Origin of the sequence: Actinoplanes sp. NBRC 101535, assembly GCF_030269225.1 — a bacterium.
GTDB classification, from domain to species: Bacteria; Actinomycetota; Actinomycetes; order Mycobacteriales; family Micromonosporaceae; genus Actinoplanes; species Actinoplanes rectilineatus.
The window spans coordinates 1-57,671 of the sequence record NZ_BSSY01000018.1; the positions used below are offsets into that span (position 1 = coordinate 1).

44 protein-coding genes and 1 pseudogene (1 of these 45 running past the window's edge) are annotated in these 57,671 nt (G+C 70.6%); 25 read left to right on the forward strand and 20 right to left on the reverse strand.

Going from position 1 to position 57,671, the window contains the following annotated elements; genetic code table 11:
* Window positions 1-123 precede the first annotated feature (123 nt).
* Window positions 124-2,124, reverse strand: coding sequence for a serine/threonine protein kinase (locus tag QSK32_RS35615; RefSeq protein WP_285474394.1), 2,001 nt, complete (start codon window positions 2,122-2,124; stop codon window positions 124-126).
* A 131-nt stretch (window positions 2,125-2,255) separates the two neighbouring features.
* Between QSK32_RS35615 and QSK32_RS35620 the strand changes: the two genes are divergently transcribed.
* A complete protein-coding gene (locus QSK32_RS35620; protein WP_157411283.1) occupies window positions 2,256-2,462 on the forward strand; it encodes a hypothetical protein in 207 nt (68 codons plus the stop codon).
* 96 nt (window positions 2,463-2,558) lie between these two features.
* Window positions 2,559-3,533 (forward strand): glycerophosphodiester phosphodiesterase family protein, encoded by a 975-nt coding sequence (locus tag QSK32_RS35625; RefSeq protein WP_045745298.1) that lies wholly within the window; start codon window positions 2,559-2,561, stop codon window positions 3,531-3,533.
* Window positions 3,534-3,578: 45 nt separating this feature from the next.
* Here QSK32_RS35625 and QSK32_RS35630 read toward each other — a convergent pair whose 3' ends face one another.
* The 3 genes from QSK32_RS35630 to QSK32_RS35640 all read right to left on the reverse strand — a co-directional run bounded on the left by QSK32_RS35630 (window position 3,579) and on the right by QSK32_RS35640 (window position 5,148).
* Window positions 3,579-3,800 (reverse strand): hypothetical protein, encoded by a 222-nt coding sequence (locus QSK32_RS35630; RefSeq protein WP_045745297.1) that lies wholly within the window; start codon window positions 3,798-3,800, stop codon window positions 3,579-3,581.
* A 125-nt stretch (window positions 3,801-3,925) separates the two neighbouring features.
* Window positions 3,926-4,477 carry an RNA-guided endonuclease TnpB family protein gene (locus tag QSK32_RS35635; protein ID WP_285474485.1) on the reverse strand — a complete coding sequence of 184 codons (552 nt, stop codon included), beginning with the start codon at window positions 4,475-4,477 and terminating at the stop codon, window positions 3,926-3,928.
* On the reverse strand, window positions 4,363-5,148 hold the full coding sequence (locus QSK32_RS35640; protein ID WP_285474395.1) for an RNA-guided endonuclease InsQ/TnpB family protein: 786 nt from the start codon (window positions 5,146-5,148) through the stop codon (window positions 4,363-4,365). The genes QSK32_RS35635 and QSK32_RS35640 overlap by 115 nt, the downstream gene beginning before the upstream one ends.
* Window positions 5,149-5,358: 210 nt before the next feature.
* Between QSK32_RS35640 and QSK32_RS35645 the strand changes: the two genes are divergently transcribed.
* From QSK32_RS35645 to QSK32_RS35665, 5 genes are all read left to right on the forward strand, one after another.
* Entirely contained in the window at window positions 5,359-6,396 is a 1,038-nt protein-coding gene (locus tag QSK32_RS35645) for an NAD(P)-dependent alcohol dehydrogenase (RefSeq protein ID WP_045745295.1), read from the forward strand.
* A 163-nt stretch (window positions 6,397-6,559) separates the two neighbouring features.
* Window positions 6,560-6,832, forward strand: coding sequence for a hypothetical protein (locus QSK32_RS35650; RefSeq protein ID WP_157411282.1), 273 nt, complete (start codon window positions 6,560-6,562; stop codon window positions 6,830-6,832).
* The gene (locus QSK32_RS35655; RefSeq protein WP_285474396.1) at window positions 6,829-8,487 is read left to right on the forward strand and encodes an alpha/beta hydrolase; all 1,659 of its coding nucleotides are present in this window, start codon (window positions 6,829-6,831) and stop codon (window positions 8,485-8,487) included. Before QSK32_RS35650 ends, QSK32_RS35655 begins: the two co-directional genes overlap by 4 nt.
* Window positions 8,484-8,963, forward strand: a complete 480-nt coding sequence (locus tag QSK32_RS35660) for a hypothetical protein (protein WP_285474397.1) — start codon at window positions 8,484-8,486, stop codon at window positions 8,961-8,963. The genes QSK32_RS35655 and QSK32_RS35660 overlap by 4 nt, the downstream gene beginning before the upstream one ends.
* 63 nt (window positions 8,964-9,026) lie before the next feature.
* Window positions 9,027-10,472 (forward strand): ATP-binding protein, encoded by a 1,446-nt coding sequence (locus QSK32_RS35665; protein ID WP_285474398.1) that lies wholly within the window; start codon window positions 9,027-9,029, stop codon window positions 10,470-10,472.
* Between the two features lie 3 nt (window positions 10,473-10,475).
* Here the strand turns inward: QSK32_RS35665 and QSK32_RS35670 are convergent, their stop codons facing one another.
* Window positions 10,476-12,281, reverse strand: coding sequence for a glycoside hydrolase family 35 protein (locus QSK32_RS35670; RefSeq protein WP_285474399.1), 1,806 nt, complete (start codon window positions 12,279-12,281; stop codon window positions 10,476-10,478).
* An 81-nt stretch (window positions 12,282-12,362) separates the two neighbouring features.
* Between QSK32_RS35670 and QSK32_RS35675 the strand changes: the two genes are divergently transcribed.
* From QSK32_RS35675 to QSK32_RS35710, 8 genes are all read left to right on the forward strand, one after another.
* Window positions 12,363-13,382, forward strand: coding sequence for a LacI family DNA-binding transcriptional regulator (locus tag QSK32_RS35675; RefSeq protein ID WP_285474400.1), 1,020 nt, complete (start codon window positions 12,363-12,365; stop codon window positions 13,380-13,382).
* A 158-nt stretch (window positions 13,383-13,540) separates the two neighbouring features.
* Window positions 13,541-14,860, forward strand: a complete 1,320-nt coding sequence (locus QSK32_RS35680; protein ID WP_285474401.1) for a carbohydrate ABC transporter substrate-binding protein — start codon at window positions 13,541-13,543, stop codon at window positions 14,858-14,860.
* An 87-nt stretch (window positions 14,861-14,947) separates the two neighbouring features.
* A complete protein-coding gene (locus QSK32_RS35685; protein ID WP_285474402.1) occupies window positions 14,948-15,910 on the forward strand; it encodes a carbohydrate ABC transporter permease in 963 nt (320 codons plus the stop codon).
* A gap of 11 nt (window positions 15,911-15,921) precedes the next feature.
* Window positions 15,922-16,782 (forward strand): carbohydrate ABC transporter permease, encoded by an 861-nt coding sequence (locus tag QSK32_RS35690; protein ID WP_045745288.1) that lies wholly within the window; start codon window positions 15,922-15,924, stop codon window positions 16,780-16,782.
* Between the two features lies 1 nt (window position 16,783).
* Entirely contained in the window at window positions 16,784-16,948 is a 165-nt protein-coding gene (locus tag QSK32_RS35695) for a DUF6903 family protein (RefSeq protein WP_157411280.1), read from the forward strand.
* A complete protein-coding gene (locus QSK32_RS35700) occupies window positions 16,945-18,246 on the forward strand; it encodes an alpha-L-fucosidase (RefSeq protein WP_045745287.1) in 1,302 nt (433 codons plus the stop codon). The genes QSK32_RS35695 and QSK32_RS35700 overlap by 4 nt, the downstream gene beginning before the upstream one ends.
* Window positions 18,243-19,196, forward strand: coding sequence for a peptidyl-prolyl cis-trans isomerase (locus QSK32_RS35705; RefSeq protein ID WP_045745286.1), 954 nt, complete (start codon window positions 18,243-18,245; stop codon window positions 19,194-19,196). The genes QSK32_RS35700 and QSK32_RS35705 overlap by 4 nt, the downstream gene beginning before the upstream one ends.
* On the forward strand, window positions 19,193-21,418 hold the full coding sequence (locus QSK32_RS35710) for a discoidin domain-containing protein (protein ID WP_285474403.1): 2,226 nt from the start codon (window positions 19,193-19,195) through the stop codon (window positions 21,416-21,418). Before QSK32_RS35705 ends, QSK32_RS35710 begins: the two co-directional genes overlap by 4 nt.
* Before the next feature lie 245 nt (window positions 21,419-21,663).
* Here QSK32_RS35710 and QSK32_RS35715 read toward each other — a convergent pair whose 3' ends face one another.
* Window positions 21,664-24,753, reverse strand: a complete 3,090-nt coding sequence (locus tag QSK32_RS35715; RefSeq protein ID WP_285474404.1) for a S8 family serine peptidase — start codon at window positions 24,751-24,753, stop codon at window positions 21,664-21,666.
* Window positions 24,754-24,801: 48 nt separating this feature from the next.
* Window positions 24,802-25,554: a FadR/GntR family transcriptional regulator gene (locus QSK32_RS35720; RefSeq protein ID WP_285474405.1), complete on the reverse strand. Its 753-nt coding sequence runs from the start codon at window positions 25,552-25,554 to the stop codon at window positions 24,802-24,804.
* 123 nt (window positions 25,555-25,677) lie between these two features.
* On the opposite strand from QSK32_RS35720, the gene QSK32_RS35725 reads away from it, so the two are divergent.
* The 7 genes from QSK32_RS35725 to QSK32_RS35755 all read left to right on the forward strand — a co-directional run bounded on the left by QSK32_RS35725 (window position 25,678) and on the right by QSK32_RS35755 (window position 32,445).
* The gene (locus QSK32_RS35725; RefSeq protein ID WP_285474406.1) at window positions 25,678-27,057 is read left to right on the forward strand and encodes an MFS transporter; all 1,380 of its coding nucleotides are present in this window, start codon (window positions 25,678-25,680) and stop codon (window positions 27,055-27,057) included.
* Window positions 27,058-27,086: 29 nt separating this feature from the next.
* Window positions 27,087-28,826 carry a dihydroxyacetone kinase family protein gene (locus QSK32_RS35730; protein ID WP_045745285.1) on the forward strand — a complete coding sequence of 580 codons (1,740 nt, stop codon included), beginning with the start codon at window positions 27,087-27,089 and terminating at the stop codon, window positions 28,824-28,826.
* A gap of 8 nt (window positions 28,827-28,834) precedes the next feature.
* Window positions 28,835-29,290 (forward strand): ribose-5-phosphate isomerase, encoded by a 456-nt coding sequence (locus tag QSK32_RS35735; RefSeq protein WP_045745284.1) that lies wholly within the window; start codon window positions 28,835-28,837, stop codon window positions 29,288-29,290.
* On the forward strand, window positions 29,287-30,042 hold the full coding sequence (locus tag QSK32_RS35740) for a triose-phosphate isomerase family protein (protein ID WP_285474407.1): 756 nt from the start codon (window positions 29,287-29,289) through the stop codon (window positions 30,040-30,042). The genes QSK32_RS35735 and QSK32_RS35740 overlap by 4 nt, the downstream gene beginning before the upstream one ends.
* Window positions 30,039-30,833: a sugar phosphate isomerase/epimerase family protein gene (locus tag QSK32_RS35745; protein ID WP_353051006.1), complete on the forward strand. Its 795-nt coding sequence runs from the start codon at window positions 30,039-30,041 to the stop codon at window positions 30,831-30,833. Before QSK32_RS35740 ends, QSK32_RS35745 begins: the two co-directional genes overlap by 4 nt.
* Window positions 30,830-31,678: a phosphogluconate dehydrogenase C-terminal domain-containing protein gene (locus QSK32_RS35750; RefSeq protein ID WP_045745281.1), complete on the forward strand. Its 849-nt coding sequence runs from the start codon at window positions 30,830-30,832 to the stop codon at window positions 31,676-31,678. The genes QSK32_RS35745 and QSK32_RS35750 overlap by 4 nt, the downstream gene beginning before the upstream one ends.
* 248 nt (window positions 31,679-31,926) lie before the next feature.
* The gene (locus QSK32_RS35755) at window positions 31,927-32,445 is read left to right on the forward strand and encodes a hypothetical protein (protein WP_285474409.1); all 519 of its coding nucleotides are present in this window, start codon (window positions 31,927-31,929) and stop codon (window positions 32,443-32,445) included.
* Between the two features lie 152 nt (window positions 32,446-32,597).
* Here QSK32_RS35755 and QSK32_RS35760 read toward each other — a convergent pair whose 3' ends face one another.
* The 12 genes from QSK32_RS35760 to QSK32_RS35815 all read right to left on the reverse strand — a co-directional run bounded on the left by QSK32_RS35760 (window position 32,598) and on the right by QSK32_RS35815 (window position 44,352).
* The gene (locus tag QSK32_RS35760) at window positions 32,598-33,320 is read right to left on the reverse strand and encodes an SDR family NAD(P)-dependent oxidoreductase (RefSeq protein ID WP_285474410.1); all 723 of its coding nucleotides are present in this window, start codon (window positions 33,318-33,320) and stop codon (window positions 32,598-32,600) included.
* Window positions 33,321-33,588: 268 nt separating this feature from the next.
* Complete coding sequence (locus QSK32_RS35765) at window positions 33,589-34,443, reverse strand: helix-turn-helix domain-containing protein (RefSeq protein ID WP_285474411.1); 855 nt, start codon at window positions 34,441-34,443, stop codon at window positions 33,589-33,591.
* Window positions 34,440-35,018, reverse strand: a complete 579-nt coding sequence (locus QSK32_RS35770; RefSeq protein ID WP_285474412.1) for a hypothetical protein — start codon at window positions 35,016-35,018, stop codon at window positions 34,440-34,442. Before QSK32_RS35770 ends, QSK32_RS35765 begins: the two co-directional genes overlap by 4 nt.
* A gap of 85 nt (window positions 35,019-35,103) precedes the next feature.
* Window positions 35,104-36,180 (reverse strand): ROK family protein, encoded by a 1,077-nt coding sequence (locus tag QSK32_RS35775; protein ID WP_285474413.1) that lies wholly within the window; start codon window positions 36,178-36,180, stop codon window positions 35,104-35,106.
* Window positions 36,177-36,905, reverse strand: a complete 729-nt coding sequence (locus QSK32_RS35780) for a copper homeostasis protein CutC (RefSeq protein WP_285474414.1) — start codon at window positions 36,903-36,905, stop codon at window positions 36,177-36,179. The genes QSK32_RS35775 and QSK32_RS35780 overlap by 4 nt, the downstream gene beginning before the upstream one ends.
* A complete protein-coding gene (locus tag QSK32_RS35785) occupies window positions 36,905-38,347 on the reverse strand; it encodes a M81 family metallopeptidase (RefSeq protein WP_353051007.1) in 1,443 nt (480 codons plus the stop codon). The genes QSK32_RS35780 and QSK32_RS35785 overlap by 1 nt, the downstream gene beginning before the upstream one ends.
* Complete coding sequence (locus QSK32_RS35790) at window positions 38,332-39,162, reverse strand: carbohydrate ABC transporter permease (RefSeq protein ID WP_285474416.1); 831 nt, start codon at window positions 39,160-39,162, stop codon at window positions 38,332-38,334. Before QSK32_RS35790 ends, QSK32_RS35785 begins: the two co-directional genes overlap by 16 nt.
* Entirely contained in the window at window positions 39,152-40,027 is an 876-nt protein-coding gene (locus QSK32_RS35795; RefSeq protein ID WP_045747737.1) for a carbohydrate ABC transporter permease, read from the reverse strand. Before QSK32_RS35795 ends, QSK32_RS35790 begins: the two co-directional genes overlap by 11 nt.
* Entirely contained in the window at window positions 40,024-41,244 is a 1,221-nt protein-coding gene (locus QSK32_RS35800; protein WP_045747736.1) for an alpha-L-fucosidase, read from the reverse strand. Before QSK32_RS35800 ends, QSK32_RS35795 begins: the two co-directional genes overlap by 4 nt.
* Window positions 41,241-42,488: an ABC transporter substrate-binding protein gene (locus QSK32_RS35805; RefSeq protein ID WP_045747735.1), complete on the reverse strand. Its 1,248-nt coding sequence runs from the start codon at window positions 42,486-42,488 to the stop codon at window positions 41,241-41,243. The genes QSK32_RS35800 and QSK32_RS35805 overlap by 4 nt, the downstream gene beginning before the upstream one ends.
* Window positions 42,489-42,575: 87 nt before the next feature.
* Window positions 42,576-43,739, reverse strand: a complete 1,164-nt coding sequence (locus QSK32_RS35810; RefSeq protein WP_045747734.1) for an ROK family transcriptional regulator — start codon at window positions 43,737-43,739, stop codon at window positions 42,576-42,578.
* Window position 43,740: 1 nt separating this feature from the next.
* A complete protein-coding gene (locus tag QSK32_RS35815) occupies window positions 43,741-44,352 on the reverse strand; it encodes a TetR/AcrR family transcriptional regulator (protein ID WP_045747733.1) in 612 nt (203 codons plus the stop codon).
* A 35-nt stretch (window positions 44,353-44,387) separates the two neighbouring features.
* On the opposite strand from QSK32_RS35815, the gene QSK32_RS35820 reads away from it, so the two are divergent.
* Window positions 44,388-45,392: a serine hydrolase domain-containing protein gene (locus QSK32_RS35820; protein ID WP_045747732.1), complete on the forward strand. Its 1,005-nt coding sequence runs from the start codon at window positions 44,388-44,390 to the stop codon at window positions 45,390-45,392.
* A 3-nt stretch (window positions 45,393-45,395) separates the two neighbouring features.
* On the opposite strand, the gene QSK32_RS35825 is transcribed toward QSK32_RS35820, so the two are convergent.
* Window positions 45,396-48,650 (reverse strand): S8 family serine peptidase, encoded by a 3,255-nt coding sequence (locus tag QSK32_RS35825; RefSeq protein ID WP_052721196.1) that lies wholly within the window; start codon window positions 48,648-48,650, stop codon window positions 45,396-45,398.
* Between the two features lie 374 nt (window positions 48,651-49,024).
* On the opposite strand from QSK32_RS35825, the pseudogene QSK32_RS35830 reads away from it, so the two are divergent.
* Both QSK32_RS35830 and QSK32_RS35835 read left to right on the forward strand, forming a co-directional pair.
* Window positions 49,025-55,783, forward strand: a pseudogene (locus QSK32_RS35830) (SDR family NAD(P)-dependent oxidoreductase); the annotation flags it as partial.
* A 56-nt stretch (window positions 55,784-55,839) separates the two neighbouring features.
* Window positions 55,840-57,671, forward strand: partial view of a S9 family peptidase gene (locus QSK32_RS35835; protein WP_285474418.1) — the 5' portion only. It continues 364 nt past the right edge of the window; the window shows 1,832 of its 2,196 coding nt (coding positions 1-1,832); its start codon is at window positions 55,840-55,842; its stop codon lies beyond the right edge, outside the window.

Below are 57,671 nucleotides of genomic sequence, written 5' to 3' on the forward strand. Positions count from 1 at the left end.
GTGTCTGCCTGTGGAGCTGGTGTAAGACCTCAACGGGGGAATCTCCGTTCGGGGCGGTCGGCTGTGAAGCAGGAAACCCGGCGGGCGACCGCCGGAATCCCCGTCCTTTAGGGCGGGGAGAAGTCAAGACATGTCCAGGGCCGCCATCCGGACGACCTTGCCGTTGCGGATGCGGACCTGGACCGGCGCCGGGCCGCTCTGCCGGTTCAGCCAGCCCTCGAACGACTCCTCCTGGACCGGGCAGGTCGCGACGTCCGTCTTCGCGTCGAAGCAGCCCTTCCCGTCCTTCTCGGGCGCGAAGAACTTCGCGCTCTCCGGAAGTTCGAGGGTGACCATCGTCCGGCTGCCCTCCACGGTCCGTTTCGCGCCCGACCCGCGGACGATCACGCTCTCCAACGTCACCGAGTGCACGGTGTCGTAGATGTTGCGGATGAGCGCGGTCGCCTCGACGTCCGGTTCGGTCAGGTCCGGGAACCCGGCCGCCGAACTGTCCGCCGACACCGACCGGAGTTCCGCGTCGGCGAACGTCACCGTCGCGGCGGCCTTCGCGGACGAGGCCACACCCAGCATCACCCGGCCGGCCGCGAACGCCGGCTCGGTCATCGGGCCGGTCAGCACCGGGGTGCCGTCGACGGTCACCGTGGTGGTCGAGCCCTCGACCACCACGGCGACCGGCATCCGCTCGCCGGTGACCAGCACGTCCGACTTCTCCGACGCCAGCGTGGTCACGGTGCCCTCGAAGTCGATGCCGAACGACGCCGTCCCCGGGCACAGCTCCAGGCGGTAGCCGTTCGGCTCGTCGTAGCGCAGCCAGATCAGCGCGCACGACCCGGCTCTCGTCAGGGTCACGTCCACCGCGACGGTCTGGTCACCGCCGAAGGCCGTCTGCGGCCCGGGGCACCAGATCCGCCCGGACTTGACAGTGGCGGTCAGTCTCCCCTCCACCTCGCAGGCGCCGTTGTCGAAGGCGCCGTCGTACCACTGACCCTGCCGGGCGAGTGAGTCGATCACCGCGGGGCCGCGGATCACCGGCGTGGCGGCCGACGGCACGGGGACGGCCGGGGCCGCCGACTCCATCGACACGGGTGTGGCGTCGTCGCGCCCGGTCAGTGCCAGACCGGCCCCGGCCGCGGCGGCGAGCACGGTGGCCACCGCCGTACCGATGATCAGTTTCGGCCAGCGACGTTTCGGGGCGCCGGGCACGCCCGGGTCGGTGCGGTACCGGCCGGTGTGCTGCGCCGCCTCGGCCGCCCGCCGCAGCCCCGGGGCCAGATCCGTCGGCGGCGCGCCCTCGAACACGTCCCCGGTCCGGGTGGCCAGCAGCAGGTCCAGCAACTCGTGCGCGGTCGGACGGTCCGCCGGGTCCTTGGCCAGGGTCAGCGCCACCAGATCCGCCAGCGCCGGCGGCAGACCGGTCAGGTTCGGCGGCTGCGTCAGGATCCGCGCCGCCGTCATCGTGGGGGAGTCCCCGGCGAACGGGGTCCGGCCCGTCCCGGCGTAGGTGACCACGGCGCCCCACGCGAACACGTCCGACGGCGGGCCCACCAGATGGTCGGTCTCCGGATCGAACCGCTCCGGCGCCATGTACGCCAGCGTCCCCACCATCATGTCGGTCCGGGTGTGCCGGCTGGTCGCCTCGACCGCCTGCGCGATCCCGAAGTCGATCACCTTCGGGCTGCCGAGCGCGAACAGCACGTTGCGTGGCTTGAGATCACGGTGCACCACCCCGGCGCCGTGGATCGCGGCGAGCGCGGTGGCCACCCCGACCGCCACACTGTGCAGCGCGCCGCCGGCCAGCGGGCCGTTGCCCTTGACCACGTCGGCCAGGTCCGGCCCGTCCACGTACTCCACCACCAGGTACGGCGTGGCATGCTCCGGATCGGCGTCGAGCACCTCCGCGGTGCAGAACGGCGGCACCTGCCGGGCCCGCGCCACCTCGCTGCGGAACCGTCCGCGGAACTCGTCCTCGCCGGCGAACTCGGGCCGGATCACCTTGATGGCGACCTGCCGCCCACCCGGGGCGCGACCGAGGAACACCGAGCCCATCCCGCCCGCCCCGATCCGGGCGACGATCTCGTAGCGGCCGAGCCGCCGCGGGTCACCCGGTTGCAGCGCAGTCGTCACGAAGTCCTCTCCCGGTAGATCGATGAGTGATCCACCCTAGCCCCCTCCGGGGGGACCTTGGACTCTGCTTCACCGGGCCCCGCCGCGAGAAGCTGGAGCAGAGCCGTCAAGGGGCGAGGGAGGGCACGACGATGAATGCCGAGGACCGCTGCGTCGTCGATCCGGGCCGGCCGTGCGGCGCCTGCAGTGCCCCGGGACCGGCGCTCTGCCCGTACCGCTACCTGCTCGACGACGACGAGCGCGCCCAGCTCGCCCAGCCCACCCACGACGTGGTCGCGGTCACCCCACCGGCGCGACCCCAGGGTCACTGCCGATCGCTACAGCCGACTTCGATGTAGCCCACGTCCGCTTCGACGAGGGGTGCCTTCCCGGCTCACGCCGGCCTCGTGTGCGTCGGGACGCCGGGGATTGATCGGTGTTGACAGACTGCCGGGATGGGCTGGAGGAGACGGCTGGGCGTCGCGGGTCTGGTGATCGGGGTGGTGGCCGGTGGACTGTGGGTGCGCAACAGTTCGGCGCTCTGGGGTGACCAGGGCGGCGTGCCACAGCTGCTGGCGCACCGCGGGGTCGCGCAGACCTTCCCGCTCGACGGTGTGGACGGTGACACCTGCACGGCGGGCCTGATCCACCCGCCGGACCACGGTTACATCGAGAACACGCTGCCGTCGATGCGGGCCGCCCTGGATGCCGGGGCCGACATGATCGAGTTCGATGTGCAGGCCACCGCGGACGGCAAGCTGGTGGTGTTCCACGACGCGACGCTCGAGTGCCGGACCGACGGGACCGGGCGGGTGGGCGAGCACACGCTGGAGGATTTGCGGGCTCTCGACCTCGGCTACGGCTACACGGCGGACGGCGGCGTGACCTATCCGCTGCGTGGCAGGGGTACCGGTCTGATGATGACGGTCGGTGAGGTGGTCGCCGCGTTCCCCGGCCGGGAGCTGCTGATCGATCTCAAGAACGACGAGGCCGCCGAGGGTGAGCGGTTGGCCGCCTACCTGGCGACGCTGCCGGCCGAGCGGTTGGCGACGATGAGTGTCTACGGTGGGGACATCGGGGTGGATGTGGTGCGGCAGCGATTGCCCACGCTCCGGGTGACCTCACGAAAAATCATGAAAAACTGCCTGCTCGGGTACGTGGGAGCAGGCTGGACCGGCTATGTGCCCGACGTCTGCCGGCACACCGAGCTGCATCTGCCGCACCGGTACGGGCGGGCGCTCTGGGGCTGGCCGAACCTGTTCGTCGACCGGATGCGGTCGGTGGACACCCGGGTGGTGCTGGTCGCCGGGGACGGCCCGTGGTCGGAGGGATTCGACCGTCCCGCTGATCTGGCGGCGGTCCCGGCGGGCTGGACCGGCTGGCTGTGGACCAACCGCGTCAACGTGATCGCGCCGCTGGCCGGACCATGAGGGGCGGGGCGGCCGCCGCATAACGAACCGCCCCGCCCCCTCAGGTCAGTTGGCGTCCTTCAGGGCCGCGAGGGCCTGAGCGGCGCGGAAGTACTTGTTGCGGCCCAGCTCGCCGATGGTCTTGATGCCGAGCGCGTCACGGATCAGCTTGCCGCCGTTCTCGCTGACGCCGGCCAGGGCCTCCACCGGGGCGTCGAGGATCTCCTCGAGGCTCTTGTCCTGCCAGGCCTTGTCCACGATCTTCGTCAGGTCAGCGGTGACTGCCATGGTTTCTCCCGTCCAGAATGGATCTTCGATTCCGGCGGAGCTTACTTGATCAAAAAGGGCGCTCCGGCCCTCGGGGGACGCCGCTCACGAAACGCCTGCTGAGACCGTTGACATCCTCCCCATGCCTAAGGGCGGCGGGGGATTCCAGCGGTCGTCCGCTGGGTTTCCTGCTTCGTAGACGACTGCCTCGTCCGGGAGTTCTCCCGTTGAGGTCTGACACCGCCTCCACAGGTAATCACCGAGAGCCCCTCGGCGAGTACATTGCGTGCCGCATTGATGTCGCGGTCGTGGACGGTGCCGCACCGGCACGTCCACGACCGCACGTTCAGCGGCATCTTCTCGGCCGGCGCACCGCAGATCGAGCACAGCTTGGAGGAGGGGAACCAGCGGTCGACCGCGACGACGGTGCGGCCGTGCCATTCTGCTTTGTACTCCAGCATCGTGCGGAACTGTCGCCATGCCGCGTCGGAGATGGCGCGGGCGAGGCTGTGGTTCTTGACCATGTTCCGCACGGTCAAGTCCTCGATCACGATCGTTTGGTTTTCACGAACGAGACGAGTCGTCAGTTTGTGCAGGTGGTCCCTGCGCCGGTCGGTGATCTCGGCGTGGATCCGGGCGACCGCGGCGCGGGCTTTGGCGCGGTTCTTCGCGTCATCGCCTTTCGCCTTGCGTGCCAGCCTGCGCTGCGCTGCGCGCGGGCGAGGCGGGCGCGGTCGGCCCGCTCGTGACGCGGATTGGTGACCTTCTCGCCGGTCGACAGGATGAGCAGGCTGTCGAGCCCGGCATCGACGCCGACAGCGGCGTTCGGTGCGGGCGCAGCCTCGATCACGTCGTCGCAGAGCAGCGATACGTGCCATCGGCCCGCCGTGTCCAGCGACACCGTGACCGTCGATGGCGCCACGCCCTCCGGCAGGGGCCGCGACCATACGATGTCGAGCGGTTCGGCCATCTTCGCCAGGGTGAGGCGGCCGTCGCGGTACCGGAACCCGCTGGTGGTGTACTCAGCCGACTTCCGGGACTGCTTCTTGGACTTGAAGCGCGGGTACTTGGCGCGCTTGGCGAAGAAGTTCGTGTACGCCGTTTGCAGGTGCCGCAGGCACTGCTGGAGCGGAACCGACGACACCTCGTTGAGGAACGCCAGGTCTTCGGTCCTCTTCCAGACGGTGAGCATGGCGCTGGTCGCGTTGTAGTTGACCCGCTCCTGCCGCAGCGTCCACGCCTGCGACCGCGTAGCCAGCGCGAGGTTGTAGACCTTACGGACGCAGCCAAACGTCCGCGCAAGCTCAGCAGCCTGCGCATCGGTCGGATGGAAGCGGAACTTGAAAGCCCGCTTCACCTGCTTCTTCACGCCTCACAAACCATGGCTTTCACTGGTGAGCCTGCCGGACTCGGTGTCCGCTGTACGGCTTTTGTTTCCTCCCTGCGGCCGAAGCCGGGGGTCTTCACGAAAGAAACCCGTTGAATGAAGTGATCTGGTCCGCAGTTTTGTTGAAGGCGCAACTTTCTAACCGTACGGGAGTACGGTGATCTTGATTATGAGACGGAAGGGACAGTAATCATGCGCGCGGTACGGCTGATGAAATGGCAGAGCGAACCCGTCGTCACCGAGGTCGAGGTGCCCGAACCCGGCCCCGGCCAGGTCCTCGTCAAGGTCGGCGGGGCCGGCGCCTGCCACTCCGACCTGCACGTCTCCCACGCCGAGTCGATGCCCGGCTGGAGCACCCCGTTCACCCTCGGACACGAGACCGCGGGCTGGGTGCACGCCCTCGGCGACGGCGTCGACAGCCTGACCGTGGGCCAGGCGGTCGCCGTCTACGGTCCGTGGGGCTGCGGCAACTGCGCCCGCTGCCGGACCGGCGCGGAGAACTACTGCGAAGGCAACGCCCCGGTCAAGGGCGGCGGCGCCGGACTGGGCGTGGACGGCGGCATCGCCGAATACATGCTGGTCCCGCACGCCCGCCTGCTGGTGCCGCTTCCGGACGGACTGGACCCGGTGGCCGCCGCCCCGCTCGCGGACGCCGGGCTCACCCCGTACCACGTGATCCGCCGCTCCCGCGACAAGCTGCTGCCCGGCAGCGTGGCCGTGGTGATCGGCGCCGGGGGCCTCGGCCACATCGCGGTGCAGATCCTGAAAGCGATCACCGCCGCCACGGTGATCGCCATCGACAGCAAGCCGGCCGCCCTGAAACTGGCCGAGGAGTGCGGCGCCGACCTGGTCGTCCCGGCCGGCGACGACGCCGCCGCGGCGGTCCGGGCGGCCACCGCGGGCGGCCGGGGCGCCGACCTGATCGTCGACTTCGTCGGCGCGGCCGGCACGATCGACCTGGCGATGAAGGTGGCCCGCCCGCTCGCCGACGTGACGATCGTGGGCGCCGCGGCGGGCACGCTGCCGTGGAACTTCTTCGGTGTCCCCTATGAGGTCAGCCTCCAGTCGACCTACTGGGGCAGCCTGCCGGAGCTGGCCGAGGTGCTCGAACTGGGCGCGGCCGGCCTGGTCAAGCCGAAGGTCACCACGTATCCGCTGGAGGAGGCGCCGGAGGTCTACCGCCGCTTGGACGCCGGCGAGATCGAGGGACGCGCGGTCTTCGTGCCCTGACATCCCCTTCCTCCAGGGCCCTCGCCGGTGCGCTCGGCGGGGGCTCTGTGGCATCAGCCACTTGCGGCTGTAAAAAGTGAATCAGCACTCGTAACCTCTCACGTCTGTTGATCACGGGGAGTTAGACGTGCTGGATACCGGCGTACAGGTAGATCCCGACGGCTTGCGGAAAACGGGCTCGGCAGTTCAGGAATCGGTCATTCCGGTCCGGGACGCGGTCGGCAAGGAGGACGGCCGGCTGTTCGTCACCGGCCCCGCCTCGGAGTGGGACACCGGCCGGAAACTCACCCGCACCGCGCTGCGATGGATCGACTACCTGACCGACCTCTCCCAGCGGGTGGAACAGTTCGGCACCGACCTGGTCCGGGACGCCGACGACTACCAAGCCGCCGACGAGCAGTCGGCGGCCGAGATCTACCGCGGGACGGGCCGATGACGCTGACCCTGCGGGCACTCGCCGAAACCAGCACCGCCGACTTCACCTCGGCCGCCGAAGCATGGGCACGGCTCGCCGTCGGCCTCGACAACGGCTTCGAGAAGTACGTCGCCGCCGCGGGGGAACTGCCCTATGTCTGGCCGACCGGCACCGAGGCTGAGGAACGCAGTGGCCGGCTGCGGGCCGAGGCCTCCAACGCCCACGAACCGTGCCAGCGGATCAGCCGCGCTCTGCGGACCCACGCCGACACGGTGCGCAGCCTGCAGAACATGCTCGCCGACATCCGGGCCGACGCGGCCCGCGAAGGACTCGACATCGACATGAGCACCGGCGTGGTGTCGGCCGCCGCCGGCACCGTCGACGACGCCTCGGACGTTCGCCGGGTCGAGGCGCGGATCCGCAACTACGCCGGCCAGCTCACCGAGGTCCTCGAACGGGCCTACGCCCTGGACCGCGAGACCAGCGCCGAACTGGACGCCAGTGTGCCCGCCCTCGGCTCGGGCTTCGGCGGCACCACAGGTCCGGCGATCACCGAGGCCGACCTTGCGACGCAGTCCGGGCGTACGCCGGCCCAGGTGCACGATTGGTGGGAGAGCCTCACCCGCGACCAGCAGGACCAGGCGATGCGGGACTTCCCGCAGACAGTCGGCTGGCTCGACGGCGTACCCGCCATCGACCGCGACAAGGCCAACCGGACCGCCCTCCAGCACGAGAAGGAAGACCTCATCGAGCGCCTCAATGCCGGCGGCTCATGGGACGCCAACTCCGATCTGAACGAGCAGTTGCAGCGGGTCTACAAGATCGAGGACACGCTGAAGGGCCTGGGGGAGTCGGGTTTCCTGCTCGGCTTCGACACCACCGCCTACGACGGCCACGGCAAGGTCGTCATTGCCGTCAACAACCCGGACACCGCCCGCCACACCGGCGTCTGGGTGCCGGGATTGAGCACGACGCTGTGGGGCAGCATGGACGACAACATGCTGCGCATGAAGAGCCTCAACGAGTCCGCCGACGCTCTCACCCGCGACCGTCAGGGTGACGTCTCCACCGTGTACTGGCTGGGTTACGACGCTCCCGACCTGGACAACGTATCCGTGCTCCAGGAGGACCGCTCGAAGGCGGGACGCGATCCGTACCTGGGCTTCGTGCAGGGGTTGCGGGCTACTCATGAGGGCGAGCCCGGGCACCTCGTAGCGATGGGGCACTCCTACGGAACCACGGTGGTGGGCGAAGCGGCCAAGACGGGAGGTCTGCCCGTCGACGACATCGTGGTGGCGGGCAGTCCGGGAATGCACGTTGCCGGCGCCGGTGATCTCATGGCTGATCCGCGCCATGTCTGGGCCGGGGCGTCCGGTACTGATCCGGTGGCCGAAGCCGGGAACGCACGTCCGTGGAGCGGCATTGCGGCGGGGATCGCCTTCGGGGCGGCCGGGCCGATCGTTCTTGCCGGAGCCGAATACGGTCTCGACGAGTTGCACGGGATCGCACCGACCGACGCATCCTTCGGCGGCAACAACTGGGTGGCGGACACCGATGGCCACACCAGTTACTGGGATGCGGGCAGTGAGAGTCTCAGTAACCAGGCCCGCATCCTGGCCGGACAGTACGACCTCGTCACGCTGAACAGCGGCGAACGTCCGGAGAATGTGCGATGACCGTGAGAGCGCGGGTGGCGGCCGTCGCCGCTGTCGCTGTGGTCGTCGTCGTCCTGACATCGATCGTTCTTTTGAGAGGAAGTGCCGTGGAGACCAAGAGCGAATCGGAGGCGACGCGGCTGGTGCAGGAGCATGCCGAAGCGATCGCCACGCTGGTGGGAATGCCGCTGCGAGACCCGTCGATCGGTCCGTATCCGTGCACGGGCCGTTTTGGCGAGACCGGCGACGACGTGGTCAGCTATCGCGGGGTCTACAACATCGATCCGCCTACCAGTGGGACGCATCTGCAGATGTTGGAGCGGCTGCGTGCCGACTGGGTGGCCAAGGGATACACCCTCACCGACGATCGCACCGTCGGGGCCGACCGCGGAGTCCTTACCGCCACGTCCACGGATGGCTTCAACCTCGACATGGAAACGGCCAGTCCGGATGGGTTCGCGGTGTTCGTCCACTCGCCGTGCTTCGGGCGTCCCTGAGCGGGCGCGCCTCTGAAGGTAGACTCGGCCGAAGTAAGATGTGATCTGACTTCGGAGTGGCCGATGTTCGTGGGGCGACGCAGGGAACTCGATCTGTTCGCGGATCGGCTCGAGCGGATTCGGGTGACCGGCGAGGGACAGTCCGTTGCGATCCGCGGTCGGCGTCAGGTGGGCAAGTCACGTCTGGTGCAGGAGTTCTGCGACCGTTCCGAGGTGCCGTACTGCTTCTACGAGGCGGTGAAGGGCATGTCGCCGACCGATGCGATCGGCGATCTGCTCCAGGCCCTGCGGGAGTCGTCGCTGGCCGTCGGCCGGGCCGGTGACACCCTGCCGAGCGTCGCCCCGGCCAACTGGGGCGACATGTTCAAGCTGCTCGCGCAGGTTCTCCCGGACAGTCCGAGTGTCGTGGTTCTGGACGAGATGCCCTGGCTGTCGGAGCAGGAGACGACCTTCGACGGTCATCTGCAGGTGGCCTGGGACCGCCTGCTGTCGCGCAAGCCGGTGCTGTTGTTGCTGCTCGGCAGTGACCTGCACATGATGCAGCGGTTCACCGAGTACGACAGGCCGTTCTACGGTCGCGCGGACAACCTCGTCCTGCATGCGCTCAACCCGGCGGAGACCGCGCGGCAGACCGGGCTGACGGGGGCCGACGCCATCGACGCGCACCTGATCACCGGCGGGCTGCCCGGGATCGTCCGGCGGTGGGGGAGCGGCATGCCGGCCGCGGACTTCCTCGAGCGGCAGCTCACCGATCAGACGTCGCCGCTGTTCAGCGTGCCCGAGGCGGCGCTGGCGGCCGAGTTTCCGCTGGCTGACATGTCGAGCCGGGTCTTCGAGGCGATCGGCGGGCAGGGCGGCCGCACGTTCACGAACATCGCCAGGGACGCCGGGGCCCAGGGGAACCCGGTCAGTTCCGGGACGCTGTCGCCCGTGCTGAGCCGGCTTGCCGACGACAAGCAGATCGTGGCGGTGGACCGGCCGCTGTCCACCCGGCCCAGCAAACTCGCCGTGTACCGGATCGCCGATACCAACCTGAGTCTCTACGTCGCGATGCTCCGCGAGGTCCACCACCTGGTCCGGCGTGACCGGGAGGCCGCCGCCCGCACGATCATCGCGAGACGGTGGTCGACCTGGCGCGGGCTTGCTGTCGAGCCGCTGGTCCGGGAGGCGCTCGCCCGGGCCGGCGGCGATGGCGGCCTGCCGTGGGACGACGTGCTGGAGGTTGGCGGCTGGTGGAACCGTCAGGCCAACCCGGAGATCGACCTGGTCGGCGCCGACCGGATGCCGGTCGCGTCGCGGGTGCCGTTCGCCGGGTCGATCAAGTGGCAGGACGGGGCGTTCGACCGGCATCACCTGGCCGGTCTGGTGCGCGACGCCCCGCTGATCCCGGGTTTCGAGCCGGGCGTCGGCGGTCTGGTCGTGGTGAGCCGGTCGGGAGTGGATCTGCCGGACGACGCGGTGGACCTGGTGTGGGGGCCGGACGACGTGCTGGGGGCGTGGACGGCCTGACCGTCAGTCGAATTCCTCGATGTATTCCTCGGTGGGGCCCAACTCCGGCTCGGTGCGCAGTTCCAGCGGGCCGCCGGCGTGCTCGAACTCGCACACGGTGATCTGATTCGGTCCTGGGTGGAGCAGAGGTGCGGGGCAGTACAGGGTCACCTGCGGGCCGATCTCCCAGTACCGGCCCAGCAGGAAGCCGTTGATCCAGAGCAGGCCCCGGCCCCAGCCCGGCAGGGCCAGGAAGGTGTCCGCCGGCGAGGTCACCTCCAGGTCGGCGTGGAAGAAGCCGGTGGGGGAGGCGCCGGCAGGCAGGGAGGCCAGGTCGGCGGCGGTCCAGGCGGGCACGTCCAGCGGCGCGCTCCGCCAGCCCTGCACCAGGCGCCGGTCGAGCAGGACCGGGCCGGTCAGGCCCTTGTGGGCGCCGACCCCGGGACCGTAATTGATCCGGCCCAGGCTTTCCACGACGATCTCCAGGCGGGTGCGGGCGCCGGAGCCCCGCACGGGCAGGGAGGCGTCTCCCGGGCCCACGGCACCGGCGAATGCGCCGTCGAGGAAGACGAGTGCCTTGTCGCGTACCCCATGAAGGTTGATCGTGTGATCGCCGGGTGGGATGCGCGGCAGGGCGGTGTGCAGCACCAGGCCCGCGTCCAGCCCGAGCTGTTCGAAGGTTGCCGGGCGCGGTGCCGGTGAAGCCTGCGGGGCGAGGTGCCGCAGGCCGGCGAGCAGGCCCGAGCGGTGGTCCAGGTTCAGGGTCTGCGGCGGCAGGGTGGGCATTCTTTCGGGTACGCGCAAAGCCCCGCCCCCACCCAGCGCCTCCCGGATGGCCCAGAACTTGGCCGTCAGCGTCCCGTCCTCGGCGACCGGCGCGTCCGAGTCGTAGCTGGTGATGGTCGGCTGGAGGGTGCCGTTGTCGGAGTTGGCGCCGGCCCACAGTCCGAAATTGGTCCCCCCGTGGGCCATGTAGATGCTGACGCTGCCGCCGTCGGCGACGATGCCGCGCAGGGTGCTGACGGCGCTGTCGACGCCGCGGACGTGGTGGCGTTCTCCCCAGTGGTCGAACCAGCCGTTCCAGAATTCGGCGACGATGAACGGTTCGTCGGGGCGCCGGGAGTGCAGCAGGTCGCGGGCGGCTTCGGGTTTGGAGCCGAGGGTGGCGGCGGCGAGGGTGCCGGGCAGGGTGCCGCCGTCGAGCATCAGGTCGGTCGGGCCGTCGGCGGTGAAGAGCAGTTCGGTGATGCCGCGATCGGTCAGCGCGTCCCGGTTCCAGCGCACGTAGTCGTGGTCGTCGCCGTAGCTGCCGAACTCGTTCTCCACCTGGACGGCGACGACCGGCCCGCCGTGGGCGGCCTGCAGTGCGGCGATCCGGGGGATCAGGTCGTCGAACCAGAGGCCGACCGGTCCGGTGAAGCCGGGGTCGGAGCTGCGGATGGCGATGTCGCGGGCGGTGAGCCAGCTGGGCAGGCCGCCGTTGGACCATTCCGCGCAGATGTACGGCCCGGGCCGCACGATCGCGTCGAGTCCCTCGTCGGCGACCAGGGACAGGAACGCGGACAGGTCGCGCCAGCCGGTGAAGTCCGGCGCCGACGCGGGCCGCGGCTGGTGGAAGTTCCACGGCACGTACGTGTCGACGGTGTTCAGTCCCAGGCCGGCGAGCCGCCGGATCCGGTCGCGCCAGAGCCGCGGATGCACCCGGAAGTAGTGCAGCGCCCCGGAGAGGATCTGATGCGGCTCGCCGCGGCGGAACAGGCGGCGGCCGCCCCAGCTGAGGGCCGTGGTCGTCGGGGCCGGGATGACTTCCGGCGCGGGGAGCTCGATCACGGCGCGAGCCTATGTTATCGATGCCATTTCTAACAACGGCTGTACTATCAGGCGTCCCGAGCGCCCAGAAAGGACCCGCGCATGACCGATGCCACCACGCGTGCCATGAGGCAGCCGAGCATGGCCGACGTGGCCCGGGCCGCGGGCGTGTCCGCGCAGACGGTCTCCCGGACCCTGCGTGACTCGCCGAACGTCAACCCGGAGACCCGCCAGCGGGTGCTCGCCGCCGTCGAGCAGCTCGGATACCGCTTCAACAGCGCGGCCAAGATGCTCTCCTCGGGGCGCAGTCACACCATCGGCCTGGTCCTGCTGCAGTCCGGCGGCTACTACTCCCGTTCCGCGGTCACCGCGGGCGTCGAGGCCGCCGCCGGCGAGGCCGGTTACGCCGTCAGCATCGCCACCATCGCCGGCCTCGACACCGGGCTGATGGAGCGTTCCCTGGGCAAACTCGCTGATCAGGGCGTCGACGGCATCGTCATCGCGGTGCCGCTGATCTCGGTGACCCAGAAGATGGAGGACATCACCCGCGACATCCCGACGGTCACCGTGGACGGCTCGCGGACCGCCGGCGCCCGGGTGCTCGGCATCGACCAGCGTGAGGCCGGCCGGGTCGCCACGCAGCACCTTCTCGACCTCGGCCACCGCCAGGTGTGGCACGTCGCCGGCCCGGACGAGTGGATCGAGGCCCGGCAGCGGCGGCAGGGCTGGCAGGAGTGCCTGGCCGCGGCCGGTGTCGAGGCGCCGCCGGTGCTGGAGGGGGACTGGTCGCCCGACTCGGGCTTCCAGCAGGGGCAGATCCTGGCGATGATCCCCGAGGTCACGGCCATCTTCGCGGCCAGTGACGAGATGGCGTTCGGTGTCATCCGGGCGCTGCGCGAGCGCGGGCGGACGGTGCCCGACGACGTGTCGATCGTGAGCGTGGACGACATCGCCCTGGCCGCGTACTGCGCGCCGCCGCTGACCACGGTCCGGCAGGACTTCTACGCGTCGGGGGCCGCGGCGGTGAGCCTGCTGCTGCAGGGGCCGGACCCGGTCGATGACGTTGTGATCGAACCGCCGTTACTCTCGGTGCGATCGTCGACCGCGGTACCGAGGTTGTAACAGGGCTGCGGCCGCTGATCGGTAAATGGGTCTTGCGCGTTCATGTTATCGATGCCACGGTAACAACGTCCGGCGCGGCCGTGTATTTCTCCTGGCCGCCAGCGGACCGGTTCTCGCTCGCATTCGTGGCATGCGGCCACGGGAAGGACCACATAACCATGAAGAGGACCCTTGCCATGGCGGGCGCCGCGCTGACCGCGCTCGGCCTGCTGGTCGGTTGCTCCGGCTCGGACGACGCGGGCGCGGGCTCCACCACGCTCAGCGTCGCCGCCCTCGAGGGAGGCTACGGGCGTGAGATGTACACGCAGGTCATCGACGCCTACAAGGCCAAGCACCCGGACCTCGACGTCACGCTGCAGATCTCGAAGAGCATCGAGGACGAGATCAGCCCGAACATGAAGGCCGGCAGGTTCCCCGACGTGGTGGTGCTCGGGCAGGGCCGCAAGGCCGCGCTCACCGAGACCCTGATCAAGGACAAGGCCATCGAGGACCTCACCCCGGTCCTGCAGACCACCGTCCCCGGGGAGAGCACGACGGTCGCCGACAAGCTGACCGCCGGGATCGTCGGCAACCTCAACACCGACCCGTACGGCGACGGCAAGACCTTCCTGCTGCCGATGTACTACGCGCCGACCGGGCTGTTCTACAACAAGGGCCTGTTCGAGCAGAACGGCTGGGCGGTGCCGGCGACGTGGGACGAGATGTGGGCGCTCGGCGACACCGCCAAGGCCAAGGGCATCTCGCTCTTCACCTACCCGACCGCGGGCTACCTGGACTCGTACTTCTTCGCGCTGCTCGCCGGCGTGGGCGGCGAGGAGTTCTACACCCAGGTGATGACGTACCAGCAGGACGTGTGGAAGACCCCGCAGGCCCGGCAGGTCCTGGACATCACCACCAAGCTGCTGAGCTACGCCGCCCCGACGACCGTCGGCTACGCCAACGAGCAGGACTTCACCAAGAACCAGCAGAGCATCCTCGACAACAAGGCGCTGTTCATGCCGAACGGCACCTGGATCGTCGGTGAGATGAAGGACGCCCCGCGCGCCGACGGCTTCGCCTGGGGTCTCACCCCGCTGCCCGCCGTCACCGCCGGCAGCAAGCGGTACCTGACCACCTCGGTCGAGTCGGTGTGGATCCCGTCGGGCGCCAAGAACAAGGACGCCGCCAAGGACTTCGTCGCCTACCTCTACTCCGACGAGGCCGCGAAGATCTTCGCCGCGTCCAACGCGATCCAGCCGGTGAAGGGCATTGTCACCAGCGTCCCGGCCGAGAACGCCGACTTCTACGAGCTCTACGAGGACGCCGACGTCTCCGCGCTGGTCGGCGGCTTCGCCAGCACCGCACCGGTCGAGGGCGTCGACATCAAGGGCACCCTCTTCGACACCGCCAACAGCATCATCAGCGGCGACAAGACCGAGGACCAGTGGCAGGCCGCCCTGCAGGACGCCAGCGAGAAGCTGCGCCAGGCCGGCAAGTAGTACCGGACCGGCGGCGGTCCCGGCCCCCCCGGGGACCGCCGCCGGCCCACTTCCCCGCACCCTCCAGCGATCCGAGGACCCGGCACGGTGACGACCCTTTCCCCACCCCCGGCAGCGCCCGCAACGGCGCCGTCCGCGGGGCGTACCCCTGAAAAACGTCCGAAGCGGAAGCCGGGAGACGGCCTCTTCGTCGCGCTCTGCCTGGTCCCGGCCCTGGTGCTGTTCGCACTGTTCATGATCTGGCCGACCGTGAACGTGTTCCGGATGTCGCTCTTCACCTGGAGCGGCTTCTCCCCGGACATGCGATTCGTCGGCCTGGACAACTTCACCAAGCTCTTCGACGACCCGCAGTTCATCCGGGCCTTCCAGAACACGATCGCGCTGCTGGTGGTGGTCACCATCGTGACCATGGGCGCCGGCCTGTTCCTCGCGGCGATCATGACCCGGCAGAACCTGCGCGGCCGCAACGTCTACCGGTTCGTGCTCTACATCCCCAACGTGCTCTCCGTCGTCGTCATCGCGGCCATCTTCTCCGCCCTCTACGACCAGGAGAACGGCCTGATCAACGGCACGCTGCGGGCGATGTCGCTGGACGGTCTTCAGGTGGTCTGGCTCGGCGACCAGAAGGTCGTGCTCTGGTCGGTGGCGATCGCGATGGTCTGGCAGTCGCTGGGCTACTACATGGTCCTCTACATGTCGAGCATGGCGAGCATCCCCGAGGAACTGTACGAGGCGTCCTCTCTCGACGGTGCCTCCGCGTCCCGCCAGTTCTTCGACATCACCATGCCGCTGATCTGGCAGAACCTGCGCACCACCCTGACCTTCTTCGTGATGAGCGCGGTCAACCTGAGCTTCGTGCTGGTCCGCGCCATGACCGGCGGCGGACCGGACGGCTCCAGCGAGGTGCTGCTCAGCTACATGTACAAGCAGGCCTACACCAACTCGTCGTACGGCTACGGCATGGCGATCGGCGTCGTCATCTTCGCGTTCTCGTTCCTGGTGTCGCTGCTGGTCAGCCGCGCGACCCGGCGTGAACCACTCCAGTTCTGAAAGGCGCTGGCATGTCAATCAAACTGGGCCGGGGCCTGACCTACGCCCTGGTCGGCGTGATGGCGCTGCTCATCGCGGTGCCCGTCGCCTGGGTGCTGTTCGCCTCGCTGAAGACCAAGGGCGAGTTCTACGGCAGCCCGTGGGCACTGCCCGAGGGGCTGCACCTGCGGAACTACGTCGACGCGTTCGTCACCGCCCGGATGGGGCGGTACTTCCTCACCTCGGTGGTCGTCACCCTGTTCGGCCTGCTCCTGGTGCTGGCCGTCGCGGTGCCCGCGGCGTACGTCGTCGCCCGCTACGAGTTCCGCGGCAAGGCCGTCGTCGAGACGCTGCTGATGGCCGGGCTGTTCATCAACGTGAACTACATCGTCGTACCGATCTTCCTGATGCTGGTCGACTGGGACCGGGCACTGGTCGGCGTCCTGCCCGACGGGTTCTTCATCGACAACCCGGGCGTGCTGTCGCTGGTCTACGCGGCCACCTCGATCCCGTTCACGATCTACCTGCTGACCGCGTACTTCCGGACGATCCCGAAGGACTACGAGGAGGCGGCGTCGCTGGACGGGGCCTCCCGGTTCCGGGTGATGACGAAGGTGATGCTGCCGATGGCCCGCCCGGCGGTGACCACGGTGATCCTCTTCAACTTCCTCGCGTACTGGAACGACTTCATCATCGCGCTGACCCTGCTGCCGGGTGACGGCAAGACCCTGCAGGTGGGGCTGCTCAACCTGATGACCGCGCAGAAGGCCGCCGCCGACTACGGCCGCCTCTACGCCGGCATGGTCATCGTGATCGTCCCCGTCCTGATCGTCTACGCGCTCATCCAGCGCCGCCTGATCGAGGGCATGGCCGCCGGCGGGGTGAAGGGCTGACATGTCATACCTGATCATCGCGGCACGGACCGTCGTCGTCGCGCTCTGTCTCACCCTGGTGATCGTCTTCCGCGACGAGGTGGGCTGGACCGGCCTCGCCGTCATGCTGGCCGCCCTGACCGGGTTGCTCGCCGTGCTCGCGTCCTACAACCGGAGGTACCGGTGAACAAGCTTCTCCACGTGCGGCCCAGCGCCCGGCAACTCGCCTGGCAGGCCATGGAGTTCTACGGTTTCCTGCACTTCGGCATGAACACCATGACCGGCCGGGAATGGGGGCTGGGCGACGACCCGGTCAGCCGCTTCGACCCGCGGACCGTGGACGCCGACCAGTGGGTCACCGCACTGAAGAGCGCCGGGATGACCGGGGTGATCATCACGGCGAAGCATCACGACGGCTTCTGCCTCTGGCCGACCGCGACGACCGGCTACTCCGTGGCGTCCTCGCCGTTCGGCGCCGACGTCGTCGGGCTCGTCGCCGAGGCGGCCCGCCGGCACGGCCTGCGGTTCGGCGTCTACCTGTCGCCCTGGGACCGCAACCACCCGTCCTACGGCACCGGCAAGGGCTACGACGACGTCTACATCGCCCAGCTCACCGAGCTGCTCACCGGCTACGGGCCGGTCTTCACCGTCTGGCTCGACGGAGCGAACGGCGAGGGACCCAACGGCAAGACCCAGGAGTACGACTGGGAGCGCTACTACGCCCTCGTCCGTGAACTGCAACCGGACGCCGTGATCAGCGTCTGCGGTCCGGACGTGCGGTGGTGCGGCAACGAGGCCGGCGAGACCCGCCCCGACGAGTGGAGTGTGGTCCCGCGCGCGTTGCGCAACGTCGAACGGATCGCCGCGAAGTCGCAGAAGGTGGACGACGGCGAGTTCTCCCGTCTCATCCGCAGCGACGACGTCGACCTCGGCAGCCGGGACGCGATCGCCGGGTGCGAGGACGACCTGGTGTGGTACCCGGCCGAGGTCAACACGTCGATCCGGCCCGGCTGGTTCTACCACCCGGCCGAGGACGGGTCGGTTCGCAGCGCCGAGGACCTCTTCGAGATCTACCTGAAGTCGGTGGGCGGCAACTCGACGTTCCTGCTCAACGTGCCGCCGGCCCCGTCCGGCCGGCTGCACCACACCGACGTGGCGGTACTCGCCGCCCTGGGCGATCTGATCAGTGACCTCCGGGGGCGCGTGATCTCCGGGCATCGCGATGACCTGCTCCTGGACCTCGACGAGGTGCACGTCGTCGAGGCGGTCGTGCTGGGGGAGGACATCAGCCGAGGACAGCGGATCGAGGAGCTGACCGTTCTCGGCCGCCGCGCCGGGGAATGGACAGCCCTCGGCACCGTGCGGTCGGTCGGTTACCAGCGGATCCTGCGGTTCCCACCGGTCGAGGTGGACGCGATCCGGGTGGACGTCGGCGCCACCCGGGGAGAACCACTGCTGATCCGGCTGGAGGCGATCCGGTCATGAAACGCGTCGCCGTGGTCGCCGGTGCGGCGGCGGTCCTCGCCGCGATCACCGGCGGCGTGCTCATGCTCAACCGCCCGTCCGAGGTGGCCTCCCTGGACGGGCACCCGGTCACCCGGGACGAACTGGTCTTCCAGATGGACCGGCTGGAACGCACCACCACCGGCACCGAACCACTGTCCGACCGGGCGCTCGCCACGATCAAACGGGACAAGACGCTGCTGATCCTGGCCCAGGAGCAGGGACTGATCCGGTCCGTCGACCACGCGGACCTGATGGCCGACCTCGAGGACGAGAACGCGGAGCGGGCCGCCGCGGTGAAAGCCGGGCAGGTGGTGCACGGGGTCACCGCGTTCGAGCCGGAGGAGTACTACACACACCGGATCACCGAGCTGACCACGGCCCTGGAGAACAGACTCAGCGCGGCGGCCGGGGATCCACTCGGGGTCACCGACGAGGAGGTACGCGCGGCGTTCGCGGCCGACCGGGACGCGTGGAGTCAGAACGCCAGCGTTTACGCGTACACCATCATGGTCGTGCCGGTGAAGGACCAGGCCGCGGCAGCGAGCCTGACCTCCCGGGTGGCCGCGGCGCCGACGCTGAAGCAGGCCGCCGCTGGGCTGGCCGGGGCGCGGCTGAGCAGCGCGACCTACGACGGGCGCGCGACCACCGGGGTCAACCCGCACGACCAGGAAGTCATGGCGGTGCTCGGCACGCTCGCACCGGGGCAGATCTCCGCCCCGGTCGCCGGCACCGGCCAGCTGACCTTCTACGAGCTCACCGGCCGGCAGGTGGACGAGCAGGCGGCGCTGACCGCCTACGCGAGCCGGATCCGGCAGTCCCTCGTGGAGGAGAAGTTCGAGCGGTTCCTTCAGCGCCGGGTGGACGGGGGCGATCTACGGGTCGACACCGCGGCGGTCGATGCCATCAACGCAGAGGATGGACGCGCATGAGAAGAACGCTGATCGCGCTGCTCGCGGCGATCGTCGCGGTGCCGCTGGTGCCGGGGTCACCGGCGGCTGCTGCTGCTCTCGGCCCCTCGTGGCCGGGCAATACCGCCAATACCGTGGGTAAGGACTACTACCTGGACGCCTCGGGCGGGCGGGACACGGCGGCCGGGACGTCACCGGCTTCCGCGTGGAAGACCCTGGCCAGGGCCAACACCGTCACCTTCGCCCCCGGCGACCGGATTCTGCTCAAGGCCGGGCAGACCTGGCAGAACGAGCAGTTGTGGCCGAAGGGGTCGGGCGCGGCGGGCAAGCCGATCACGATCTCGGCCTACGGTTCGTCGTCCAAGCGACCGTACATCGCGACGAACGGCCGTGTGCCGTCGCCGTTCAAGGCGGACGGCACCAAGAACCCGGACACCGTCGGGCTGACCGGCGCGATCGTCCTGCGCAACCAGCAGTATTTCGCGATCAACAACGTCGAGCTCTCCAACGACGACGACTTCGCCACGAACATCACCACCGGCTCGTACGTCCGTGACGGCATCATGATCTCGATCAACGCCGACCTGTTCCCGGCCGGCGCCGACACGATCATGGACAACTTCCGGATCAACGACGTCTATGTGCACAACCTCGACGGGCCCAGCACCTGGCAGAAGATCCACTACGGGGCGGTCGACTTCCAGGTCTTCGGCGCCAAATCGTTCAAGGAGTACGCCACCGGCGGCTACTACTTCAAGGACGTCCGCGTCGAGAACAACACATTCGTCAATGTGGAACTGCACGCGGTCCAGATGGCCTTCAACTGGTTCGACGCCTCCGGTACCGCGGCCGGGCAGTACGACGAGGCCGGCAAGTTCCACGAGGGCTGGGAACAGCTGTGGGTGCGGACCCGTGACCTGTACTCCCGGGACGTCTACGTCGGGCACAACTATTCCGAGAGCGTCGGGCAGGGCGCCGTCCAGTTGGCCAACCTGCTCCGGGCGACCGTCGAATACAACGAGGTCAACGGGTTCCTCGAACGGTACGACGCGGTGTCCTGCGGACTGTACCTGTGGGCCGGCGCCGACTCGGTGATGCAGTTCAACGAGGTGTACGGCGGGCCCGCCAACGAATACGACGGCACCCCCTGGGACCTGGAGTACACCAACTTCAACGTGACCTACCAGTACAACTACTCACACGACAACGCGGCCGGCTGGATGGCCTACATGGGCAACAGTTCCAACTCGGTGGCCCGGTACAACCTGAGCGTCAACGACAACGGCGTACTGGTGAAGAACATGCTGTCGACGAACTACTCGCCGACGTACTTCGCCAACAACACGTTCGTGTACGACGGCGCGAAGATGGACTATGTGCACGACGAGACGTTCCTGAGCCGCGTCTACTTCCTCAACAACATCTTCTACAACACGTCGGCCACTCCCACGCCGTGGTACCGGCGGACCGGCGCGCTGCGGCAGGCCGTGTTCGCCAACAACGCGGTCCACGAGACCGGCGGCGTGCACTCCACCCAGGAACCGGCCGGTCAACTGGCGGCCGATCCGCGCTTCGTGGGTGACCCCACCGCCCCGGCGATCAAGGGGGTACGCGCGGCGGCCCAACGCTACGCGCTGCGTGACGACTCGCCGCTGATCGACGCGGGACGCTACAACGCGCACCTCGGGACGGCCGACATCCTCGGCACGCAGATCTACTACGGTGCCGCCCCGGACGTCGGCACCGTCGAATCCCGCGCAGGCGTCCTCAACCCGAACCCGGTCGACACCGACCCGATCGAGAACGAGGTCGACAACCGGGTCGACCTGGCCCTCGGCAAACCGGTCACCGCCAGCTCCACCCACCCCGGCGGCGGTGGCACGCTCGGCGCGGTCAACCTGACCGACGGCGATCTCACCACCCGCTGGGCGGCAGCCGACGACGCCACCTACCCGATCACGCTGGACGTCGACTTCGGCTCGGCGGCCACCTTCGACCAGGTCTACCTGGACGAATACACCGACTCCGGCACCAACCCGCGGGTGTCGACGTTCCAGCTGCAGCGCTGGACCGGCACCGCCTGGGAGACCTTCGCGTCGGTGACCGGCGGCATCGGCCACGACAAGACCGTCACCGGCTTCGGCACGGTGACCACGTCCAAGCTGCGGGTCGCGCTGACCGGCCAGCTCCCGACCGAGCAGTACACCCCGACGATGACCGAGATCGCCGTCTACCGCTCCTGACCGCGCGGGGCCGTCCCGATGGGGAACGGCCCCGCCCCTCCAGGCGCAGTGACGCGGCGGCTGTGGGGCAATCACCGATACGGTCAAGCACCTAGCCTCCTAGGATGACGAAGCGGGAGTTGACCGGCTCACTGACGGCCTGGCCTGGGTGAATCGAGTTGACGCTCTGCGACGCCTGCGACTCGCGGGTCGGCTGACAGCGGAAGGCCCCGGGCAGAACACCCGGGGCCAGGACAAACCTTTGTCTACTGTACGGGCGGAAGCGCCCGAACGATCGTCTCGGTGACTGTGGAGGCCGCGCCCTTGGCGGTCACGCGCAGCGACGCGTACCCGGTCCGGGTGACGCCGGCGCGCCAGGTGCCGTCGGCGTGCAGACGGGCCACACTGGTGCGCCAGGTGGCGCCGTCGTCGTAGGAGACCTCGAGCGTCACGGCCTTGGTGCCGACCGGCGCCGTCATGGCGATGCCGGCGCCGGCGGGGCTGATCCGGACGGTGCCGAGGGTGGCCACCGCGGCCGGCTTGGTGAACGTCCAGTCGATCGTGGTGCTGGTCGACGTCGGGAATGCGGCCGGGCGGCTGTCCCGCACGGTGAGGCGGTAGTCGCCGGTGGCCGCGGGGACGCGGAAGTTCGCCGTGCCGGGCAGGTCGGAGGTGGCGACCTGCTTGCCGTCGGCGTACAGGGTGGTGCCGCCGGTCCGGGCGCCGGAGACGAGGGTGCCGGGGTTGCCGGCGCCGTCGCAGGCCATCGCGATGGTCAGGCGCAGGTTGTCGCCGGTCCAGCTGCCGGGGGTGCCGGGGACGCAGGGCGCGATGACGGGGGTGTTGAAGGTGGCGGTGTACGTCTTGCCGGGCTGGTAGCGGCGGGACGGTCCGGTGGTGGTGATGACCTCGTAGGCGCCGTCCTCGCGCCATTCGTACATGCGGTTGGTCCAGCTGATGCCGTCGGCGGTGCTCCAGCGGCGGGTGCCGGCCGAGGTGGTGCTGAGTGCGGCGAGGTCGGCGGGGTATCCGGCGACCTGTACGGACGCGAGCATGTAGTCGGAGCTGTCGGTGGCCTGCCGGTTCATCGCGCCGGTCTCGGTGGCGAGGGTGGCGGCGGTGACGGTCTGGGTGAGGCCGGTCGGGACGGTGCCGGGGAAGGCGCGGGCCACGTTGTAGACGCCGTCGTCGGCGGTGAGGGCGGCGCGGGTGACCGTCACGAGGTCGGTGGCGTTGCCGTCGGGGCCGAGTTGGGCGCTGCGCAGGGCGCCGCCGTACGTGTTGGCGCCGTAGGTGTACCAGCCGTGGGGGCCGTGGACGGCGATGTCGACGGCGCCGGCTTCATGCTGGGCGGTGGTGTCGGGGACGGTGAGGGTGACCGGCTGGGCGGTGCGGGTGTCGACGGTGATGTCGGTGGCGGTGCCGGCCTGCACGTTGGGCTGGGCGACGACGGCGCTGGTCCATTCGCCGTTCTCGGTCTCCCAGAAGTAGGAGGTGATGATCGCGTATCGGCCGCGGGGGACGGTGAGGCTGACGTCGGCGGTCCACGGGTAGTGGGCGAGCGAGTCGTACAGGTAGGGCGTGTCGAGGCCGATGACCTGGGTGTAGTGGTCGTCGGTGGGTTGTCCGTCGTGGCCGAGGACGTGCAGGTCGAGGTCGACGGTCGGGGCTTTGCGGACGACGCCGACGGGGGTGGTGGTGGTCTGGGTGCCGGTGGTGGCGGTGAGTCGCCCGGAGTGGGCGCCGGCGTTGAGGGTGGCGGGTGCGGTGACCGTGGCGGACGCGGTGCCGCCGGCCGGGACGGTCAGGGTGGGGGTGCTGACCGTGAAGGGTGCGGTCACCGTGAGGGTGACGGTCAGCGGCGTGGTGCCGTGGTTGCGGTAGGTGACGGCTTCGGCGCCGGTGTCGTTGGTGAGGTTGAGGGCGGGCGGGTCGGCCAGCAGGGTGGTGGTGAGGGCGCGGGCGACGTCGGCGCGGCCGGCGCCTTGGGCGTAGACGCCGAGGCCGTCGGTGGGCCGGGCGCTGCCCATCAGGGCGGATTTGAGCTGGGCGGGTGTCCAGTCGGGGTGTTTCTGGGCGAGGATGGCGGCGGCGCCGGCGACGTGCGGGGAGGCGAACGAGGTGCCGTATCCGGTTTCGTAGGGGCCTTCGCCGGCGTCGCTGCTCAGGGCGTGGACGATGTCGACGCCGGGGGCGGTGATCTCCGGTTTGATCGATTCGCCGTCGAGGCCGGGGCCGCGGCTGGAGAAGTCGGCGAGGCGGTCCTGGTAGTCGACGGCGCCGACGGTGAGGGCGGAGGGCGCGTCGCCGGGGGAGCCGATGTCGTAGTCGTCGCCGTTGGCGGGGTCGTTGCCGTTGATGCCGTCGTTGCCGGAGGCGACGACGAAGAGGGTGCCGTATTTTCCGGTCATCTCTTCGACGGCGGCTTCGAGGGGGTCGGTGCCGGGGCTGTTGGGGAAGCCGAGGCTCATGTTGACGATCGTGGCGTGCTGGGTGCCGGCGGTCCATTCCATGGCGGCGATGACCGACGATTCGGTGACGTCCCAGTCGCCGATCTTGGCGGAGACCAGGTCGACGCCGGGGGCGACGCCGCGGTAGCGGCCGTCCGAGGCGGCGCCGGTGCCGGCCAGGATGGAGGCGACGGCGGTGCCGTGGCCGACGTTGTCGTGGATGTCGCCGGTGACGGCGGTGCCGGTGCTGAAGTCGGCCTGGGCGGTGACGACCGGGGCGAGGTCGGGGTGGGTTACGTCGACGCCGGAGTCGACGACGCCGACGGTGACGCCCGCGCCGTCGAGGCCCTGTTGCCAGGCGATGGTGGCGCCGATCTGCTGGGCGCCGTCGGCGGCGGTGTATTCGCCCTTGGCGTCGAGCCAGACCTTGCCGGTGGCGGTCCGGTTCCTCCAGAGCTTGGCGAGGTCTTTTTTGGGGGTACGCACGGCGGTGGCGCCCAGGCTGCGGAGTTTGCGGCGGCCGTCGCCGGTGGCGGTGATGGTCCCGCTGGTGATCAGGGGGAGTTCGGTGCGCTGGTCGTCGTATCCGGCTTCGATGAGTCCGGTGATGTCGAAGAGCCGGGGGTCGAGTCTGTCGGCGCGCAGCAGGGGCAGCGCGTCGGCGGGGACGACCCGGGTGCGGCCGCCGCTGGTGCTGGTGGCCATCGGGATGCCGTCGCGGCCGGGTCCGGGGTGGACGCTGACGGCGTCGCCGCTGAGTACGACGCGGTCGCCGGTGATCAGGGTGACGGTGGTGCCGGTCTCGCCGTCGGGGGTGCCGGTGGTGGCGGTGGCGGGGGAGCCGGCCGTCAATCCGCTGAGGACCAGCGCGGCTGAGAGCGCCAGTCCTGTCGATTTCCTTCGCATTGCTCGCCTTCCGCATGAAGTCGTTACATGCGGATAGACGAAAGAAGATCAGCTTTCGTGCACTGTGGAAGGCAGGGAAGGTCTGAGGCGGCTGCCGGCGCTGTCCATGTGCCTGCTCATGGCGGCTGCGGCGGCTTCCGGGTCGCGGGCGCGGAGTCCGTCGAGGATGGCGCGGTGCTCGGCGATGGTGATCTTGGCGTGGTCGCCGTCGTTGAGGGCGCGTTCGACCCAGACCCGGATGAGGGACCGGACGCTCTGCAGGATGCCCTGGAGTAGTTCGTTGCCGGCGATGACGGCGAGTTCCTGGTGGAAGAGCATGTCCGCGGTGACGAAGTGGTGGAAGTCGCCGAGGCTGTCCTCCATCGTCTCGAGGTGTTCGGTGAGGCGGGCGAGGGAGGCGTCGGTGGCCTGGGCGGCGGCGAGGCGGGCGGCCTGGGTCTCGAGGCCGTGGCGGACCTCGATGAGCTCGCGGGTCTTGTCGGCGTGCAGCAGGATGCCCCAGCTCAGTGTCTGGGGGAGCAGTTCGGAGGTGCTGCCGCGCAGGTAGGTGCCGGAGCCGGGGCGGACCTCGACGATGCCGAGGATCTCCAGGGCGGCGAGGGCTTCGCGGACGGCGGAGCGGCCGACGCCCATCAGGTTGGCGAGCTGACGCTCGGCGGGGAGCCGGTCGCCGCTCGCGACGGCGCCGCTGCGCATGTAGTCGAGCAGGCGCCGGGTCACCTCGGCCATCGCGGTGGGGCTTTTGATCGTGCCGCCGAGGGCGGCGCTCAGCTCGGCGTCTGAGGCCGAAGGGGTCGCCATGCCGCACAGCATAGCAACCGGTTAACCAAAAAATTGGTCAACCGGTTGACAGGTGCCGTGCGGATCATGACGATGGCGTTACCGCTTCGTTCCACCAGGAGTCACTCATGTGAGGAGTTCCTCTTGACCAGCACGTCGATCGCCTCGTCGGCGCCATCACCAGTCGAGAAATCGGCGATCCGCAAGGTCGCCGTCCGTTTGGTGCCGTTCGTGGCACTCATGTTCTTCATCAACTACCTCGACCGCACCGCGATCGGGTTTGCAGCACCCAATGGCATGAACGACGACCTGGCCCTCACGGCAGCTCAGTACGGTTTCGCCTCGGGTGTCTTCTTCATCGGCTACATCCTTCTCGAGGTTCCGAGCAACCTCGCACTCCATAAGTTCGGGGCCCGCCGCTGGCTGGCCCGCATCATGGTCACCTGGGGCATCGTCGCCGTGCTCTTCACCTGGGTGGACTCGTTCACCCAGCTGTCCTGGCTGCGCTTCCTGCTCGGTGTCACCGAGGCCGGCTTCTTCCCCGGCGCGATCCTGTTCCTCAGCCTGTGGGTGCCCGCCCGCTACCGCAGCCGGGTGCTCGGCCTGTTCTACATCGCCCAGCCGCTGACCAGCGTCATCGGCGCCCCGCTCGCCGGCTGGCTGATGACCCACGACGGCCTCTTCTTCGGCCTCGACGGCTGGCGCTTCATGTTCCTCGGCGTCGGTCTGCCGGCCATCGTCGTCGGCGTCATCGCCTGGTTCTACCTGGCCGACTCGCCCAAGCAGGCCAAGTGGCTCACGCCTGCCGAGCAGGAGTGGCTGACCAAGGAACTGGCCACCGAGGCCAAGGCCAAGGGCGCCGGCGACGAGAAGGGCGGCCACGGTCTGGCCGGTCTCAAGGCGGCGTTCAGCAGCGGCCGGGTGTGGACGCTCAGCTTCATCTACTTCGGCTTCATCTACGGCCTGTACACGCTGGCCTTCTTCCTGCCGACGATCATCGCGGACTTCCAGGAGCAGTACGGCGTCACGTTCGGCCTGCTGGAGAAGGGCCTGATCACCGCCATCCCGTACATCCCGGCGGCGATCGCGCTCTACCTGGCCACCAAGCACGCCACCAAGCACGGCGTGAAGCCCGGCCACATCGCGATCCCGGCCCTGGTCGGCGCGATCAGCATCCCGCTGGCCCTGTTCGCCGGTTCGCCGACGCTCACGGTGGCGATCCTGGCGGTCACCGCGTGTTCCATCTTCGCGGCGCTGCCGAACTTCTGGACCGTACCCACGCAGTTCCTCGCCGGCGCCGCAGCCGCGGCCGGCATCGCCCTGATCAACACGATGGGCAACCTCGCCGGGTTCGCCGCCCCGTACATCACGGGCTGGCTGGCCGACCTCAACAACGGCGACTACAAGGTGGCGTTCTTCGTCGTCGGCGGATTCATGCTCCTCAGCTCGGTGCTGATGGTGGTCCTGAGCCGTCAGCAGCGGGTCGCCGCCGACGAGCAAGCCCCCGTGCCGGCCGGGCACTGAGCCACCTCCCCCTGGAAGGACCCGTACACATGACCCGTTTGTTCAACGATCCCGCCGCGTTCGCCGACGAGATGACCGAAGGCTTCGTGGCCGCCAACGGCCGCTGGGTGCGGCACACACCCGGTGGCGTGGTCCGCAGCACGGCCACCCCGGCAGGCACCGTGGCCGTGGTCGTGGGCGGCGGGTCCGGCCACTACCCGGCGTTCGCCGGCATGGTGGGCCAGGGGCTGGCCAGCGGCGCCGTGATCGGCAACGTGTTCGCCTCGCCGAGCACGCAGCAGATCACGGCCGTCAGCAAGGCCGCCGACCACGGCGGTGGCGTGCTGCTGGCCTACGGCAACTACGCCGGTGACTGCCTCAACTTCGACGCCGCCCAGGAACGTCTGCGTGGTGAAGGACTGCGGGTGGAGACGATCCGCGTCACCGACGACATCTTCAGCGCCCCCGACACCGAACGGCACAAGCGCCGAGGCATCGCCGGTGACCTGGTCGTCTTCAAGGTCGCCGGCGCGGCCGCCGCCGAAGGGCTCCCCCTGGAGGCGGTGTCCGCGCTGGCGACCTGGGCCAACGAGCGCACCCGCAGCATGGGCGTCGCGTTCTCCGGGTGCACACTGCCCGGCGCCGACACCCCCCTGTTCACGGTGCCCGAGGGCAAGATGGCGATCGGCCTGGGCATCCACGGCGAGCCCGGGTTCGCCGAGGCCGACCTGCCGACCGCCGACGAACTGGCCACCCTGCTCGTCGAGCGGCTGCTGACCGAACTGCCGGAAGGAGTCTCGGCCGTGGACGGCGGCCGGGTCGCCGTCCTGCTCAACGGTCTCGGCACGGTCAAGCAGGAAGAACTGTTCGTGGTGTACCGCCGCGTCCAGCAGCTGCTGGACGCGGCCGGCGTCACCGCGGTGCAGGCCGAGGTCGGCGAACTCTGCACCAGCTTCGACATGGCCGGCGTCTCGCTGACGCTGACCTGGCTCGACGAGGACCTCGAACGGCTCTGGACCGCCCCGGCGGACACCCCCGCGTTCCACCGCGGGACGGTCCGCTCCACCGCGGCCGACGCGACCGTCGTCACCGCGTACACCCCCAAGGAAGTGCAGAAAGGCAGCGCCGCCTCGCAGCAGGCCGCCACCCGCGTGGTCGCGGTCCTGGAAGCGGCCCGCGACATCATCGACGCCAACGTCGACGACCTCGGCCGGATCGACGCGGTGGCCGGCGACGGCGACCACGGCATCGGCATGCAGCGCGGCATCAAGGCCGCCGTCGACGCCGCCCGCGAGGCCTGCGAGGCCGGGGCCGGCGCCGGAACGGTCCTGATCGAAGCCGCCGACGCCTGGTCCGACCGGGCCGGCGGCACCTCCGGCGCGCTGTGGGGCATCGCCCTGCGCCGCATCGGCACCACCATCGGCGACGAACAGACCCCGTCGCCCGAGACGATGGCGCTGGCGGTCCGCGCCGCCCGCAACGGCATCTGCGACACCGGCGGCGCCCAGCTCGGCGACAAGACCATGGTCGACGTGCTGATCCCGCTCGACGAGTCCTACGCCGCGGCGGTCGCCGACGGCGCGTCCGTGACCGGCGCGTGGGGCGTCGCCGCGGATGCCGCCGAGAGCGCCGCCGAGGCCACGAAGAACCTGCTTCCGCGGATGGGCCGGGCCCGGCCCCACGCGGAGAAGAGCCTGGGCACCCCGGACGCCGGGGCGGTGTCGATGAGCCTCATCGCCCGCACCGTGCACACCGTGCTCAGCACCCCTGTCACACCGACCGGAAAGTGAACCCCGCCATGAGCAGCAAGTTGCGTATCGTCGTCGGCGCCGACGAGGCAGGCTTCGCCTACAAGGAAGCCCTCAAGAACGACCTCGCCGCCAACGCGCTGGTGGAGACCGTGGTCGACGTGGCGGACACCCCGGACCTCGCGTACCCGAACGTGGCCATCGCCGCCGCCGAGATGGTCGCCGCCGGCAAGGCCGACCGGGCGCTGCTGGTCTGCGGCACCGGCCTGGGCGTGGCCATCGCCGCCAACAAGGTCGCCGGCATCCGGGCGGTCACCGCGCACGACAGCTTCTCCGTCGAGCGTTCCATCCTGTCGAACAACGCGCAGGTCCTCACGTTCGGCCAGCGCGTCATCGGCCTCGAACTGGCCCGCCGCCTCGCCAAGGAATGGCTGACCTACACCTTCGACGAGACGTCGGCGTCGGCCGGGAAGGTCGCGCTCATCGAGAAGTACGAGTGCGCATGACCCGCACCCTCGGTGTCAGCCTGAAGATGTACTTCGGCTACGACCAGACACTGCGCTGGTGCCGGACCGTGGCCACCCGCCTCGGCGACCACCCGGCCCTGACCGGCGGGGACGTGCGGCTGTTCATCCTGCCGTCGTTCCCGGCGGTGCCGGCCGTCTCGGAGATCTTCCGGGGCACGCCGATCACCACCGGCGGGCAGAACCTGGCGTCCGCCGACAGCGGGCCGTGGACCGGCGAGGTCAGCGGCAGCTTCCTGCGCGAGGCCGGCGGGAGGTTCGTCGAGGTGGGACACGCCGAGCGGCGTACCCACTTCGCCGAGACCGAGACGGTGGTGTCCGACAAGACCGCGGCGGCACTGCGGGCCGGCCTGGTGCCGGTGCTCTGCCTCGGCGAGAAGAACCGGATGCCGGTCGAGCAGGCCGCGGCCGAGGTGCAGCGTCAGCTGGTCAGTGCCCTGCACGGCAGCCACCGGTACGGGCTCGGCGGTTCGCTGGTCGTCGCGTACGAGCCGTTCTGGGCGATCGGCGCGTCCGAACCGGCGTCCGACGAGCACATCGCCGGGGTGTGCGAACACCTGCGCAGGGTCGTCGCGCAGGAGCCCGCCCACCCGGACAGCGCGGTGATCTACGGCGGCAGTGCCGGGCCGGGGCTGCTGACCCGGCTGGGCGCGTCGGTGGACGGGCTGTTCCTGGGCCGGTTCGCGCACGACCCGCAGGCGCTGGAGTCGATCGTTGCGGAGGCGGCGGCATGAGTTCGACCATCGGATTGAGCACGTACTCGTTCTTCTGGCAGTGGCACCCGACGGCGGTCGAGCCGATCAGCCTGGACACGATGCTGGAACGGACCGCGGCCCACGGGGTCACGCTGTTCCAGATCTGCGACTACCCGCTGATCGAGTCGCTGGACCTGGCCGCGGTGAAGGCGACCGCGGATCGGCTCGGGATCACGCTGGAGCTGGGCACTCGGGGAATCTTTGAGGCCCATCTCACGAAATATCTGGACATTGCGGTGGCGTTGGGGGCCTCCGTCGTCCGTAGCATGTTCAACACCGCCACTCACCGGCCGACTCTCGACGAAGCCGTTGAGTCGCTTAAGTCGGGAATATCGGCTTATGAAGCCGCCGGTGTGACGCTCGCGCTGGAGACCTACGAGCAGGTCCCCACCCCGACCGTCGTCGCCGCGGTGGAAGCCGTGAATTCGCCGAACCTGGGCATCTGCCTGGACCCGGCGAACAGCGTCGCCGCCCTGGAACACCCGCGCGACACCGTCGAGCGCTGCGCCCCGTACGTCAAGAACATCCACGTCAAGGACTTCAGCTTCACCCGCAAGGACGGCTGGGTCGGCTTCACGCTGGCCGGCTGCCCGATGGGCGAGGGCCTCCTCGACTACGACCACATGATCGACACCGTGCGCCCGGCGGAGCGCGGCGTCAACCAGATCATCGAGCACTGGGTGCCCTGGCAGGGCGACCCGCAGACCACGCAACAGCTCGAAGACCGCTGGACCGAACACAACCTGAACTACCTGAGGAGCCGGAAATGAGCCTGACCATCGCCGTAGTGGGTGCCGGTGGCAAGATGGGCATGCGCGTGTCGAACAACCTGATGCGCAGCGAGCACACCGTCTTCTACGCGGAGAACTCGCCCGCCGGCCAGCAGCGCACCATCGACGCCGGCCGTGTCGTCACCGACACCGACACCGCGGTCAAGGACGCCGACGTCGTGATCCTCGCCGTCCCGGACATCGCGCTCGGCCCGGTCTCCGCCGCGGTCGTCCCGCAGCTGCGCACCGGCGCCGTCGTGCTGACGCTGGACCCGGCTGCCGCGTACGCCAACCTGCTCTTCCAGCGCGAAGACGTGGAATACGCCGTGGCGCACCCGTGTCACCCGTCGGTGTTCCTGCAGCGCAAGACCAAGGAGGAACTCGAGGACACCTTCGGCGGCATCGCCGCGCCGCAGGACGTCGTCGCCGCCCTCGAGTCCGGCGACGCTGCCGTCCAGGCCGTCGCGGAGACGGTCATCCGCCTCATGTACGCGCCGGTCCTCGACGTGCACTGGGTGACCGTCAAGCAGCTCGCCTACCTCGAGCCGACCCTGGTCGAGGTCGTCGCCTGCATGATCGGCTCGCTGCTCAACGACGCCCTCCGTGAGACCGTCGACACCGTCGGCGTGCCCGAGCCGGCCGCCCGCGCCATGCTCATGGGCCACGTCCAGGTGGCGCTCGCCAACGGCCTGCGCGGCGACAACCCGTTCTCCGACGCCTGCCTGATCGCGATGGACTACGGCCGCGAGAAGATCATCAAGGAGGACTGGAAGTCCATCTTCAACGACGCGGAGCTGGACAGCGTCCTCAAGCAGATGCTGCACCTCGACCACATCCACCGCTGATCGGCGCGGATCTGACGTAGTTACCGGGGTAAGGGACGCGGCCTCTTCTGGGAAGGGGCCGCGTTTCCCGTTTTTCCACAACCCTTTCTGTGGTACGCCCGGAGCCCTTCCCACATTCCGCGCGGCCACCTGCCCGATCGTGTCGCACCGGATTGAGCTGGGATTCTGTGGGTAAGGTCGGAGCTACCCCCGGTTCGGAGACAGAGATTTTCCACCTCTCCACCTCTCCACCGAATCGAGTAACGATCATGCGAAGTGCTGCTTCCTCCCACCGGAGTGTTCTGCGCGGGGCCGCCGTTCTCGGCGCCGCTGCCCTGATCGCGACCGGGACGGCCGCCCCGGCGCAGGCCGACCTGCGCGGCTGCGGCGCCGACCAGTCCGACTGGGTCAACCAGGGCGTCAACGAGGGCTTCCGCGGCGAGGTCGACATCACCCACGGCACCACGGTCGTCCAGGGCAGGGTGCCGGCCGAACGGTTCGTCGTCGTCGCGCCGTTTGCCGAGGTCAAGGTGGAGACCACGGAGACCGACGCGTACAGCGGGACCGCCGCCTTCGACGGCTCCTCGGTGAAACTGTACGAGCACGGCTACCGCTGGACCGTGCCGGCGAGCGAGTCCTCCCCGGGCGGCCAAGCCACCTTCGTCGAACCCGAATGCCAGCCCGGCAGCGACGTCGTTCGATCCGCCGTCTACCTGTTCCGCGCCGAGCCGTCCTATACCGGCCCCGGCGCCAAATCCGTCTGGGGCACCCTCACCCGCACCATCTGACGCCCCCCGCGGCGGCCATCACGACCGTTGCGCAGGGCGGCAACCCCGCGTCGATCTTGGTGCGGTGGCCACCTCCGGTGGTGGTTACCGCACTAAGATCGGGAGTCGGCCGCCGACGTCGGCGGCCGATCACGACGCGGGAGTTCGCGGGGTCAGAGGCTCTGGCCGCCGGAGAGGTCGATGATGCCGCCGGTCGCCCACCCGAAGGCGTCCGAAAGGATCGCCGGGACCGCCGCGGTGATGTCGTCCACGGTGGCGATCCGGCCCTGGGCGATGGTGTGCGCGGCCAGCCCCTGCACCTGCTCGGAGCGCATCATCCCGCCCCCGAAGTCGGTCACCACCGCGCCGCCCATCAGCGTGTTCACCCGGATTGACCGGTCGGCCAGCTCCACCGCCTGATACCGGGTGAGCACCTCGATCGCACCCTTGGTCGCGGCATAGGCGGACATCCCGGCCACCACACCGCGGGTCAGCGCGGTCGTCACGTTGAGGACCCGGCCGCCGTCGGTGATCAGCGGCAGCAGACTCTGCGTCAGGAAGAACGGCCCCTTGAGATTGGTGTTCACCAGGTCGTCGAACTGTTCCACGGTGGTCTGCGCATAGGGCGCGAAGGTGCCGATACCCGCGTTGTTGACCAGATGGTCGATCCGGTCGGCGCCGAACCGGTCCCGGAGCAGCGCGCCGAGCTCGGTGACGAAACCCGGAAAGGTGTCGGGGCGGGTGACGTCGAGCCGAAGGGAAGCGGCGACGTCGCCGGGCTCGGTCTCGCGGAAGGTGCCGATCACGGTGACACCCGCCGCTGTCAGCGCTCGGGCCATACCCTGGCCCAGCCCCCGTGTGGCGCCGGTGATGAGTGCGATTCTCTGCGTCGTCATGCGCCGATCATGCGAAGCCGTCCGGTCCGGCGCCGGAGGTTGTCCGGTGAACGGACAGGATCTCCGTTCCCCCGGCGGCGTCCGTCAGGGGCACCTGTTCCGCGCGGTGATCGTCGGGTTCTCCTGTTCTCTGGCGTTCGTCAGGTTCGCTCGTTCCCGGGCCGCGACTGTCCGGGGCTGTTGTTCCCGGGCCGCGGTCGTCCGGGGCTGTCATTCCAGGACGGCCGCTGTGTGGGGCTGTCATCCCCGGGTGGCCGCTGTGGGGCTGTCATCCCCGGGTGGCCGCTGTCCGGATCTCCCGCTCCAGGGCGACGGCGGCCCGGTGAACGATCGCGCCGGCGTGCTGAGCCGGATGGGCGGCGGTACGGGCGATCTGCAGCGAGGCCCGCAGTCCGCCGGGCAGCGCGACCCCGACGGCGTAGCAGGTGAGCCCGGCGAAGAGGTCCTGGTCGTCGACGGCGGCCCCGAACGGCCGGCGGCGCGGCGACGGCGCGCCGCTCGGGTCCAGCAGGATCCCGGCGGCTGTGGTCGCGGGCATCGGGGCGCCCGCCTGCGCGACGATCGGCAGCGCTTCCCGCCCGGGAATCATGTCGAGGGCGATGAACGGCGCGCCACCCGGGAGAACGCCGCCCGCCGGTAGAACGTCTGCCGGCGGGCCGCCTGTCAGCGGGCGGCCTGTCAGCGGGCGGCCTGTCAGCGGGCCGTCGGCCAGTGTGCCGCCCGCTGGTATGCGATCTGACCGGTCATCCATGGTGCCGCCTGCTGGTATGCCGACTGACAGGCCGTCCATGGGGCCGCCGGACGGTGTTCCGGTCGGCACGACCAGTGACACGGTGGCGCCGGTCTGCTCGCGGACCGTCTGCATGACCGCGGCCGCGATCCGGCGCAGCCCCGGGACCGGCTCGATCTGCCGGGTGATGCCGAGGAGACTCGGTGAGAGCGTCCACCGGCCGTCCACCCAGTCCACCGCACCGGTGTCCCGAAGCTGCCCGAGCAGGCGGTGCACGGTGGGCCGGGGCAGGCCGGTGAGTTTCGCCAGCCGGGCGAGCTGATGCTCCGCGCCGGCCTGCGGAAGCGCCCGTAGCAGCCGGAACGCGCCGTCGACGACACTGCGCCCCGTCATGATCGCGACTCGTCCGGGGAAAGGTTCCGCATCCGTGCGACAGTACGTGGCCCCAGCCGGTCCGCCCGGGCCCGGTGCGGAGGCCACCCGACCGGTCCCGCGGGATCGCGGCTGTTCCGTGCCGGGACCGGGCGTCGCCGGTCCCGCGGGATCGCGGCTGTTCCGTGCCGGGACCGGGCGCCGCCGGTCCCGCGGGATCGCGGCTGTTCCGTCCCGGGATCAGGTGCCGCCGGCCCCGGTCGGGATGTTCGGGCGCCGGGCCGGCCGCAGGGCCCGGCCGGCCACGTCATCGCTGCCAGGTCGGCCAGGAACACGCCGGACGCGGCTGCCAGACGGATCCGGGCCGTGGCACGGCACTTGTTGTCGGTCCACACGAACTCCGGATTCCGGGAGAACTCGTCGTCCGGGCTCCTCTCCAGGAAGGCGACCGCGGCAGCGAGCTCACCGATGGCACGCCGTCCATGCCGCCACAGGAGCACACCGATCAGCGCCGGAACGACGGTCCCCACCGCCCACAGGGCGGCGACGACGCAGAGCAGCGCCGACTGTGCCGGAGAGCCGTCCGGAGAGAGCACCGGACGACCATAGCGTTACCAAACGGGCAATGAGGATTCATCTCAGCTATGCGAGCGGGCGGGCTCTCCGAAGTTCCTGGTTCCCTTACCCGAGGGTGTCGCGGGCGGCCAGGGTGGCGCCCCAGGCCCCGGCCCAGACACCCAGGGCGGCGGGGACGATCGGGGGCACGTGGTGGAAGGTGGCGTTGCGGGACACCTTCGCCACCGCCGGGTCGACGATCCAGCGGCGCGCCTCGGACAACCCGCCGCCGACCACGATCAGCCCCGGATCGACCAGGGCGATGACGTTGAGCAGGCCGTGGCTGAGCGCGGTCGTCGCCTCGTCGAGCAGCGTGACAGCCGCCGGATCGCCACGCTCGGCTGCCTCGACGACCGCCCGCGCGCCGCCGCTCGGCGACCCGGCCGGGCTTCCGGCAGGAGAGTCGGTTGCGTCGTGGGGAGGAGATCCGGCCGGGTTGCTGATGCGGGTGCCGTCGGAAGAGCCGGCGGGGGAGCGGGATTCTGACCAGCGGGCGGCCAGCTGAGCGCCGCCGATGCTGGACTCCAGGCAGCCGTGGCGGCCGCAACTGCACAGACGGCCGGTGCCCGGTCCGGTGTGGCCGATCTCGCCGGCCGCACCGTGGGCGCCGCGGCGCAGTTCGCCGCCGACGATGTGGGCGCCCGCGATGCCGGTGCCCAGGGCGAGCACGAACAGGTCATGGTGGCCGCGGCCCGCGCCCAGGACGGCCTCGGCGGTTGCGGCCGCGTTGCCGTCGTGGACCGCCACCGCGGGGATCCCCAGCGCCGCGGACAGAGCGGCGGCCGGGTTCGTGCCGGTCAGCCAGGGCAGGTTGGCGCTGGTCAGAACTGTCCCGGTGGCCTGGTCGAGGACACCGGCCACGGTCGTGCCCACGGCGTCCGGCCGGTCGTCGCCGAGGAACGCCCGCACCTCGGTCGCCAGGGCAGCGAGCGAACGCGGCGTCGCCACCCGGCCGGACCGGACGACCCGCAGCCCCGCCCCGGCCGGAACACCATCCGGTTCGGGGGCCTGATCAGCGGCGACGGATGGAACGGGCGCCGGGGATTCCGTGGCGACGGGTGGAGCGGTCGCTGGGGATTCCGTGGCGGTCAGCAGGAACTTGCTGCTGGTGCCGCCGTAGTCGATGCCGAGGAGCAGCGTCACGGACGTACCCCGGCGTCCCGTAACGCCTCGATGATCCGCAACGCGGTCCGCTCGTCGGTGGTCTCGCGGCCGGACTCCGGGCCCTGGGCGGCGCTGCCCAGGGTGAGCGCGCCGGAGTCGCGGACCACCGTCTTCGCCGAGGCGTGCACGGCCGGGACGCCGGTGGACACCAGTGCCGGGATCAGGGACGGTACGACGCCGCCGCCCGCCTGGACCTCGAGGCGGCCGGCCGCGGCGGACACCAGGCGGCGCAGGCTGGGCAGGCCGTCGGCGACCACGGTCGGGCAGCCGGCGGTGAGGATCCGGCCGACGCCGAGGGTGATCAGCTCCTCGAGGGCGTGGAACGGGTCGGGGAGCAGGTCGAACGCCCGGTGGAAGGTGACCGTGGCGGTTCCGGCCGCGCACACCACCCCGTCGACCAGGGCGGAGTCGATGTGCCCGTCACGCAGGCCGCCGATCACCACGCCGGCCGCTCCGGCGCTGATCGCGTGGCGTACGTCGCGGATCGTGGTGGACATCTCGGCCGGGGTGTATTCGAAGCCGCCCGGCCGGGGCCGGACCAGCACGTGCACCGGGGTGGTGCCGGCTGCCGCCTCGATCAGGCCGAGCGACGGGGTGACCCCGCCGAGCGGCAGCGCGCTGCACAGCTCGATGCGGTCGGCCTTGAGGCGGGCGGCGACGTCGATGCCGTGTTCGTCCTGGACGGCCAGTTCGAGAGTGACCATCAGAGCATCGTCACGGTGAGGGCGGGTTCGGCCGGGAAGGCGTCGAACGGGAACATCGGGCGTTCGATGCGGTGGTGGCCGAGCCGGGCCAGGTCCTGGTCGACCGGTCCGGGGGTGAGGGCCAGGGTCCAGCCGTTGGCGATGTCGTACAGGGTGGGCTCCAGGTATCCGATCTTGGTGACGATGATGTCGGCGGCGGCCGGGTCGAGGCCGATCGCGGTGAAGTCGTCGACGTGGTGGTACGCCTTGCGGAACTCGGTGACGATCACGTGCAGTCCGCCGCAGCGGACCACGGCGATCCGTCCGGCGTCCGGGTCGCCGGTGTGCAGCCCGTGCAGTGTCCCGCTGATCGGAACCGGTCCGCTGACCCGGGAGTCCACCCGTGCCCCGGCGGTCACCGACACCTGATCACCGACCCGATGACCGAAAAGGATCTCCACAGCGGCCGTGTCGAAAATCGAGGCGACATAAACCAAACAGCCGTCAAATCGTGAAATGTCTGATAAGAGATGTGAAAGCGTCCACGTCACATCCCCACTCCCACCAGCACCGGGATTGTCCCCGGAATCGCTGATCAGATACGGACGAGTGGGCGAGGCCAGAGCCCGCGAAACAGCGTCCTCCAGCGACCCCGGCGGCCCGACGAACCCGAAGTCGTCCCGGGCCTCCCACAACCGGGACGCCAGCTCCGACGCCGCCGCAGCGATCACCGATGATGAATCCCCGGTGACGATCACCGTGGCGTGGCACCGCGGTTCGTCCGCCCAGGCGTACCCGATCCAGATCGAAGCGTCGGTGACGCCCTCCCGGGCCTCGATCGCGGCGAGCGACCCGTAAAGGCTCTTCGCCGGTTCGACCCGCGTCGACGTCTTCTCGCCCGGCAGCAGGATCGGCACCCGCACCCAGGCCCGATGCGGTCGTTTCCCGGTGGCGAGATGCTCGACCAGATGGCGGGCCGCCCGTTCCCGCGTCTCCCCGGCGTCCTCGTGCGGCGCGAGCCGATAGCAGGTCGGCAGTTCCACGGCGCGGGCGAACCGTTCGGACACGTTGCCGTGCAGATCCATCGGCGCCGACACCAGAACGTCCGGCCCGATCACCGCCCGGATCGCGGTGATCAGGTCGCCTTCGGCGTCGTCCATCCCGTCGACGCTCATCGCGCCGTGAATGTCGAAGTAGAGCCCGTCGATCGGCCCGGCGTCGCGCAGCCCGTCGAGAATGCGCTGCTTGAATTCGTCGTAGACCTCCCGCAGCACCTTGCCCCCGGGAATGGACCGCGCGTGCAGGATCCCGATCCATTCGGCGGCCGGATCGAGGAAGTCGTAGCGCGCGAGAACCTGCGGCCCGGACAGCACCGAGAAGTCCCGGAACGACGCGCGGTGCGCCGCGTAGGCACTCGATTCGATGTGCATTCCGGCGATGGCGATCCTCACCGGCCCCCCAATCCTGACGTGGCGATTCCTTTGACGAGGTGGCGTTGCAGCGCGACGACCAGCAGCGTCGTCGGAACCATCGAGATGATCGAGGCGGCCATCTGCAGGTCCCAGCGGGTGCCGGTCTGGCTGGAGAAACTCGCCAGTCCGATCGGCAGGGTGCCCAGCGTCGCGTAGTCGTTGACCGCGATCAGCGGCCACAGATAGCTGTTCCAATAGTTCAGGAAAGTGAATACGGCGAGCACCGCGAGCGCCGGCCCGGCCAGCGGCAGGATGATCCGGGTGAATGTTCGCACCGGTCCGGCGCCGTCGACGCGGGCCGCCTCCTCCAGCTCGTACGGAATGCCCCGGAAGAACTGCCGCATCAGGAACGTGCCGAACGCGGTGAACGCCCACGGGAGGATCAGCGCCGGATAGGTGTCCACCCAGCCGAACCACTGCATCACCACGAACATCGGGATGACCAGCACCTCCTGCGGCACCATCAGGGTGCCGAGGAACAGCACGAACACCACCTCGCGGCCCCGCCAGCGCAGCCGCGCGAACGCGTATCCGGCGGTCGCCGACACGAACAGCACCACCAGCACGCCACAGATCGAGATCAGGAACGAGTTCATGATGTACGTCGTGAACGGCGCATAGGCGAAGACCTCGGCGAAATTGCCCCACCGGACCTCGGAACCGATCAGCGTCGGCGGGGCGAGCAGCACCTCCCGCGACGGTTTCAGCGCCGAGAAGAACGCGTACACGAGAGGGGTGGTGAAAATGACGGCGGCGAGTACCGCCGTGGTGTGGGCGAGTCCGGATCGCAGCCGTTCAGTGCTCATAGTGCACCCATCTCCGCTGCGCCCGGAACTGCAGGACAGTGATACCGATGATCAGGACGAAGAGCAGCCAGGCGGCGGCCGCGGCCAGTCCGAGGTCCTGGAACGTGAAGCCGGTGTCGTAGATGAACATGACCAGCGGGATGGTGCTGGTGCCCGGTCCGCCGCCGGTGAGCAGCTGCGGCTGGGCGAACACCTGCAACGACCCGATGATGGTCATCACCGCGGCGAAGAAGATCGCCGGCGAGATCAGCGGCAGCGTGACCCTGATCAGAAGGCGCCAGCCCTGTGCTCCGTCCATCCGGGCCGCCTCCAGCACCGAGGTCGGCAGCTGCTCCAGCGCCGCGGTCAGGACCAGCATGTTGTAACCCATGCCGGCCCAGACGCTCATCACGACGATCGCGATCATCGCCCAGTTCCGGTCGACCAGGAAGTTCGGCAGGGTGATCCCGAGCCACGCGGTGGACAGCCCGTTGAGCAGGCCCTGCGGTTGCAGCACCAGTTTCCAGACCAGCGCGTTCGCCACCATCGGGGTGACCACCGGGATGAAGAACAGCACCCGGAAGACCGCACGGCCGTGCAGGCGCGGACCCAGCAGCAGCGCCAGGCCGAGGGCGACGGCCAGGTTGGTGGGCACGTAGAGGACGGTGAAGAGGACCGAGTTGCGCAGCGCCGGCCAGAAGTCCGGGGTGTCGGTGAGCAGCGCCCGGTAATTGCCCAGCCCGATGAACTCCCGGTCGCCGAAGATCGGCCAGTCGAAGAGGCTCATCACCACGGCCAGGGCCACCGGCAGGGCGGTGAACACGGTCAGCCCGGCGAGGGCGGGGCTGATGAAACCGAGTGCGTGCCAGCGTTCCCGGTGTCTCATGAGGTCAGCAGGATCTCGATGACCGGCAGCGCCACCTCCGGCCGGTGGACCGGCAGGGTGAGCGTGAGCGTGCCGGGATCCGGCGCGGCCGGGGTCAGGTTGAACGCCTCCTGGTCCGGCGGGATCTCCCGGTAACGGATCTCCGACCCGTCGTGCAGGAACCGGGCGAAGCGCACCCGGCCCGCCAGTCCGGGCAGGTGCAGCAGCCCGAACGGCCAGTCGAAGAGGTGGGCGTAGAGGCGGTCGCCGCGCTGGGTGTAGGTGACCCCGGACGGCGGCACATGATCGGCGGGCCCGGCGCCGTGGATCGCGGGGGAGTGCCGCCGCATCCACTCGCCGACCGCCGCCAGCAGTGCGGCGTCGACCGGCGCGATCTCTCCGCGACCGGTCGGACCCACGTTGAGCAGCAGGTTCCCGCCGAGAGCCACGGAACCGGCGAGCATGCGTACGATCATCTCGGGGGTCTTGAAGTCGTGGTTGTCCCGGTGGTATCCCCAGCTGCCGTTGACGGTCTGGCAGGCCTCCCAGGGCACCGGTCTGCCGTCGCGCAGCAGCGGGCGCACCGGTTGGTACTGCTCCGGGGTGACCAGGTCGCCGGGGATGCCCAGCCGGTCGTTGACGATCATGCCGGGCTGGAGTTCGCGGCACATCGCCATCAACGCCTCGGCGTCCCAGTCCTGCGGGGTGGTCCCGCCGCTGCCCGGTTCGTCGGTGAAGTCGAAGAACAGGTAGTCGATCTGTCCGTAGTCGGTCAGCAGCTCACGGACCTGGGCATGGAGGTAGGGGCGATACTTTGATATATCCCTTTTCTCGGGATGGGCCCGCAAAGGATGGTGCCGGTCGACCGGATAATCCGGGTGATGCCAGTCCAGCAGGGAGTAGTAGAGCCCCACCTTCAGGCCCTCCGCGCGGCACGCCTCCACATACTCGAGAACCAGGTCACGAGGCGACTTGAAATCGGTCGTCGCGGTGTCCCACAGGCAGAAACCCTCGTGATGCTTCGCGGTCAGCACCGCATAACGCTGGCCGGCCTCCCGGGCCGCCCGGGCGATCGCCCGGGCATCGAACAGATCCGGCTCGAAGAACTCCGCATAGCGCTCGTAGACGTCCGGCGGGATCTCCTCGTAGTTCATCACCCACTCGTGCCGGGCCGCCACGCTGTACAGGCCGAAGTGGAGGAACAGCCCGAACCGGGCCTTGGCGAACCAGGCCGTCACTTGCCGAACTTCTGCTGGAGGTTGCCGAGCGCGTCGGGCATCGTGCCCTGCCCGGTGTAGACGCTGACCAGCTCGTTCGGCATCGCCGTCGCGACCTGCGTCCACTCGGCGGTGACCCGCTGCGCGGTGGCGCCGTCGAAACCGGCCTGGAAGGCGGCGGTCAGCATCTCCCGCTTGCCGTCCGGCAGCGACGCGAAGTAGCCGTCCTGGCTGGCCAGCTGCGCGGGATAGTTGCCCTGCTTCGCGATCAGGTCCTCGCCCTGCTTACCGGTGAGGGCGCCGAGCACCTTGAGCGCGGCGTCCTTGTCCTCGCAGTTCTTCGCGATCCCGTACCCCGAACCCAGCGCCACCCCGAACGGCCCGGCAGCGCCGGACGGCAGGCGCACCGCGCCGCCGGCGAAGGGCAGATCCTCAGCGGTGTACGTGGCAGCCTGCCACGTGCCGTCGATGATCATCGCGGCTCTACCGTTCTGGAACTGGGTGACCTCCCAGCCGGTCTCGGACGCGGACGGGACGGCCTCGGACACCTTCGCGCCGGTGACCAGGTCGCCGTACCAGGTGGCGGCGTCCACGAAGGCCGGATCGGTCAGCGCCAGCCTGCCGCTGTCGTCGACCGGCTGTCTGCCGGCGCGGGCCATCGGCAGCGACAGCCACTGGAACTCGTCGAGGGAGACGGCGAAGCCCTTGACCCCGGTCTTCGCGGTGATCGTCGTGGCGGCGGTCTCGAAGTCCTGGATGGTCCAGGTGTTGGTGGGCGCTTCCAGGCCGGCCTTGGTGAACAGGTCGGCGTTGTAGAACAGGAACATGGTGGCGGTGTCGTACGGCAGTCCGTACAGCTTGCCGTCGTTCTCCATCACGCTCAGCGCACCCGGGTTGTAGTCGCCGCGGGCGATGCCCATGGTCGTCAGGTCGGCGTCGGTGAGCGGCTCGAACGCGGCGGTGTAGTCGGTGAGGCGCTGGCCGTTCATGGCGGTGACGCAGGCCAGCTTGCCGGAGGCCATGTTGGCGTTGAGTTTGGTGAAGAAGTCCGCCCATGGGGCGGTCTGCAGTTCGATGGTGATGTCCGGGCCGACGATCGCCTGCGCGGCGGCCATCTGTTCCTTCAGTTTCTGCTCGGACTCGGTGTCGCCCGACCACATGTTCCACACGATGGTGGTCTTGCCGTCCGCGCCGTCGTCGGACGAGCAGGCCGCGGTGCCGAGAATCAGTGCCAGTGCCGTGAGAGCCGAACCCCATTTGCGCATGGCGATCCCTAACGTCGGGGGCCCTCAGGGTATGCGGCTGCACGCTCTTATTTCAATAATCGAAGTTTCTTCGATATTTGTATTCGATTATCGAACTAAGTGGACGTGCTCATCGATCCGTTGCGGGTCGAGCAGCTCGTCGATCACCAGCGACGCCACACCCCGCGCGCCGATGTCCGCGCCCGCCGTCGACGCCGAGATCTCCAGGCCCTCGGTGGACAGCGGCAGACACTGGTCGTAGACGGCCGAGCGCACCGCGGCGACGTACGCGTCACTCGACGACAGGCTCCCGGCCAGCACCAGGCGTTCCGGGTTGAAGAAACCGACGAGGGTCGCCAGCACCACCCCCGTCCGCCGGCCCGCCTCCCGCAACAGCCGCGTCGCCAGCGGATGCGCGTCACGGGCCAGCGCCGCCACGTCGGCCACCTCCGACACCTGCTCCCCGGCGTACTGCAGGGCCAGCACGATCGAACGCCCGCCGGCCACCGCGTCCAGGCAGCCGGTCCGCCCGCACGAGCAGAGCACCTCGGAACCGTCGGCGACCCGGGTGTGACTGACGTCCCCGGCGATCCCGCGCGACCCCCGGTGCAGCCGGCCGGCCGCGATGATCCCGGTGCCGATGCTCGCACCGGCCTTGACCAGGATCAGATGCTCGGCCGTACGGCCGGTGGCCACGAACTCGCCGACCGCCATCGCGTTCGCGTCGTTCTCGGTACGGACCGGCACACCGGAGATCCCGGCCAGGATCGCCGCCGGATCCACCCCGTTCCAGCCCGGCATCCGCGACGGCGACACCACCCGGCCGTCGGCCGCCCGCACCGGACCCGGCACGGCCAGGCCGATCCCGGCCAGCTCCCGTCCCGGGTTCATCGCGCCCAGCTGCCGGTGCACGGTCCGCAGCACGGCCTCCGGCGACGTCGTGATGTCCAGCGCGATGTCCCGCCCGGCCACCACGGTGCCGGTCAGGTCGTGGAGGCGCAGCGTGGCGTGCCGGGCGCCCAGCTCCACCCCGGCGATCAGCCGCGCGTCGTACGCCAGACCCAGCTTGCGCGGACGGCGCCCGCCGTGCGACGGCCCCTGACCGGACTCGGTCAGATAGCCGTGCCGGATCAGCTCCTCGACCCGCAGGGCCACGGTGGACGGCGCGAGGCCGGTGAGCCGGGAGATCTCCGCCCGGGAGGCCGCCCGGCCGTCGCGGACCAGCGAGAAGATGCCGCCGGCGGTGGTCAGGTCGGCGTGGGGTGCGCGCATGTCACGAGGTTAGAAGGCCGGTGACGAGGGTGCGCAGGCCCTGCCGGTACGTGTCGGTCGCGGCCAGCTCCGGCCAGCGTTCGCCGAGTCCGGCCAGCTGCGGCGCGGCGAACGTCGGCGGCACCGGGGGCCGGCCGGACGAGTGGGCGCGGACCAGGATCTCGCCGACCGTGTAGTACCAGACGGCCCGGAACACGTGGGCGGCCTGCTCCGGTGTGCAGCCGTGGTCGACGGCTCCGGTGAGCAGCGCCTCCACGGTGGACAGGGCGGCGCCCTCGAGGCGTCCGAGGAACCCGTCGGTGGAGAGCACCTCGGCGGCCCACGGCCAGGAGGCCAGCGAGTCGTGGATCGCGACGGCCGCGGCGAACACCCGTTCGGCCGGGTCGGTGGGCAGCTCACCGGTCATGGTCCGGCCCGCGTGCTCGTTGATCAGCAGGATCAGCAGGTCCTCGCGGTCGCGCACGTGGTGGTACAGCGTGGTGGTCCCGATGCCGAGGTCACCGGCAAGGCGGCGGACGGTCAGTCTCTCCCAGCCGTCGTCGTCGATGATCCGCCGGGCGGCGTCGAGGATCTGCGCGCGGGAGGTCGCCGGGGGCCGGCCGGTTTTTGGCACACCATCATCATGCACGCCGATGCTACTTTAGGAACATGTTCCTAAAGGCGGAGTTCCAGGCCCACCTGGACGACATCCACCGTGCCGGCGTCCCCGGCGTCATCGCCGAGATCCGCGACGGCGACCGGACCTGGCGCGGCGCGGCCGGCGTCGCCGACCTGGCGACCCGGCGCCCGATCACCCCGGACATGCGGATCCGCGTCGGCAGCCTGACCAAGACCTTCATCGCCGTCGCGGTGCTCCGGGCCGGCATCGACCTCGACCGGACCATCGGTGACCTGGTGCCCGGCGGGCGCGGCGAGCGGATCACCGTCCGGATGCTGCTCAACCACACCAGCGGCATCCCCGACTACCTGCCCGTCGCGTTTCCCTCCCTGGGCGGCGGCACCCCGGAGAGCATCGACGACAACCGGTTCCGTCACTTCAGCCCCGACGAGCTGATCACGATGGGGCTCGGGCTGCCGGAAGCCACCGGCGGGGTCTACTCCAACACCAACTATCTGCTGCTGGGACAGCTGCTGCAGGGGGAGAAGTCCCTCGTCCCCGACGATCTGCCGCACACCGGATTCCCGGCCGGCCCGGAGATCCGGGGACCGCACCCGAAGATGTACGAGCGGTTCTTCGGCACGATCGACCCGCCCCGCGACTACAGCGTCTACGACATGTCCTGGGTGGGGACCGGCGCCGCCCTGGTCTCCACCGTCGAGGACGTCAACACCTTCTACCGGCAGCTGCTCACCGGGCGGCTGGTCAGCCCGGCGGACCTGGCACGGATGCAGCAGACCGGGCCGGTCCGGTCGTTCCTCGGCGAGACCGTCGACTACGGGCTCGGCCTGCACCGGTTCACGGTCGGCGGACGGACGTTCTGGGGGCACGACGGGACGGTGTGGGGAGCGGACACCCTCACCATGAGCAGCCCGGACGGCCGGCGGCAGATGACCGTCGCGCTCAACACGTCGCGGTGGGCGCCCCGGCCCCACCCGATCGACACGGCTCTGGCGGACTTCACCGAGCAGGCGATGACGGGTGGGGCCGGGTAGTGCTCAGCGCAGCGCGTACGCCCGGATCACGGTCTCGCTGACCGTGTTACCGGCGGTGTCGGCGGCCGACGTGCGCAGCGACACGAAACCGGCACCGGCGGGGTGGGTGACGGCGGCGACCCGCTTGTCACCCGTCCCGCTCAGCGAGGCGGCGCGCCAGGTCTTCCCGTCGTCGTAGGAGACCTCCACCTTCACCGACTTCACCCTGCCGACCGCCGAGTCCGGCTGGTGCTCGACGAACACCGGGATCTCGAATCGGCGACCGGACGGCGCGGTGTTGCGCTCGTCCACCTTCGGCGCGAACCGCACCGAATGCAGCGGCAGACGCTGGAAGTCCTCGCCGGCCACGTGCCCGGACTTGAACGTCCACTTCGCCGTGACCTCGGTCGACAGCGTGTGCGGCGCGCCCCGCTTCGAGGTGGCCTCGAGACGGTAGGTGGCGGTGCCGGCGGGGAGCTCGTACTCGTACCCCTCACCGATCTTGGTGTTGCCCTGGAAGAGCGCGACCGTCTCCTGGGCCACGGCCGACCGGCCGGGGTGACCGCTGCCGTCGCCGGACAGCGGCGGGTCGGCGATCAGCAGGTCGCCCTGGCGGGACACCCAGTACGCGTCGAACGGCGGCTGGGTCAGGTTCGGCCCGAAGACCGCCTTGTTCCAGTCCTGCTCGACGGTCTTGCCGGCCCGGTACCGCCGTGCACCGGCGGTCAGGTAGCTGACGAAGTTCTCCTCGGCGTCCACCTGGTCGAACTCGGCCGCCCACGGGTAGTCCGGGTTCACGAACTCGGCCCGCCGCGCCGGCAGGTCGAACGGGAGGAACGACAGCCAGGCGAGGGCCTCCTCGGAGTACTGCGCGTAGTTGCTCTTGTAACCGGACGTGCCCACCGCTTCGGCGGCGTACGACGCGTCCAACTCGGTGAGCTCGGACAGCTTCGGGCTCTTGGTGAGCCCGTCGAACATCCGGCCCGGCTGGAAGTAGGCCAGATCGGTCGTGTACGGGCTGTTGCGGAAGTCTCCCGCGGCCCCCGGCACGGCGAACGTGCCGACCACCGACGCCAGGAAGTCCGGGTTCGACGCGGCGGACAGCGGGCCGACGAAGATGTCGTCGAACGTGGCCGCGCCGACACCGGTCGACACGGTGACGTCCTCGCCGTACCAGTCGGCGCCGGCCGAGGCGAGCACCGTCCCGGCGTCCGACTGCGGCGGGACGACCTTCACCGGCTTACCGACCCGGGCGTCCACCGTCAGCGACCGGGCAGCGTCGATGGTCAGTTCCGCGTCGGCCAGCGACGAGATCGTCGACTCGCCCTCGAACACCCAGGCGAACAGTCCGTAACGGCCCTTCGGCACCCGCAGCTCCTGGGTGCCGGTCGGTTGGAACGCCTCCACGAAACCGCCGGGGTTGTCCAGGTCCACCAGCACCACCAGGTGGTCGAGGCTCGGCGAACCGTCCCGGTTGATCGTGGTCAGGGTGACGTCGTAGCTCTCCACCTCCTTGTTCACGCCGAGCGGGGTGCTCACGCGTACCCCGTCGGCGGAGACGGCCGTGAGGAAACCGCCGAGCGCACCGTCCGGGACGTCCTTGCGGGTGTCCGCGGTGACCGTGGTCGTCGCGGTGCCACCGGCCGGAACCGTGATGGCGCTGTCGGCCGCCTCGAACACCTCGCCGGTGACCGTCAGGCTCAGCGTGACCGCCGCGGTCCCCGCGTTGCGGTAGGTGACGGTCTTCGTGACCGGCTGGTCGTCGTCGTGCGGCCACTGCTGCAGACCGAAACTGATCGCACCCTCGTCGACCGTCACGGTCTGGGTGATCTCCCGGGCGACGTCCACCCGGCCCGCGCCCTGGTCATACGAGCTGACACCCTCGGTCGGCTTCGCCGAGGCCATCAGGGTGTTCTTGCGCAGCTTCGACGACCAGTCCGGGTGCACCTGGGTGAGGATCGCGGCGGAACCCGCCACGTGCGGGGTCGCCATCGAGGTGCCGGACAGCGTGCCGTAGCCCTCGACCGGCGCCGGACCGGAGATCTGATCGTTCGCGGCCTTGGCGGCCACGATCTCCACACCCGGTGCGGTGATCTCCGGCTTCATCCCGCCGTCACCGACCCGCGGGCCCCGGCTGGAGAACGGCGCGATCTCGTCCTCACGGTCGACCGCACCGACCGACAGCGCCGAGTCCGCCGTGGACGGCGAGCCCACCGAACCCTGGCTGCCGGAGTTGCCGGCGGCGATCACGAACAGCGTGTCGTGCTGCGCCGTCAGGTCCTCGACGGCCTGCTCCAGCGGGTCCACCTCCGGGGTGTCACCGCCGCCCAGGCTCATGTTGACGACCTCGGCGTTCTCGGCGCCCCAGATCATGCCGGCCAGGATCGCCGACTCCTCACAGCCGTAGATCTCGCACACCTTGCCGATCAGCAGCTTCGACCCGGGCGCGACCCCCTTGAACCTGCCGCCGGACGCGGCACCGGTGCCCGCGATCGTGGACGCGACGTGCGTGCCGTGCCCGACGATGTCGTCGACACTCGGTTCGGTGGTGAAGTTCTGCGAACCGGCGACCTGCCCGGCCAGATCCGGGTGCGTCAGGTCGGCGCCGGTGTCCAGCACGGCGACCGTCACGCCGGTGCCGTCGAACCCGGCCTGCCAGGCGGCCGGCGCGCCGATCTGCGGCACACTCCGGTCCAGGCTGATCTGCCGTCGCCCGTCCAGCCACACCTTGCTCACTCCGGTGCTCAGCGTGCGCGCGCCGGCCGGCCCGGCGGTCAGCTCCGACCACAGGCCCGCGTTCGACTTCACCGCCAGCAGGCCGAGCGGCGACAGATCGCGGGTCACTTCGGCGTCTGCCGCGGCCACCGCGGTCCGCGCGTTCTTCGAGCCTCTGGGGTACGTGACGAGCAGCGGAACCGCATCCCCGGCGTTCAGTTCGGCCAGTCCCGTCACGTCGAACAGCCGGCGGTCCAGCCGGCCCTCGCGCAGCAGCCCCACCGCATCCGACGGAATCACGTAGCGGCGGCCGTCCATCACCTGCGTGAGGAACCGGATCTTCTCGCGACCGGGCCCCGCCTGCACCCGGAAATCACTGCCGACCAGGGTCACCCGGTCCCCGGTGAGCAGCGTGACCGTCCGGGGAGCGGCGTCGCCCGCCGTGGCGGTGGTCTGCCCGGTGGGTAACGAGGCTCCTGGTGCCGGCGCTGCCGACGCGGGCGCGGCGAGCACGCCGGCGCCGACGATCGCGGCGGTGATCGGGGCGAGCAGTCTTCGATGCATCGATGCCTCCCGTGCCGGGCCGGTCCCGGCTCGCCATCGACCCTTGCAGATTGATGCAATGGAGGGTCGTGAATATGTGGCGAACTCTGCGACCTTCATCGGAACCGCACGGGAAACTCACAGGATCTTCGATTTCCGGTTGCTCCGTGAGCCCGAGGTCCTCGACCGGTGGGATCCGCCGGGGTCCGCCCGATCGCCGTCGGCGCCGTTCCGCCGATCACCACCGCGGAGTTCTCCTGCCGCCGGATGCGCCGGGGATCACGGGGTCCGCACCGGGAGTCGCTGTCGGCGGGGTGCTCTGCCGCGTACCCCTTGCCCGGGGCTGTCATCGTGGGCCGATGCCTGAATCCATTGTGGATCTTCTGCGCCGTCACGCCGGGGAACGACCGGGGAAGGCCGCGTTCGTCAGCGGCGACCGCGTTGTCGGTTTCGGTCGGCTGGAGGAACTGACGAGGGGGTTCGCGGCGGGGCTCGCGGCCCGTGGCGTGGAGCGCGGCGACCGGGTGATGATCTGCCTGCCGGCCGGGATCGACGCCGTCGTCGCGGTGCTCGGGGCGGTACGGGCGGCGGCGGTCGGGATCCCGGTCGACCCGCGCGCCTCGACCGCCGAGCGGGCGGCGCTGGCCGCGGACAGCGCGCCCCGGCTGATCGTCTCCCGGCAGGACCTCGGCGTCGGGGAGATCGTCGACAGCGGCCGGGGCAGGGCCGCCCGCGACGACCTCGGGATGGACGAGGACACCTGGATCCACTACACGTCGGGCAGCACCGGGCAGCCCAAAGGCGTCATCTCCACTCAGGGCAGCTGGCTCGGCATGCTGGAGGGCTCGCTCGTCGAGCACCTCGGGTTCACCGCCGACGACCGGATGCTCTGGCCGCTGCCGATCTTCCACGCGCTCGGGCACGCCCGCGGGGTGCTCGCCACGGTCCGGCTCGGCGCGACCACCACGATCGTCGACCACCCCTCCGACGAGGAGCTGATCGCCGCGCTGGAGAGCACCGATCCGACGATCCTCACCGGGGTGCCGACGGTCTACCACCGGCTGATCGCGGCCCTCGGCGAGCGGCGGCCGGCCGTCCCGCACCTGCGGATGTGCGTCACCGGCGGCGCACCGTGCCCACCGTCGCTGCGCGCGGCGGTCCGCACCCTGCTGGGCGCGCCGTTGATCAACAGCTATGGGAGCACGGAGACCTGCGGGGCCATCGCGATGGAGACCCCGGGCCGGGAGCCGGTCGCGGAGGGTTCGGTCGGGACGATCCTTCGCCGGGTACGCGTCGCGGACCCGTCCACCGGCGTTCCGGTCCCGCCCGGCGCCGAGGGCGAGGTTCAGGTCGGCGGCCCGGGGCTGATGCGGGGCTACCTGGGATCGCCGGAGGCGACCGGGTGGTACCGGACCGGCGACCTGGGCCGGCTCGCCGGTGACCAGCTGATCCTGACCGGCCGGGCCCGGGACCTGATCATCCGGGGTGGCGCGAACGTGCACCCGGCGGAGATCGAGACGGTGCTGCTCGGGCTGCCCGGCGTCGCCGACGCCGCGGTGGCCGGGCGCCCGCACCACCGGCTCGGGCAGGTCGCCATCGGGTACGTGGTGCCGTCCGGCCCGGACGTCGACGCCGTCACCCTGCTCGCGGCGGTGCGCCGGCGGATGTCCGCGGCCAAGGCACCGGACGACGTGGTGCTGGTCGAGTCCCTGCCGCGGACCTCGTCCGGCAAGGTGATCCGGGACCGGCTCGGTCAGGTCCCGGAACCGGACGACCCGGTCGTCATCGTCGCCATGTCCTGCCGCTATCCCGGCGGGGTGGGTTCGCCGGAGGACCTGTGGCGACTGGTCGACGACGAGGTCGACGCGATCACCCCGTTCCCCCGGGACCGCGGCTGGGGCCCGGACCTGTTCAGCCCGGACCCGGACCGGGCCGGCCACAGTTACGTCCGGGAGGGCGGCTTCCTGCACGACGCCGCCATGTTCGACCCGGCGCCGTTCGGCATCGCCGACGCCGAGGCCGTCGCGATGGACCCGCAGCAGCGGCTGCTCCTGGAGACGGCCTGGGAACTGTGGGAACGGGCCGGCATCGACCCGGGCACGATGCGCGGCAGCGACACCGGCACGTACGTCGGACTGATGTACCGCGATTACATCGATCTCGCCGAGAATCTGTCCGCGGAGATGGAGAGCCACGTCGGCATCGGCTCGGCGGGCAGCGTGGCGTCCGGGCGGATCGCGTACACGTTCGGGCTCACCGGGCCGGCCGTCACGGTCGACACCGCCTGTTCGTCGTCGCTGGTCGCACTGCACTGGGCGGCCCGGGCACTGCGGGCCGGGGAGTGTTCGATGGCCATCGCGGGCGGCGTGGCCGTGATGGCCACCCCGACCCCGTTCAGCGCGTTCAGCCGCCTGCGCGGGCTGGCCCCGGACGGGCGGGTCAAGGCGTTCTCGGCCACCGCGGACGGCACCGCATGGTCGGAAGGGGCCGGCCTGCTGCTGCTGGAGCGGCTCTCCGACGCCCGCCGGCACGGGCATCCGGTGCTGGCGGTACTGCGGGGCAGCGCGGTCGGTTCGGACGGCGCGTCGAACGGGCTGGCCGCACCGCACGGTCCCGCGCAGCAGCGGGTGATCCGGGCGGCGCTGGCCGACGCCGGGCTGGGACCGGCGGACGTGGACGTGGTGGAGGCGCACGGCACCGGCACCCTGCTCGGGGACCCGATCGAGGCGCAGGCGCTGCTGGCGACGTACGGGCGGGACCGTCCGCCCGGCCGGCCGCTGTGGCTGGGCACGATCAAGTCGAACATCGGGCACACGCAGGCGGCCGCGGGGGTCGCCGGAGTGATCAAGATGGTGGAGGCGATGCGGCGCCGGACGATGCCGCGGACCCTGCACGTGGAACGGCCCAGCGAACACGTGGACTGGACGGCGGGGGACGTGCGGCTGCTGACGGCGGCGCGGCCGTGGCCGTCGGCGGACAGACCGGCCCGGGCGGGCATCTCGTCCTTCGGGATCTCCGGAACGAACGCCCACGTGATCATCGAGGAGGCGGCGTTCACGGAGGTTCCCGGCGCGGTCGACCACGCCGGCCCGCTGCTGATCTCGGCGGCGGAGCCGGTCGCCCTCGTGGAACGCGCGCGGCAGCTGCGGGACCGTCCGGAGATCGCCCCCGCGATCAGCGCCGGCCGGGCCGCCCAGCGCCGGCGGGCGGCGGTTCTCACCCCGGCGGCGCTCACCGCCCTGATCGACGGCCGTGACCATCCCGGCCTGGTGACCGGCGACGGCCGCCCGCCCGGCGAACTGGCCTTCCTCTTCCCCGGCCAGGGCGCTCAACGCCCCGGCATGCGGGACCTGCCGGGGTACGACGTCTTCCGCGACACCTTCGACGAGGTGATGACCGTCCTCGGCGACCCGGTCCCGGCCGGCACCGACCCGGACCGCACCGAGAACGCCCAACCACTCCTGTTCGCGTACGCGGTGGCCGCCGCCCGCCTGCTGGACTCGTGGGGCGTCCGCCCGGACGTGGTGGCCGGCCACTCGATCGGGGAGATCGCGGCGGCTCACATCGCCGGCATCCTCACCCTCGAGGACGCCGCCATGCTGGTCGCCGCCCGGGCCCGCCTGATGGGCGCGCTGCCGGACGGTGGCGCGATGGCCACGCTGCCCCTCGGCGAGGAGGAGATCCGGCCACTGCTGCCGGCCGGCGTCGAGATCGCCGCGGTCAACGGGCCCCGGTCCGTGGTGGTCTCCGGAGACGTGGACGCGGTCGCCGGTCTCGCCGCCGGCCGGGGCACTCCGCTCCGGGTCAGTCACGCCTTCCACTCGGCGTACATGGACCCGGTGCTCGCCGCGTTCGAGCAGGTGGCGGCCACGATCACCTACCGTCCGGCGCGACTTGCGGTGATCAGCACGCTGACCGGCCGACCGGCGACCGGCGACGATCTGCGCTCGGCGCGGTACTGGGTGCGCCAGCTCCGCGAACCGGTCCGCTTCGGCGACGCGGTCCGCCGCCTGCCCCGGCTGGTCGTCGAGATGGGCCCGCGGCGCAGCCTCTCCCCGCTGGTCCCGCAGGGCACCGTCGAGGCCTCCGCGAACGGTGCGGCGGCCCTGTGGGCACACGGCGTCCCCGTCGACCGGGCCGCGCTGCTCGGCCGTCCCGACCCGCGGGTCGCCGCGACGCTGCCCACCTACCCGTTCACCCGCCGGCGTTTCTGGATCGGTGCCGGGGCCGCTCCGGTCTCCGGCGATGTCGGTGCCGCCGCGGCCGGAGGAGTCACGGCGCTGCTCGACACGATGACGGTGGTGTCCGGAACGGATCGCCGTGTCGCCACCGGCCGGCTCTCCCTGGCCCGCCACCCGTGGCTGGCCGATCACGCCATCGGCGGGGAGACCGTCGTCCCCGGGACGCTGCTCGTGGAGGCGGCAGCCACGTTCGCCGCCTGGGCCGGCGTCCCCGAGATCACCGAACTGGTCATCGAACGACCGATCGTGCTCGCCGCCGACGAGTCGGAACTCCGGCTGCTCCTGGCCGAACCGGCCCCCGACGGCAGCCGCTCCCTGGAGATCCACGTCGACCGGCTACGGCACGCGTCCGGTCGCGCCGCGGCCCTCCCGGAAGCCGAATCGCCCGCCCGGGACCGGACGGCCTGGCCCCCGCCGGGCCACCCGGTCGACCTCACCGGCTTCTACGACGACAGCGGCTACGGGCCGGCGTTCCACGGCGTGACCGCGGCCTGGCGCTCGGACGGCGAGGTGCACGCCGAGATCCAGCTCCCGGCAGCCGCCACGGCGAGCACCGGGCTGCATCCCGCCCTTCTGGACGCGGCCCTGCACCCGGCGCGGTTGCTGGACGGTGCTGATCGCGTACCCCGCATGCCCTTCCTCTGGTCCGGGATCCGCCGGCACGGTGCCGCCACCACCGCTCGTGTCCGGATCCGTCCACTCGGGCCGCACCGGATCGAAGTACACGTCGCCGACACCGCCGGACGGCCCCTCCTCGAGATCCGCGAACTGACCCTCCGCCCGCTGCCCCAGCCACTGTTCCGCGAGGTCCTCGTCCCGGCGCCGCACACCCCGGACGAGACCCCGGCCCCGGTCACCCTGGACGTGCCGATTCCCCCGCAGACCAACCCCGATGGTGTACGCGCGAAGCTCTGGACCGCCCTCGACCGCCTCCGCACCCTGCTCTCCGGGACCTCGCGTGTCGTGGTGACCACGAACTCCGCGGCCGTCGCCGGTCTGGTCCGGGTGGCCGCCGCCGAATACCCCGGACAGGTCGGCCTGGTCGAACACGACGACACCGCGGAGTCGCGGTCGGCCCTGCCCGGGGCGGTCCGGGCCGCCGCCGTCGAGAAGGAGATCCGGGTGACCGGGGGAGAAACGGCCGTTCCCCGGCTGGTCCGCGCCGAGATCCCCGAGGCCGGCGGCGCGGGGAACCGTTTCGGGGGCGGGACCGTGCTGATCACCGGCGGATCCGGGGCACTCGCGGCGGTACTGGCCCGGCACCTGGTCGCCATGCACGGGGTACGGCACCTGCTGCTCGCGTCCCGCCGGGGAACCGCCGCCGCCGACCTGGCCGCCGACCTGTCCGCGGCGGGCGCGACGGTCACCCTGCGACCCGTGGACGTGGCCGATCCGGATCAGCTGACGGCGGCGCTGGCCGCGGCCCGCCCGCCGGTCACCGCGGTCGTCCACACCGCCGGGGTGCTCGACGACGGCCCGATCGCCACGCTCACCCGCGACCGCTGGGACGCCGTCCTGCGCCCCAAGATCGACGCGGCCTGGCATCTGGACCGGCTGACCGGGGGACTCGCCGCGTTCGTGCTGTGCTCGTCGGCGTCCGGGCTGCTCGGCAACGGGGGACAGGCCGCGTACGCGGCCGGCAACGCGTACCTCAACGACGTCGCCCGAAGCCGGCGCCGCGCCGGAAAGCCCGCCCTGGCACTGGCCTGGGGACCGCTCGCCCTGGACGGCGGCATGCCGTCGGCGGGCTCCCGGCTGCGGCCGATGACACCGGCCGAGGTGACCGCCGCCTTCGACGCCGCCCTGCGCGCCGACGAGCCGGTGCTGGTCCCGATCATCAAGCGGCCACCGGCCGCCGCATCGCCGGCCCGGTCACGCCCGGTGGCCGCGGCACACCGTCCCGCCGAACAGCCGACGCGGTCCGCCTTCGCCGATCTCGACGGAAAAGAGCTGGTCACCGCCCTGGAAGCGCTACTTCGTGAGGAGGTGGCCGGCGAGATCGGGCACGGGGATCCCTCGATGGTGGACATCCGGGGCGCGTTCACCGATCAGGGATTGGATTCGGTAAGTTCGATTCAACTGCGGACGAGGCTGGTGGCGGCGACGGGGGTGGCGATGCCGGCGACGGTGGTGTTCGACCATCCGACGCCCGCCGCGCTGGCCCTCTGGATCGCCGAGACCCTGGAGTCGGCACCGCCCGCGGAGACCCCCGACACCCTGCCCGCGATGTTCGCCGCCATCGTCGACAGCGGTCACCACTGCATGGCCGTCAACCTGGTGATCAGCGCCTCGGTCACCCCGATCACCGCCCCCACGCGTGTCCCGATCATCCCGGTCCCGTTGAAGGAGACCGCCGAAGGACCGATCCTGATCGGCGTGCCGTCGTTCGGCCCGGCCGGCGCCGCGGAATTCCGCGGCCTGGCCCGCGCCGCCGACCAGGCGCTGACCGTCCTGCCCCTGCCGGGATTCGCCGACCGTCGGCACACCCCGGACTCCCTCGACGACCTGACCGAACGGCTCACCGAGGCGGCCCTCGACGCGGCCGCCGGCCGCCGGATCGTCCTGGTGGGCCGGTCCAGCGGCGGCGTCCTGGCCCAGGCCCTCGCCGAGACCATGGAGGCGCGCGGCGTCGTCCCGGCCGGCCTGATCCTGCTCGACACGTACGAGCGGGTGCTCGGCCTGCTCACCGAGGAGTGGATGGCCGCCCTGATGACCGGAGGGCTCCGCCGCGTACCCGAAAGGAACGCTCTCCTCACCACCGGCACCTACATGCGGCTGATCCGCGACCGGCGGCCCGCCCCACTGACCGCGCCCAGCCTGCTCGTGGCCGCCACCGACCCGGTCCCCGGCATGCCCGCCGACGGCTGGCGCGCCACCCGGTCGGTGCCGCACGAGCGTGCCGAAACCCGCGGCGACCACTTCACCATGCTCGACCGTCACGCCGCCGAAACCGCGGCCATCATCGGAAAGTGGGTACCACGGTGACCTCGTTCCCCGCCCTGTACGCGCAGACACAGGGCTTCACCCTCGGCGCACCGCACCGGTTCACCGTCGCCCCCGACGGCACGACCGTGCTGTTCCTGCGCTCGGGCGGCGGCACCGACACGGTGGGCAGACTCTACGCCCACGACGTCGCCACCGGGGAGGAACGCCTGCTCGCCGACCCGGCCCACCTGGACGCCGGCGACGACACCCCGATGACCGACCGGGAACGCGCCCGCCGGGAACGCGCCCGCGACCGGTCGGCCGGCATCGGCGGCTACTCCACCGACGCCGCCGTCACCACGGCCGTGTTCACCGTCGCCGGCCGGCTGTACGCCGTCGACGTCCGCACCGCCCAGGTGACCGGCCTGAACGCGCAGGAACCGGCCGCCGAAGCCCGGATCGACCCGACCGGGCAGACCGTCGCGTACGTGTCCGGCGACGAACTGCGGGTCGTCGGCCGTGACGGCAAGGAGGACCGGGCACTGGCCACCCCGGACGGACCCGACATCACCTGGGGCCTGCCCGAACACGAGGCGTCCGAGTCGATGGACCGTTTCGAGGGCCACTGGTGGGCGCCCGACGGCCGCAGCCTGATCGCCGCCCGGGTCGACAACACACCCGTCCAGATCTGGTACGTGTCCGATCCCGAACACCCGGAACGCCCGCCGACCGCCCTGCGCTACCCGTCGGCCGGCACCCCGAACGCCGAAGTCACCCTGCACATTCTCGGACTGGACGGCGCCCGCATCCCGGTCCGGTGGGACGCGGAGACCTTCGAATACGTCACCAGGGTCACCTGGGACGACACCGCCCTGCTGGTCTGCGTGCAGAACCGTCCGCAGACCGTGATGCGGGTCCTGGCGGCCGACCCGGTCAGCGGCGAGACGATGCTGGCAGCCGAGAACACCGACCCGCGGTGGACCACCATCGTGAACGGCCTGCCCGCCCACACCGCCGCGGGCCGGCTGATCTGGTCGGTCGACGACGGCGACACCCGGCGCCTGACCGTCGACGGGATTCCGGTGACCCCGCCCGGCCTGCAGGTCGAGGAGGTGCTGGCGGTCGACGGCGAGACGGTGCTGTTCGCCGCCCGCGACGAACCGGCCGAACGCCACCTGTGGACCGTGGACACCACGTCGATGTCTCCGGTTCCGTCTCCGGTTGCCGAGGTGCCGTCGTCGGTTCCGGTTCCGTCTCCGGTTGCCGAGGTGCCGTCTCCGGCTCCGGCTCCGGTTCCGGTCGCCGGGGCGCCGTCTCCCGTCCGGGTCACCGCGGCGCCCGGCATTCACGACGGCACCCGCGCGGGCGGCGTGACCGTAGTCGTCGCGCACACCCTGGACTCCGACACGGTCACCGTCGACGGCCGTCCCCTGCGCAGCCTCGCCGTCGAACCACCACTGCGCCCCCAGGTCCGGCTGGCCGCCCTCGGCACCCGCGAACTGCGCACCGCCGTGCTGTTCCCGACCGGGCACGTACCCGGCTCCGCCAAACTTCCGGTACTGCTCAGCCCGTACGGCGGCTCCGCAGCCCAACGGGCCGTCTCCGGCCGCGCCTGGTACTACGCCCAGCAGTGGTTCGCCGACCAGGGCTTCGCCGTGATCGTCGCCGACGGCCGCGGCACCCCCGGCCGCGGCCCGGTCTGGGAACGCGCCCGCCTCGACGACCACGCCGGCCCCCGCCTGCAGGACCAGGTGGACGCCCTGCACGCCGCCGCCGACCGTTACGGTGACATGGACCTGACCAGGGTAGGCATCCGAGGCTGGTCCGCAGGCGGATACCTGGCGGCGCTGGCCGTCCTGCGCCGCCCCGACGTCTT

Bases quoted from the DNA above. Each gene is read 5' to 3' on its own strand.
- QSK32_RS35620 (WP_157411283.1), top strand. From the start codon at position 2,256: ATGAATGCCGAGGACCGCTGCGTCGTCGATCCGGGCCGGCCGTGCGGC.
- QSK32_RS35625 (WP_045745298.1), top strand. From the start codon at position 2,559: ATGGGCTGGAGGAGACGGCTGGGCGTCGCGGGTCTGGTGATCGGGGTG.
- QSK32_RS35630 (WP_045745297.1), bottom strand. From the start codon at position 3,800: ATGGCAGTCACCGCTGACCTGACGAAGATCGTGGACAAGGCCTGGCAG.
- QSK32_RS35645 (WP_045745295.1), top strand. From the start codon at position 5,359: ATGCGCGCGGTACGGCTGATGAAATGGCAGAGCGAACCCGTCGTCACC.
- QSK32_RS35655 (WP_285474396.1), top strand. From the start codon at position 6,829: ATGACGCTGACCCTGCGGGCACTCGCCGAAACCAGCACCGCCGACTTC.
- QSK32_RS35660 (WP_285474397.1), top strand. From the start codon at position 8,484: ATGACCGTGAGAGCGCGGGTGGCGGCCGTCGCCGCTGTCGCTGTGGTC.
- QSK32_RS35665 (WP_285474398.1), top strand. From the start codon at position 9,027: ATGTTCGTGGGGCGACGCAGGGAACTCGATCTGTTCGCGGATCGGCTC.
- QSK32_RS35675 (WP_285474400.1), top strand. From the start codon at position 12,363: ATGACCGATGCCACCACGCGTGCCATGAGGCAGCCGAGCATGGCCGAC.
- QSK32_RS35680 (WP_285474401.1), top strand. From the start codon at position 13,541: ATGAAGAGGACCCTTGCCATGGCGGGCGCCGCGCTGACCGCGCTCGGC.
- QSK32_RS35690 (WP_045745288.1), top strand. From the start codon at position 15,922: ATGTCAATCAAACTGGGCCGGGGCCTGACCTACGCCCTGGTCGGCGTG.
- QSK32_RS35695 (WP_157411280.1), top strand. From the start codon at position 16,784: ATGTCATACCTGATCATCGCGGCACGGACCGTCGTCGTCGCGCTCTGT.
- QSK32_RS35705 (WP_045745286.1), top strand. From the start codon at position 18,243: ATGAAACGCGTCGCCGTGGTCGCCGGTGCGGCGGCGGTCCTCGCCGCG.
- QSK32_RS35710 (WP_285474403.1), top strand. From the start codon at position 19,193: ATGAGAAGAACGCTGATCGCGCTGCTCGCGGCGATCGTCGCGGTGCCG.
- QSK32_RS35715 (WP_285474404.1), bottom strand. From the start codon at position 24,753: ATGCGAAGGAAATCGACAGGACTGGCGCTCTCAGCCGCGCTGGTCCTC.
- QSK32_RS35720 (WP_285474405.1), bottom strand. From the start codon at position 25,554: ATGGCGACCCCTTCGGCCTCAGACGCCGAGCTGAGCGCCGCCCTCGGC.
- QSK32_RS35730 (WP_045745285.1), top strand. From the start codon at position 27,087: ATGACCCGTTTGTTCAACGATCCCGCCGCGTTCGCCGACGAGATGACC.
- QSK32_RS35735 (WP_045745284.1), top strand. From the start codon at position 28,835: ATGAGCAGCAAGTTGCGTATCGTCGTCGGCGCCGACGAGGCAGGCTTC.
- QSK32_RS35740 (WP_285474407.1), top strand. From the start codon at position 29,287: ATGACCCGCACCCTCGGTGTCAGCCTGAAGATGTACTTCGGCTACGAC.
- QSK32_RS35745 (WP_353051006.1), top strand. From the start codon at position 30,039: ATGAGTTCGACCATCGGATTGAGCACGTACTCGTTCTTCTGGCAGTGG.
- QSK32_RS35750 (WP_045745281.1), top strand. From the start codon at position 30,830: ATGAGCCTGACCATCGCCGTAGTGGGTGCCGGTGGCAAGATGGGCATG.
- QSK32_RS35755 (WP_285474409.1), top strand. From the start codon at position 31,927: ATGCGAAGTGCTGCTTCCTCCCACCGGAGTGTTCTGCGCGGGGCCGCC.
- QSK32_RS35760 (WP_285474410.1), bottom strand. From the start codon at position 33,320: ATGACGACGCAGAGAATCGCACTCATCACCGGCGCCACACGGGGGCTG.
- QSK32_RS35765 (WP_285474411.1), bottom strand. From the start codon at position 34,443: ATGACGGGGCGCAGTGTCGTCGACGGCGCGTTCCGGCTGCTACGGGCG.
- QSK32_RS35780 (WP_285474414.1), bottom strand. From the start codon at position 36,905: ATGGTCACTCTCGAACTGGCCGTCCAGGACGAACACGGCATCGACGTC.
- QSK32_RS35790 (WP_285474416.1), bottom strand. From the start codon at position 39,162: ATGAGCACTGAACGGCTGCGATCCGGACTCGCCCACACCACGGCGGTA.
- QSK32_RS35795 (WP_045747737.1), bottom strand. From the start codon at position 40,027: ATGAGACACCGGGAACGCTGGCACGCACTCGGTTTCATCAGCCCCGCC.
- QSK32_RS35805 (WP_045747735.1), bottom strand. From the start codon at position 42,488: ATGCGCAAATGGGGTTCGGCTCTCACGGCACTGGCACTGATTCTCGGC.
- QSK32_RS35810 (WP_045747734.1), bottom strand. From the start codon at position 43,739: ATGCGCGCACCCCACGCCGACCTGACCACCGCCGGCGGCATCTTCTCG.
- QSK32_RS35820 (WP_045747732.1), top strand. From the start codon at position 44,388: ATGTTCCTAAAGGCGGAGTTCCAGGCCCACCTGGACGACATCCACCGT.
- QSK32_RS35825 (WP_052721196.1), bottom strand. From the start codon at position 48,650: ATGCATCGAAGACTGCTCGCCCCGATCACCGCCGCGATCGTCGGCGCC.